General features: G+C 68.8%; 39 protein-coding genes. 17 read left to right on the top strand and 22 right to left on the bottom strand.

Annotation, left to right across the window (positions count from 1 at the left end; all coding sequences use genetic code 11):
- From AX721_RS07420 to AX721_RS07405, 4 genes are all read right to left on the bottom strand, one after another.
- A partial coding sequence (locus AX721_RS07420) for a DUF2147 domain-containing protein (protein ID WP_068875375.1) occupies window positions 1-401 on the bottom strand: 401 nt, incomplete at its 3' end.
- Window positions 401-1,204 (bottom strand): sterol desaturase family protein, encoded by an 804-nt coding sequence (locus AX721_RS07415; protein ID WP_068875374.1) that lies wholly within the window; start codon window positions 1,202-1,204, stop codon window positions 401-403. The genes AX721_RS07415 and AX721_RS07420, both read right to left, overlap by 1 nt.
- Before the next feature lie 84 nt (window positions 1,205-1,288).
- Entirely contained in the window at window positions 1,289-2,389 is a 1,101-nt protein-coding gene (locus AX721_RS07410; protein ID WP_068875373.1) for an AraC family transcriptional regulator, read from the bottom strand.
- 160 nt (window positions 2,390-2,549) lie between these two features.
- Complete coding sequence (locus tag AX721_RS07405) at window positions 2,550-4,850, bottom strand: TonB-dependent siderophore receptor (RefSeq protein ID WP_068875372.1); 2,301 nt, start codon at window positions 4,848-4,850, stop codon at window positions 2,550-2,552.
- 100 nt (window positions 4,851-4,950) lie between these two features.
- On the opposite strand from AX721_RS07405, the gene AX721_RS07400 reads away from it, so the two are divergent.
- The 4 genes from AX721_RS07400 (at window position 4,951) to AX721_RS07385 (ending at window position 8,698) form a co-directional block, all read left to right on the top strand.
- A complete protein-coding gene (locus tag AX721_RS07400; RefSeq protein WP_156467056.1) occupies window positions 4,951-5,253 on the top strand; it encodes a hypothetical protein in 303 nt (100 codons plus the stop codon).
- Complete coding sequence (locus tag AX721_RS07395; protein WP_231733382.1) at window positions 5,250-6,851, top strand: PepSY domain-containing protein; 1,602 nt, start codon at window positions 5,250-5,252, stop codon at window positions 6,849-6,851. The genes AX721_RS07400 and AX721_RS07395 overlap by 4 nt, the downstream gene beginning before the upstream one ends.
- Window positions 6,841-7,155 (top strand): DUF3325 domain-containing protein, encoded by a 315-nt coding sequence (locus AX721_RS07390; protein WP_068875369.1) that lies wholly within the window; start codon window positions 6,841-6,843, stop codon window positions 7,153-7,155. Before AX721_RS07395 ends, AX721_RS07390 begins: the two co-directional genes overlap by 11 nt.
- A gap of 259 nt (window positions 7,156-7,414) precedes the next feature.
- Window positions 7,415-8,698: a lipase family protein gene (locus tag AX721_RS07385; RefSeq protein WP_197422495.1), complete on the top strand. Its 1,284-nt coding sequence runs from the start codon at window positions 7,415-7,417 to the stop codon at window positions 8,696-8,698.
- A gap of 114 nt (window positions 8,699-8,812) precedes the next feature.
- Here the strand turns inward: AX721_RS07385 and AX721_RS07380 are convergent, their stop codons facing one another.
- The 3 genes from AX721_RS07380 to AX721_RS07370 all read right to left on the bottom strand — a co-directional run bounded on the left by AX721_RS07380 (window position 8,813) and on the right by AX721_RS07370 (window position 11,757).
- Window positions 8,813-9,121: a DUF4387 domain-containing protein gene (locus AX721_RS07380; RefSeq protein WP_068875368.1), complete on the bottom strand. Its 309-nt coding sequence runs from the start codon at window positions 9,119-9,121 to the stop codon at window positions 8,813-8,815.
- Window positions 9,121-10,512 carry an acyclic terpene utilization AtuA family protein gene (locus tag AX721_RS07375; protein WP_068875367.1) on the bottom strand — a complete coding sequence of 464 codons (1,392 nt, stop codon included), beginning with the start codon at window positions 10,510-10,512 and terminating at the stop codon, window positions 9,121-9,123. Before AX721_RS07375 ends, AX721_RS07380 begins: the two co-directional genes overlap by 1 nt.
- Before the next feature lie 84 nt (window positions 10,513-10,596).
- A complete protein-coding gene (locus AX721_RS07370; protein ID WP_068875366.1) occupies window positions 10,597-11,757 on the bottom strand; it encodes a citrate synthase in 1,161 nt (386 codons plus the stop codon).
- A 104-nt stretch (window positions 11,758-11,861) separates the two neighbouring features.
- Here AX721_RS07370 and AX721_RS07365 point away from each other — a divergent pair, with 104 nt between their 5' ends.
- The 3 genes from AX721_RS07365 to AX721_RS07355 all read left to right on the top strand — a co-directional run bounded on the left by AX721_RS07365 (window position 11,862) and on the right by AX721_RS07355 (window position 16,642).
- On the top strand, window positions 11,862-13,157 hold the full coding sequence (locus AX721_RS07365) for a CitMHS family transporter (RefSeq protein WP_068875365.1): 1,296 nt from the start codon (window positions 11,862-11,864) through the stop codon (window positions 13,155-13,157).
- 274 nt (window positions 13,158-13,431) lie between these two features.
- The gene (locus AX721_RS07360) at window positions 13,432-15,570 is read left to right on the top strand and encodes a TonB-dependent receptor (RefSeq protein ID WP_068875364.1); all 2,139 of its coding nucleotides are present in this window, start codon (window positions 13,432-13,434) and stop codon (window positions 15,568-15,570) included.
- A 73-nt stretch (window positions 15,571-15,643) separates the two neighbouring features.
- On the top strand, window positions 15,644-16,642 hold the full coding sequence (locus tag AX721_RS07355) for an alpha/beta hydrolase fold domain-containing protein (RefSeq protein WP_068875363.1): 999 nt from the start codon (window positions 15,644-15,646) through the stop codon (window positions 16,640-16,642).
- A gap of 46 nt (window positions 16,643-16,688) precedes the next feature.
- Here AX721_RS07355 and leuD read toward each other — a convergent pair whose 3' ends face one another.
- Genes leuD through AX721_RS07340 form a run of 3 tightly spaced genes read right to left on the bottom strand, consistent with a single transcriptional unit; the run spans window position 16,689 to window position 19,763 of the window.
- Window positions 16,689-17,327, bottom strand: a complete 639-nt coding sequence (gene leuD, locus AX721_RS07350; protein ID WP_068875362.1) for a 3-isopropylmalate dehydratase small subunit — start codon at window positions 17,325-17,327, stop codon at window positions 16,689-16,691.
- 1 nt (window position 17,328) lies between these two features.
- Window positions 17,329-18,747 (bottom strand): 3-isopropylmalate dehydratase large subunit, encoded by a 1,419-nt coding sequence (gene leuC / locus AX721_RS07345; protein WP_068875361.1) that lies wholly within the window; start codon window positions 18,745-18,747, stop codon window positions 17,329-17,331.
- Window positions 18,747-19,763, bottom strand: a complete 1,017-nt coding sequence (locus AX721_RS07340; RefSeq protein WP_068875360.1) for a phosphoglycerate dehydrogenase — start codon at window positions 19,761-19,763, stop codon at window positions 18,747-18,749. Before AX721_RS07340 ends, leuC begins: the two co-directional genes overlap by 1 nt.
- A 369-nt stretch (window positions 19,764-20,132) precedes the next feature.
- Between AX721_RS07340 and AX721_RS07335 the strand changes: the two genes are divergently transcribed.
- From AX721_RS07335 to AX721_RS07325, 3 genes are all read left to right on the top strand, one after another.
- Window positions 20,133-21,542: an acyclic terpene utilization AtuA family protein gene (locus tag AX721_RS07335; protein WP_068875359.1), complete on the top strand. Its 1,410-nt coding sequence runs from the start codon at window positions 20,133-20,135 to the stop codon at window positions 21,540-21,542.
- The gene (locus AX721_RS07330; protein ID WP_068875358.1) at window positions 21,535-21,843 is read left to right on the top strand and encodes a DUF4387 domain-containing protein; all 309 of its coding nucleotides are present in this window, start codon (window positions 21,535-21,537) and stop codon (window positions 21,841-21,843) included. Before AX721_RS07335 ends, AX721_RS07330 begins: the two co-directional genes overlap by 8 nt.
- 489 nt (window positions 21,844-22,332) lie before the next feature.
- Entirely contained in the window at window positions 22,333-23,268 is a 936-nt protein-coding gene (locus AX721_RS07325; RefSeq protein WP_068875357.1) for a LysR family transcriptional regulator, read from the top strand.
- A gap of 26 nt (window positions 23,269-23,294) precedes the next feature.
- On the opposite strand, the gene AX721_RS07320 is transcribed toward AX721_RS07325, so the two are convergent.
- The 4 genes from AX721_RS07320 to AX721_RS07305 all read right to left on the bottom strand — a co-directional run bounded on the left by AX721_RS07320 (window position 23,295) and on the right by AX721_RS07305 (window position 31,737).
- Entirely contained in the window at window positions 23,295-26,234 is a 2,940-nt protein-coding gene (locus AX721_RS07320; RefSeq protein ID WP_068875356.1) for a TonB-dependent receptor domain-containing protein, read from the bottom strand.
- 264 nt (window positions 26,235-26,498) lie between these two features.
- Window positions 26,499-28,625, bottom strand: coding sequence for a hydantoinase/oxoprolinase family protein (locus AX721_RS07315; protein ID WP_068875355.1), 2,127 nt, complete (start codon window positions 28,623-28,625; stop codon window positions 26,499-26,501).
- A gap of 2 nt (window positions 28,626-28,627) precedes the next feature.
- Window positions 28,628-30,292 (bottom strand): hydantoinase B/oxoprolinase family protein, encoded by a 1,665-nt coding sequence (locus tag AX721_RS07310; RefSeq protein WP_068875354.1) that lies wholly within the window; start codon window positions 30,290-30,292, stop codon window positions 28,628-28,630.
- A gap of 77 nt (window positions 30,293-30,369) precedes the next feature.
- Window positions 30,370-31,737, bottom strand: coding sequence for an MFS transporter (locus tag AX721_RS07305; RefSeq protein ID WP_156467055.1), 1,368 nt, complete (start codon window positions 31,735-31,737; stop codon window positions 30,370-30,372).
- A gap of 278 nt (window positions 31,738-32,015) precedes the next feature.
- On the opposite strand from AX721_RS07305, the gene AX721_RS07300 reads away from it, so the two are divergent.
- From AX721_RS07300 to AX721_RS07290, 3 genes are all read left to right on the top strand, one after another.
- Entirely contained in the window at window positions 32,016-32,201 is a 186-nt protein-coding gene (locus tag AX721_RS07300; RefSeq protein ID WP_068875352.1) for a DUF3606 domain-containing protein, read from the top strand.
- A gap of 1 nt (window position 32,202) precedes the next feature.
- The gene (locus AX721_RS07295) at window positions 32,203-32,409 is read left to right on the top strand and encodes a hypothetical protein (protein WP_068875351.1); all 207 of its coding nucleotides are present in this window, start codon (window positions 32,203-32,205) and stop codon (window positions 32,407-32,409) included.
- Between the two features lie 594 nt (window positions 32,410-33,003).
- Window positions 33,004-34,410: a site-specific integrase gene (locus AX721_RS07290; protein ID WP_068875350.1), complete on the top strand. Its 1,407-nt coding sequence runs from the start codon at window positions 33,004-33,006 to the stop codon at window positions 34,408-34,410.
- Window positions 34,411-34,453: 43 nt separating this feature from the next.
- Here AX721_RS07290 and AX721_RS07285 read toward each other — a convergent pair whose 3' ends face one another.
- From AX721_RS07285 to AX721_RS07265, 4 genes are all read right to left on the bottom strand, one after another.
- Window positions 34,454-34,702: a hypothetical protein gene (locus AX721_RS07285; RefSeq protein ID WP_068875349.1), complete on the bottom strand. Its 249-nt coding sequence runs from the start codon at window positions 34,700-34,702 to the stop codon at window positions 34,454-34,456.
- A 621-nt stretch (window positions 34,703-35,323) separates the two neighbouring features.
- Window positions 35,324-36,850: a DHA2 family efflux MFS transporter permease subunit gene (locus AX721_RS07275; protein WP_068875347.1), complete on the bottom strand. Its 1,527-nt coding sequence runs from the start codon at window positions 36,848-36,850 to the stop codon at window positions 35,324-35,326.
- Window positions 36,828-38,339 carry an efflux transporter outer membrane subunit gene (locus AX721_RS07270; RefSeq protein WP_068875346.1) on the bottom strand — a complete coding sequence of 504 codons (1,512 nt, stop codon included), beginning with the start codon at window positions 38,337-38,339 and terminating at the stop codon, window positions 36,828-36,830. Before AX721_RS07270 ends, AX721_RS07275 begins: the two co-directional genes overlap by 23 nt.
- Window positions 38,340-38,345: 6 nt before the next feature.
- Window positions 38,346-39,407, bottom strand: coding sequence for an HlyD family secretion protein (locus AX721_RS07265; protein WP_156467054.1), 1,062 nt, complete (start codon window positions 39,405-39,407; stop codon window positions 38,346-38,348).
- A 164-nt stretch (window positions 39,408-39,571) separates the two neighbouring features.
- On the opposite strand from AX721_RS07265, the gene AX721_RS07260 reads away from it, so the two are divergent.
- Window positions 39,572-40,210 carry a TetR/AcrR family transcriptional regulator gene (locus AX721_RS07260; RefSeq protein ID WP_231733381.1) on the top strand — a complete coding sequence of 213 codons (639 nt, stop codon included), beginning with the start codon at window positions 39,572-39,574 and terminating at the stop codon, window positions 40,208-40,210.
- A gap of 760 nt (window positions 40,211-40,970) precedes the next feature.
- On the opposite strand, the gene AX721_RS07255 is transcribed toward AX721_RS07260, so the two are convergent.
- Together AX721_RS07255 and AX721_RS07250 are read right to left on the bottom strand one after the other, a co-directional pair.
- Complete coding sequence (locus AX721_RS07255; protein WP_082769830.1) at window positions 40,971-44,126, bottom strand: efflux RND transporter permease subunit; 3,156 nt, start codon at window positions 44,124-44,126, stop codon at window positions 40,971-40,973.
- Window positions 44,113-45,267, bottom strand: a complete 1,155-nt coding sequence (locus tag AX721_RS07250; protein ID WP_082765581.1) for an efflux RND transporter periplasmic adaptor subunit — start codon at window positions 45,265-45,267, stop codon at window positions 44,113-44,115. Before AX721_RS07250 ends, AX721_RS07255 begins: the two co-directional genes overlap by 14 nt.
- 539 nt (window positions 45,268-45,806) lie before the next feature.
- Here AX721_RS07250 and AX721_RS07245 point away from each other — a divergent pair.
- The 3 genes from AX721_RS07245 to AX721_RS07235 all read left to right on the top strand — a co-directional run bounded on the left by AX721_RS07245 (window position 45,807) and on the right by AX721_RS07235 (window position 48,078).
- Window positions 45,807-46,391 (top strand): TetR/AcrR family transcriptional regulator, encoded by a 585-nt coding sequence (locus tag AX721_RS07245; protein ID WP_156467053.1) that lies wholly within the window; start codon window positions 45,807-45,809, stop codon window positions 46,389-46,391.
- A 497-nt stretch (window positions 46,392-46,888) separates the two neighbouring features.
- Window positions 46,889-47,362 carry a MarR family winged helix-turn-helix transcriptional regulator gene (locus AX721_RS07240; RefSeq protein WP_068875342.1) on the top strand — a complete coding sequence of 158 codons (474 nt, stop codon included), beginning with the start codon at window positions 46,889-46,891 and terminating at the stop codon, window positions 47,360-47,362.
- 23 nt (window positions 47,363-47,385) lie between these two features.
- Window positions 47,386-48,078 carry a hypothetical protein gene (locus tag AX721_RS07235; RefSeq protein WP_068875376.1) on the top strand — a complete coding sequence of 231 codons (693 nt, stop codon included), beginning with the start codon at window positions 47,386-47,388 and terminating at the stop codon, window positions 48,076-48,078.
- A gap of 6 nt (window positions 48,079-48,084) precedes the next feature.
- Here the strand turns inward: AX721_RS07235 and AX721_RS07230 are convergent, their stop codons facing one another.
- The gene (locus AX721_RS07230) at window positions 48,085-48,936 is read right to left on the bottom strand and encodes a lipopolysaccharide assembly protein LapB (protein ID WP_068875377.1); all 852 of its coding nucleotides are present in this window, start codon (window positions 48,934-48,936) and stop codon (window positions 48,085-48,087) included.
- A 253-nt stretch (window positions 48,937-49,189) separates the two neighbouring features.
- A complete protein-coding gene (locus tag AX721_RS07225) occupies window positions 49,190-49,531 on the bottom strand; it encodes a hypothetical protein (RefSeq protein ID WP_068875341.1) in 342 nt (113 codons plus the stop codon).
- Between the last annotated feature and the right edge of the window lie 212 nt (window positions 49,532-49,743).

The raw sequence follows: 49,743 nt of genomic DNA, 5'->3' as shown, positions 1-49,743 counted from the left end.
ACCACCTTGAGCGCGCAGCCTTCCAGCTCCAGCACCCCGCCCTTCAGGCGCACCGACCCGCCGTAGGTCCGTCCGTCGTCGGGATTGTAGAGCCGGCCCTGGGTCCAGACGCCCGGCGCGGTCTGGCGAAGCCCCTGCACCAGCTCGACGCCCAGCAGGGGCCGGGACCGCAGGCCGGCGTCCGGGTTGCGGGCGTCCGTCCGCGGGCGGCCCCGTTCGTTGGGCGACCAGAGCCAGACGATCCGGCCGCACTGGGTCTGGGGGTCGGCGGCGCAGGGGCGGAACTCGACGATCGACGCGAACCCCTCCGTCGCCCAGCGCCCGCCGATGTCGGCGCGCGGCTGGGCCGCCGCGGGCGCCGCGAGGACCAGGGCGGCGGCCAGCAGGGCGAGGCGCGCCATCACGCCGCCTCCGCCGGCTGGAGCCGCGCCGGCCGGCGGGTGGCCGAGGCCGCGAACCGGGCCAGGTACTGCGGATGCTCGGTGCCCATCCAGCGGTCCCACCAGGTGAACCAGAGGCCGTAGTTGTAGCCGGCCTGGGCGTGGTGCAGGTCGTGATGGGTGACGGTGGTCAGCCATCCCAGGAGCGGACGGCCGTCGCGCCGGGCCGGGAAGAGCTCGTAGCCGCAGTGGCCGATCGTGTTGCGGAAGATCTGGTGGAGCATGAAGAGGCCCACCACCGGCCAGGAGGTCGGCACGAGCAGCATCCAGATCGGGACGAAGATCGACTGCACCACGGCCTCGGCCAGGTCGAAGCTGTAGGCGGTGAAGGGCGAGGGGTTGTTCGAGCGGTGATGGCGGCGGTGGAACAGCCGGAAGAACCGGCGGTGGTGCATGACCCGATGGGTCCAGTAGAACCAGGCGTCCTGGGCGACGATGATCATGACGAGCGACGCCGCGCCCCAGGCCCAGCCCCACTCGGCCGCGCGCGCCGGGCCGGTCATCACGCCCAGGCGCTCGAGGACGAACATCGAGGCGCCCACCGTGGAGAAGATGGCCAGCGAGCGCAGCGAGACCGCGAACTCCACGATCAGCTGGCGCGCCGGCGGCGTCGCTTCGCGGATCTTGCGGTGGGCGAGCGCGCCCCTGAGCACGACCCAGATCAGGAACCAGGTGGCGAGCGCGAACACCGCGTAGCGGGTCAGGTCGATCTGCAGGTCGAGGAGCCAGCGGGTGACGAGGTCTTCCAGGAAGGACGGCGACATGACGGGAACCTCCGTTTGATTTGGAGGCATTGGCCCGACGATGGCCCGGATCGTCTCCTCGCTCCCGAAAGCGCCGGAAGTTGTTCAGTTCTGAGGAGGGGTTTCCGGAATCGAGGCGCCGAGCGCCTGCTGCCGGAACACCGTGGGCGTCATGCCCGCGAGGTCGCGGAACACCCGGTTGAACGAGGCCAGGGAGCTGAAGCCCGCCTCATAGGCGATCGAGGAGATGGACTTGCGCCCGCTCTCGGGGTCAGCGAGCGCGGCCTTCGCCGCCGCCACCCGGCGCTCGCCCAGGAACGCGGCGAAGTTCCGGTAGCCCAGCCCTTCGTTGATGATCTTGCGCAGGCGATGCTCGGGAACGCCGGCCAGCTCGGCGAGCTGGCCGATGGTGAGGTCCTCGCGCCGCCAGACCTCCTCCTCGTCGAGCAGCCGGCGCAGCCGGTCCAGGGTGGCCCGGTCCTGCACGGGCACGGCGGCGGACGCCGTCGCCCGCGCCGCCTTTGCCGAGCGGCCGAAGAGGCGCTCGTCCGCGGCCATGAACACCAGGACGCCCGCCAGCCCCAGCGCGACCAGGACCACCGCCGCCAGGAGCGACAGCTGGCTGGCCGGCCGCGAGAACAGTTCGGCCGACTGGATGGCGCTGATCACCAGGGCGTACATCGCGACCGCCGCGATCATGGGACCGCGCAGGCGCCGCCGCGGCTCGACGAGGTCGCCGCGCAAGCCCGCCCAGGTCACCGCGAGGACGTGGAGCATCAGCCCGGCGTTGATCAGGTTCTGCAGCAGCCAGAGGTAGCGCGCCCAGGCCGGCGGGCTGCCGAGGGCCGCCAGCGCGACGATGAGGAGGACGGCCGCCGGCGCGAACCGTTGCGGGCGGATTTTGGGATTGTCGCCGAAGAGCTCGAGCGCGAAGGCCCAGAAGAGCCCGCCCGCGATCACGGAAAGCACCCAGGCCGGCGCCGCCGCGTAGCCGAGGGTCCGCATGATGACGGGCGACTGGGTCATCGCGTGGCCCGCGCCGCCGAGGCAGAAGGCCGCCCCGGTCAGGCGGGCAGGGACCCGCAGGTCGCGGAACAGGCCGGCGCCCAGGGCCACGAAGATGCCGATCGCGGCGCCGCGCAGCAGCAGTTCCGCGAAGTCGGCGGGGGCGATCACGAGGCGGGCGCCATCCCAATGCTCGCTCATCGGCGTCTCCCTCAGCTTGCGCGGCGACCGTCCAGGACCGCCGCGACGATGGCTCAGGTGACGCCGAACGGGTCGGCGACGAGGCCTGCCTCCAGCGCGCCTAAGGCGTAGCCCATCTCGCGCCGGAAGCGATAGACGCTCGGCGGCGAGCCCTTGCGCCTCACCAGCCGTATCGGAGCGAAGCGGTGACCGTCCGCGCGGCGCCGAAGTAGCAGCTGTTGTTGAACGGGCAGGCCGAGACGTGGCGCTTGTCGAACAGGTTGGCGACGTTCACCGCCGCTTCCCAGCCTTCCATGCGGTTCGAAGCCTGGCCGAGGTCGTAGCCCACGAAGGCGTCGACCAGGACGAAGCCGTCCGTGCGGAAGCGCTGGAAGGTGGTGACGTTGTCGATCACCGCATAGGTGGTCGTGCCGTCGGAGCCGCCCACGTACCGCAGGCCGCCGCCGAACCGCAGGCCCGCCAGGGCGCCGCTCGCCGCCTCGGCCCGGCCCAGGTCATAGGTGACGAAGGTGGAGGCGCCCCACTCGGGCACGCCGAGCTGGCGGGTTCCGGTGGTGGCAGGCGTGCCGGTATTGGTGGCCGTCGCCGGCACGGCGGGCGCCCCCTGGGTGATGATCGCATCGGTGTAGCTGGCCGCCGCGACGACGCTGAGCCCCGGCCGGATCTCGCCGCGCCCCTCCAGCTCCACGCCGCGGACGCGGACCTCGCCGATCTGGACCATGGAGTTGGCCGGGACGCCGTTCGTGCCGGCCAGCGGGTCGGCCACCGGCGTCTTTCGGCGACGCAGGTCGTAGACGCTGAGGGTGAACAGCGCCGACGTGCCGGCGGGCTGCCACTTCACGCCGGCCTCGTACTGGCGGCCGGTGACCGGGACGAAGGCCTCGCCGAGATAGGTCGTGCCGGCCTGGGGCTCGAACGATTCCGAATAGCTCGCATAGGGCGCCAGGCCCTTGGCCAGCTCGTACAGAGCGCCCAGCCGCATCGTGAAAGCGTCCTGCTCCAGGACCGCGGCGGCGCCGGTCTTCTTGTTCAGGGTCGTCTGGTCGTACCAGTCGTAGCGCCCGCTCGCGATCAGCTGCAGCCGGCCGATCGCCACCTGATCCTGCAGATAGAGGCCCTTCTGGATGCGCTTACTGTCGGTGTTGACGTAGGCCGCCGACAGCAGGGTCAGGTCCTTGCTCGGCAGGACGCCGCCGTAGGTGGGCGCGAACAGGCGCAGGTTGGGGATGCTGGTGACCGGATTGTTCGTCACGCCCGTGTTGAACTGCTGGACGTTCTCGCCGGTGATCTTCTGGTAGTCGAAGCCGCCCAGCACCTGGTGCTTGAGGGCGCCCGTCTCGAACCGCGCGCTCAGCTGCTGGTCCAGCGTCAGGGTGTCGAAGTCCTCGTCGGCCCCGCCCCCGCCGCGGAGGATGGTCGAGTAGTCGGTGTTACGGTTCGCCCCGGTCCCGACGGTCGGGAAACCGGCCACGTAGAGCTGGCGGTACGAGAGCTTGTTGTTCTGGAAACGTGCGTTCGAGCGGAAGGTCAGCCGTTCGTTGAAGTCGTGGCGGAAGAAGGCGGCGACCGATCTGGCCTTGTGGTTGTAGCGCTCGTAGCCGGGGTCGCCGGTGTTGATGTCGCGCGGCAGCTCGCCGAACGGGTTCGGCAGCACCGAGCCGAAGGCCGGGACGCCGGAGTAGCCGCCGCCGCTCGGGGCGTGCTGGTAGGCCGCCACGACCGTCAGGCTGGTGTCGGCCGTGGGCGCGAAGGTCAGCATCGGCGAGACGTGATAGCGCTCGCTGAACGTGCCGCTGGTCAGCCCGTCGCCCTTCTGCCAGCCGGCCGCGATGCGGCCCAGCCAGCGGCCCTCATCGTCCAGCGGCGCGTTGACGTCTCCTGTGATGCGCCGCGTGCGGTAGTCGCCCAGCTGGCCCTCGATCCGGCCGAAGGCCTCCGGCTCGGGCAGCTTGCTGACCAGGTTCACCAGTCCGCCGGGCGTGCTGCTGCCGTAGAGCACCGAGGCCGGTCCCTTCACCACATCGATGTGGTCGATGCGGTTGAAGTCGATCTGCGGCCGTGAGTAGGGCCCGGCGATGATCCGCATGCCGTCCAGGAAGGTCTCGGGCGCGAACCCGCGCACCACGAGCTGGTCGTAGCGGGTGACCATGCCGCCGCGCTGGTTGACGGCGACGCCGGCCACATAGCCCAAGGCCTGGTTGATCGACTGCGCGTTGCGGCGGATCAACTCGTCGCCGTCGATCACCGTGATGCTCTGCGGGGTCTCGATCAGCGCTGTCTCGGTCTTGGTTCCCGCCGCCGCCTGGCGGCCCTTAAGGCCCGTGACCACGACCCCTTCCACCGACGTCGCGCCGTCGGCTTCGACCGCGTCCGCCAGCGCCGTCCCCGCCAGGGACTGCAATGCGGCGGTGACCACGGCCACGGCGATTCTGCTGCGGCCGGCCTGCGAACGAGTCTTCATGACGCCCCTCTGACGCTCGAATTGATAATGCGAGTGATTCTTAATTGCGAATAGCGAGCGGTCTGGTTAGACGCAAGTCAGCGATCGACGCGAGGCCTTCGTGACCCGGAAACCACCGCCGCCATCCGCCTGGCCGGACGCCGCCCGCATGACGGCCCGCGCGCTCACCGCCCTGTTCGGGGGCTACCTGGCGGCGGCCGGCGTCGCGACGCTGCTGGCGCGCCTGCTGCCCGGCTCTCGGGTCGAGGCGACGGCGTGGGGCATGACGCTGTCGTTCCTGCTCTTCGCGATGGCGGGGCTCTGGGCGTTCCACGAACGGCGCCTGTGGGTGGTGGCGACCGGTCTCTGGGGCGTCGGGTTCGGGTCCGCCGCCGCCCTCTTCGCCTTGGGCGTCCGGCCGTGAGCGGTGGCCGCGCCCCCGGCCCGCCGTCCGCCAAGGGGCTGCGGCAATCCATGGCGTGGATCCACGCCTGGCTGGGGCTGCTGGCGGGCTGGATCCTCTTCGCCATGTTCCTGACGGGCACGGCCAGCTACTTCCGCCCCGAGATCACCCAATGGATGCAGCCCGAACTGCGCCCCGCCGCCGTGCCGCCGGCCCGGGCCGCCCAGGCCGCGATCGACCACCTGCAGGCGACGTCGCCGGACGACCTGCAATGGTTCGTCTACCTGCCCGACGAACGCACGGCGGTGACCCGCGTCTTCGCCCGCGCCAGACCCAATCCCGACCCGAACGCCCCACCCGCCAGACGCCGGCCGGAGATGAAGCTCGACCCGGCGACCGGGCAGCCGCTGGAAGCCCGCGACACCAAGGGCGGAGAGCACTTCTACCGCTTCCACTTCCAGCTGCAGATCCCGCACCCGTGGGGCCGTTGGCTGGCGGGCGTCTGCGCCATCTTCATGCTGGCTGCGATCATTTCGGGCGTAGTCACCCACAAGCGCATCTTCGTGGACTTCTTCACGCTGCGGTGGGGCAAGGGGCAGCGCAGCTGGCTCGACGCCCACAACGCCTCGGCGGTGCTGGCCCTGCCGTTCCACGCGATGATCACCTACACCGGCCTGATCACGCTGGTGGCGATGTACATGCCCTGGCCGGTGAAGGCGAACTTCGAGACGGCCGACGCCTTCCAGGCCGCGGCCTACGGCGCCCCCGCCGAGGGCGAGGCCTCGGGCCGCCCCGCGCCCCTCCAGCGGGTCGGGCCGATGATCGAGACCGCGACGCGCGCCTGGGGCGACCCGCCGCGCACCGTGGTGATCCGCAACCCCAACGACGAGGCCGCGACCGTCACCGTCCTGCGCGCGACATCGGCGCGCCTGAACGCGCGATCCGACTCGATCACCTTCTCCGGAGCGACGGGCCGGGAACTCAGCCGCTCGCCCGCCTCCGGACCGGCGATCGCCACCATGGGCGTCATGCTGGGCCTGCACCTCGGCCACTTCGCCGGGCCGGTCCTGCGCTGGACGTATTTCCTGCTGGGCCTGACCGGAACGGCGATGGTGGGGACCGGCCTCGTCCTCTGGACCGTCAAGCGGACGCGGCCCGGCGCGGCGCCCTTCTTCGGCCTGCGCCTGGTCGAGCGGCTCAACATCGGGACGATCGCCTGCCTGCCGGCGGGCATGGCGGCCTTCCTGCTGGCGAACCGCCTGATCCCGGTCGATGCGCCGAAGCGCGCAGACCTGGAGGTGTCCGCCATGTTCTGGGCGTGGTTCGGCCTGGCCGCGCTTTCGCTGCTGCGGCCTGCGCGCCGCGCCTGGATCGAGACCTTCGCCATCGCCGCCGCCGCCTTCGCGGCCATCCCGATCGTGAACGCGGCCACCACGGACCGCGGCCTCGTCGCCAGCCTTCTGAGCCGCGACGGGCTCTTCGTCGCCTTCGACGTCGTGACGCTGACCGCCGCCGCCCTGTGCGGCCTCGCCGCCTGGCGCGCCTCGCGTCCAGGCAAGATCGCCTCGGCGCCTTACCCGAAGGCGACCCACGCCCGCGAGACCGCCCATGTCGCTTGAACCCGGCGTGATCGGCTTTGCGGCGTTCGCCTACCTCGCGCTGGCAATGCCCGGGCGCCGCGCGCGCCTCTCGCCGGCGGCCTTCCCCGACGCCCGCACGGCGCGTGTCCTGGGCTGGCTCCTGCTGATCGTCGCCGCGATCGTGGCCATGGCCCATGAAGGGCCTGGGTTCGGCCTCGTCGCCTGGATCGGGCAGCTGTCCGTGGCCGCGGCGCTTCTCGTGCTCCTGATGTCGTGGCGCCCGGCCTATGTGCCGGCGGCGGGCGCCTTCGCCTTGGCGTGCGCACCCCTTGCGGGGTTCTGACCGGCCCGCGGGCGTCTGACGCTCGCCGAACAGGCCGCGCCAGCCGCAGCCCGCTCCGATTTCAACGGCGTCCGGCATCCCGGCCAGCGCAGCACGGCGCATAGCGGCATTCGCAATTCGCATCACCGGCCGGGCTTCGGGCCGCTAACAAGGCGCTCCGACGAGCGCTCACACGCCCCCGCGCGAGCGAGTCGTCTCCGGTAAGCCCACGCCGCGGCCCGCCCGAGGCCGCCGCCAGCTCAAGCCTTAAGGATGTGCAATGCGCCCCAGCCGTATCCTAGCCGCGCTGACGGCCGCGCCGGCCCTGCTGGCCCTGGTCGCCGGCGGCGTGCTGCCGCCGACTTCGGCGCGTGCGGGCGAGCTCCCCACGGGTCCCGCGGCAGGCGACATGGACATCTCTCCATTCTACCGCTGGGACGGGCCGTTGCCCGGCCAGGCCGGCCAGGTGCTGCGCCGCGCGCCGATGCCCGAGCAGCCGGAAATGACGGCGGCCGGCGAAGCGTTGCGACTGCTCTATGCCTCGACCGATGCGCGCTGGGGTTCGGGACCGATCCCGGTCAGCGGCGTCCTCTTCCTTCCGGCCGGCAAGCCTCCCCAGGGCGGCTGGCCGCTGGTCGCCTGGGCGCACGGCACCCTTGGCGTCGCCGATGTGTGCGCCCCCTCGTGGACCGGCTTCAGGGCGAGGGACGCCGCCTATATGAACCGCTGGCTCAAGGCCGGGTTCGCGGTCGTCGCGACCGACTACCAGGGCCTGGGCGGCCCTGGGCCGCATCCCTATCTCCACTGGCCGTCGGAAGGCCGCTCCGTCCTCGACGCGGCCCGCGCGGCCTTCGCCGAGAAGGCGGGCCTCCTGTCCAACCACGTGCTGATCGTCGGCCAGTCGCAGGGCGCGGGCGCCGCATTGGGCGCCGCACGGCTGTCCCGGACCTATGCGCCCGAACTGAACGTGCTCGGCGCCGTCGCCACGGGCGTCAACAGCACCTTCCCCGATGGTCCCGTCCCGCTCCCGCCCCGGAACTCCGCCAACATGTTCCTGAGCGTCGTCGCCGGCGGCCTGCGGGATGACGGGCCGCCGGTCGAGGCGATCCTGAGCCCTCGCGGCGCCCAACTCCTCGCCGCCGCCAGGCAGGGCTGCACGGCGGAGATCGGGGCCCTTTCCCGCGAACTCGGGATCGGGGGCCTGAGCGACGCCTTCTCGATCTCGCTGGACGAACTGGCGGCGCTCCGCCTTCCGGTCACCGACATGCCGTCACAGGCCGTCGGCGTTCCGCTGATGATCGGCACAGGCCTCTCCGACGCGACGATCCCGCCGATGAGGCAGTATGCGGCGGCGGCGGCGCTCTGCGCCGCGGGCGATCAGGTTATCTGGCGGCGGTACGAGGGACTGGGCCACGACGGGGCTCTGCACGGGTCGTTCGAGGACGCCCTCGCCTTCGCGCGGGCGCGGCTGCGGGGCGAGAGCCCCGGGCCCGCATGCCAGGACCTCTCGCCGCCCGGGGCGCCGGGGACGCTCGATCCGAAGGCCCCCTTCAACAAGGACTGAGCCGGCGTCCGGGAATGAACGGCGGCGCGGCGCGGTGTCGGCGCCGCCGAGTGAGCCAAGGCGGGAGGTCCAGTGCGCCCGCACGCGAGGCGATGCGCGCCCTCCCGCGCGGCGCTAGCCGAGCTCCACGTCCAGCAATCGGACATACTGCTGTCCGGCGTGCAGGTCGCGCTCGACCACGCCGCCCTGGGGCGACGTGCGGGGGTACGAGATCTTGATCATCTCGAGGCTCTCCACCGGGAAGCGCTTCACCAGGGCCGGATCGACGCCGAACGCCGCGGCCATCGCCTCCACGCCGAGCGCGGGGTGATCCACATAGCGGCCGAAGCTTTCGGGGCCGTCGAAAAAGATGTCGACCGTCACCCAGAACGGCCCGGCGTTCTTGGACCGGATGTCCCGGCAGACCTCGCTCAGTTTCGGCATCACGCAGCCTCCGGCCGGGCCAGGTCGACGAACACCGTCCGCACCAGCTCGGTGGGGCTTTCGACCGCCACCACGTGGTTGAGCTTGAACTCGTAGACGGGCCCGCGCTCGATGTCGGCGGGCGAGAAGGCGAAGGCGTAGCTCGGCAGCTCCTTCTCGGGATTGATCGGAAAGTGGAAGAAGTAGGGGTTGCAGGCCTTGGCGATGTCGGTGGCCAGCTTCTGGGTCGGGGCCGTGATCACGCACAGGATCCCCACCTCCCGCGGCGGGGGCGTCCCAGGCGGCGGCGGCTGGCCGTCGAGCGCGTTCCAGCCGTAGAGACGCAGGGAGATCGACCAGCTGTCCGGGTCGGCGTCGATGTTGCGCCGCGCCCGTTCGGTCAGGGCGGCGAGCATCCGGTCGTGGAAGACATCGAGCTGCCGCAGGACCTCGGGGTCGCGGATGCCGATCAGCATGATGGTCTGGCAGGGCCCGACGGCGGCGCCCTCGAGCTTCATGGTGTAGGGCTGCGGCTCCCAACGCGACCCGGTCACCCGCACCCAGCGCGGGTCGAGCTGTTCATAGCGCGCCTCGGTGACGTCGAGGACGCCGCCCGGCTCGACCAGCCGGAACGGATCGCTGTTCTCGTAGAGCATGTGCCGCGACACGCTGTGCGGCGTGCAAAGGTTCGCCGGTTCCAGCGGGGCGACGTCGAAATGCTCGGCCCCGACCCGAAACAGGACGCCTGACCCGAGGCGCTTCTCGGCGCATTGCCCGCCGCACTCCGTAACCTTGCCGGCGTGCCACGAAGGCCCCACGCCCATCCCCTTCCAGAGCGGATAGGCGGCCAGGACGGCCGTGTCCGTGGTCCTTCCGCCAAGCACGATGTCCGCGCCGGCCTCGAGGGCGGCGATGAATGGCTCAGGGCCCATGACGGCGACGATATGGTCGCAGGCGTCGATGGCGGCCTCGTCCAGGGGGCCGAGCGGCGCAAGCGGCGTGATCGCGCCCGATGCGTTCCTGGCTTTCACCGTGGCCTTGTCCTGCTCGCTGTAGAGCAGGGCGATCTTCGGCGTGAGGCCATGTTCGCGCGCGATCTCGACCACGATGTCGCGGGTCCAGTCCACGTTCAGGTCGCCACCCGCCTGCCCGCTGGAGCCGATCAGGATCGGGACACCGTACCTGGCCTGCGCGCGCATGAGGATCTCCAGGTCCCGCTTCACCGCGCCGCGATTGTTCTTGGACATCCCGAGGGCGAGGTAGGCGGCGCCGCTGTCGGTGGAGCCGGCGTCCGATGCGATCACCTGGGCCCCGGCCTCCAGGCCGTGGATCACCTCGCTCTCGCGCACGCCAGCGCCCAGGGAGCCTACCGGCACGAGTACGGTGACGCTGTCGGTCTGGGTCGCTGTCATGTCGCCTCCTTGTGTTGGAGGGCGTATCGGCTCCGACGCATCATCAGTCAATATTGACGAGATTTGTACATATAATGCGTCCGACTACGGCAGCGGACCCACGTAGGTCGTCCGCGGTCGAACCGGCTCGCCGGTGAGGTACTGCTCCATGGCGTGGGCGACCCAGCCGGCCATGCGCGGCAATTGCCAGATCACGCCGCCCTGGGACTTCAGCCCCACCTTGTAGGCGACGAAGCTCAGGGGAATGGCGAGGGACGGCTCGAGCTCGGTGGCGTCGCGCGCGGCGCGCACCGCCGCCATGAACCGCCGGAACTGCGGGTCGTCGCCGACCGCGTCCTCGAGCGCCGCGACGAGCGCCTTGGCCCGCGGATCGCCCGCCGGATACTGTGCCGAGCCGAAACCCGGCAGCGGCGCGCCCTCGCGCAGCGGACGCAGGACGGCCGCCTCGGGGTCGGCGGACTCGAGGATGTCGTCCAGAAGACGCTCGAGGCTCTGGGCGCGTCCGAACGTCGCGCGGCGACCGAAGGTCGAGGCCAGGCCCGCGAGCACGGCCTGGTAAGCCGTGACGCCGGTGTTCGCCAGGGCTCGCACGGCATAGGTGCTGGGATCCAGTTCGTGGTCCGCCGCGAGCACGAAGAGCCGCCGCAGGATGTCGCTGTAGGGCGGCGGCGCGCCGAGACCCGCCGCCACGGATTCGTGCAGGGGCCGATCGTCGGACGGGTCGAAGCCTGCGATCAAGTGACCGAACCAGCGCATCAATTCAGCGCCGTTGCGGGCGAAGCCGCTCTGGGTCAGGTCGAAGGCGCGCGGGTTGCTCTGTTCGAGGAGCGGGATCAGGGTCACGGCCCGGTCATGCACCGGCGCCTCTCCGACGGCTGCGGCCACACGCTGGTAGGCCGCGCTGGTCCGGAGGTTGACGGCCTCGAACGTGGCGTCATGCGGCGCGCCCCAGAGCAACGCGCACACCGACTCCAGCGACTCCGTCTCGGCCAGGGCCACGGCGCTGCGCCCACGGTAGAAGGGCCCCTCGTCGGTCATGAGCGTGAGGGTGGACCGCGGAACCAGAATATCCGCGCCCGTCGGTCCGGCTGCGCCCTTCAGCCGCTCGATGTCCTCGCGCCAGTAGAGCCGGGTGCGCGACCCCGGGGCCTTCTGGGTTCGGATCTGCTTGCGGCTCACATAGGCGTAGAGCGTGGTGACGCTCACGCCCAGCTCCCGCGCCGCCTCATTGGCCGTCAGGTACACGTCCTCACTCCTGCGCTTCTATATATTGATGCACGACGTCAATGTTGACGGCAAGCTCGCGATCCCACACTGACTCCGGAGATCCGCCGTCGAGGAGCCCGCTGTTGAACCTGTCCCTGCTGGGCTTCGCCACCTTGGCGACCTTCCTCGCCCTCGTCCTGACGAAGCGGCTGTCCGCGGCCGCGGCCCTGATCCTGGTCCCGATCGGCTTCGGGATGCTCGGCGGGTTCGGACCGGACCTGGGCAAGATGATGATCAGCGGAGTCTCAGAGGTCGCCCCGACCGCACTGATGCTGGTCTTCGCGCTCCTCTACTTCGCGGTGATGATCGAGGCGGGGCTCTTCGAGCCGCTCGTGCGCAAGATCCTCCAGATCGCCGGCGACGACCCGGTGCGGATCGTCGTCGGCACGGCGGTGCTCGCGATGCTCGTGTCCCTGGACGGCGACGGGGCGACCAGCGCCCTGGTGACCATCTCGGCCATGTACCCCGTCTACCGGCGCCTGGGGCTCAATCCGCTGATCCTGGCCACCCTGCTCGGCCTGTCGAACACGCTGATAAACTGGCTTCCCTGGGGCGGGCCCGCCGCCCGGGCCTCCGTCGCGCTCCGCGTCCCGTTGATGGATGTGGTGGGGCCGCTGCTGCCGGCCCTCGGACTGTCGCTGCTGGTCGTCCTGGCGCTCGCCTACGGGCTTGGGCGACGGGAGCGCCGCCGGCTGGCGGGGATGGCGGCGGCCGGCCCCGTCCAGGACCTCGAGCCCACGACGCCGGCCTCGCCGAAGGAAACCCGCAACCTGTGGCTCAACCTCGCCCTGACGGCGGCCCTCATCGCGGGGATGGTGACCCAGGTCGCTCCCCTGCCCGCGCTCGTCATGGGCGCGTTCGCCATCGCCCTGACCCTCAACTTCCCGAAGCTGTCGGAGCAGAAGGAGCGCCTCGCGGTTCACGGCGAGACCGTGCTGATGATGGTCTCCCTGATCTTCGGCGCCGGCGCCTTCACCGGCATCCTGGCCGGCTCCGGCATGATCGACGCCATGGCCGGCAGCCTGGTGTCGACGATCCCGCCGCAGCTTGGGCCCTACATGGGTCCGATCACGGGCCTGCTCAGCCTGCCGCTCCTGATGTTCATGTCGAACGACGCCTTCTACTTCGGCGTCGTGCCGGTCCTGGGCGCCGCGGGAGCCGCCTACGGCGTGCCGCCGGAAGTGATCGCGCGGGCCTCGCTGATGGGCATGCCGCTCCATGGGCTGAGCCCCTTCATCGCCCCCATCTATCTGGTGGCGAGCCTGATCCGGGCCGATGTGGGGGACATGCAGCGTTTCGCCCTGCCCTGGGCGATCCTGGTGAGCCTGTTCGCCCTGGCGGCGGCCATCCTGACGGGGGCGATCACCGTGGCCGGCTGATCGACGCCACGGACCGCATCGACATCCTCATGAACTGGCGGGCCGGAGCCGCCGGGTCAGCCTCGAAGAGCCGCCATCGCCTGGCGGACGCATGGCGCTGGGGTCCTCGCCCACCTCGATTTCACGCGCCGCCGGCTCGCGCATCGTTCTATTCGCACTTTGCATCACACGAATAGATCCGACGCCATACAGTATCGTCATTAGTTCTTTTGCCGAAGATTCTTAAGCGCCCTCAGAACGCGCAAGAAGAACGAAGAATTGGGGATGGACAATCATGAACATCGACAAGCGTCGCGTGCTGCTGTGCGCGGGCGTCGCCCTGGGCGCGCTCCTTGGCCTGCCGGCTCACGCGCAGGACCGACCGGCCTCGCCGCAGGCGACACTCGAGGAGATCGTCGTCACCGCCCAGCGGCGCAGCGAAAGGCTGCAGGACGTGCCGGTGACTGTCACCGCGTTCGGGGCCGAGCAGATCGAGGACTCCCACATCGTCGGCGTGCAGGACGTCATCACGCGGACGCCCGGCCTCAGCTTCGACGCCTTCCCGGCCAGCGAACCCCGCCTGTTCATACGGGGCATCGGTTCCTCGGACCGCGGCTCCGCGGGCGATCCGAGCGCGGCGGTGTTCCTGGACGAAATCTACCTCGGCCGCCCCTCGGCGATCGCATTCGACGTCTTCGACATCGAGCGGATCGAGGTGCTGAAGGGTCCGCAGGGCACGCTGTATGGCCGCAACGTGGTCGGCGGCGCCATCAACGTCATCACACGCGCGCCGGACCTGTCCGGCTTCGCCGGCGCGCTCGAAGGCACGCTCGGCAACTATGACCGGCGCGAGATCGCCGGAATGATCAATGCGCCATTCGCCGGCGGCCTTGCGGCCTTCCGGCTCAGCGGCAGCATCCGCAAGCACGACGGCTACGTCAGGAGCACGGTCACCGGAGGCGATCTCGAGTCGGGCGACACCCGCAGCGCCCGCGCGCAACTGCTGTTCGAGCCGACCGATACGCTCAGAATCCATCTGACGGCGGACACCACGACCGACCGGGGAACCGGCCCCGCGAACCACGTGATCTTCACGACGCGGCCGGACCGCTATCCTCTGTCGCTCGATCCCGACCGGAGCCTGGCCACCATCGATGGGCGTCAGGACCGCGACACCCACGGCCTGCGCGCGGAGGTGTCCTGGTCTCTGCCCTTCGCCACCCTGAGCTACCTGGGCTCCCACCGGGAGGTGGACTATGAGTCCTACTATGATTTCGACGGCTCGAACGGCACGCGCGGCATCGAGGGCGGCGACATCGAGCACAGCGAGCTGACCAGCCACGAAGTGCGCCTGCTGTCACCGCTCGACAGCAAGGCGTCCTGGGTCGTCGGCGTCTACAGCTACCGCGCCCGGACGGACCGGACAGTCGTCAACAACACCCTCAACTTCGCGGGCCGCGAGCGCGTGGCGCAGGATGCGAAGCTGCAGAGCTATGCGGTCTACGGCGACATCACCTATCCGCTCACCGATCGGCTGAACGTCGTCGCGGGCGTGCGCTACACGAAGGACGAGAAGGACTATCACATCGTCCATCTCGGCCCGCAGCAGTTCCAGACCGTCTTCCCGCTGGACGCCACGGCGAGCGCGAGCTTCGACGCGGTGACCTGGCGTTTGGGCGCCAACTATCGCATCGCGCCCGATCACATGGCCTACGCGATGATCTCGCGCGGCTTCAAGAGCGGCGGCTTCCAGGACGCGCCCAGCTCGCGCGAAGCCGCCGTGACGCCATTCGCCCCCGAGTACGCCACCCAGTACGAGCTGGGTCTGAAGCAGCAGTTCTTCGACCGCACGGTCACCTGGAACAACTCGATCTATCTGATCGACTACACCGACCTCCAGACCGGCCAGACGGTGGGGTTGGCCAAGCTGACCAACAACGCCGGCGCCGCCACCATCAAGGGCTATGAGACTTCGCTTCTCTGGCGGATCGGGGCGGGCTTCGACCTCGGGGCGAACTACGCCTACACGGACGCGACGTTCGACGACTTCGAGACGGTCGACGACGCCGGCAACCCGGTGAACCTGGCCGGAAATCGCCTCAGCCGCTCGCCCAAACACAAGCTGACCCTTTCGCCCAGCTACACCCTCATGCTGGCGAACGGCGGCGAGTTCCGCGCGGCCGCGGAGTATCGCTATGAAAGCCTGATCTACGACGACAACAGCAATCTGGCGCCGGAGATCCGCGAGGCCTCCGAGTTCGTGGACGCGAACGCCGGCTACACCAGCCCCGACGGATCGTGGACCTTCTCCATCTGGGGCAAGAACCTGACCGACGAGCGCAGCCGTACGTTCCAGGTGCTCTTCAACTCCACGCACTTCGTGGCCTACAGCGCGCCCCGCACCTACGGCGCCACGCTTCGCTGGAATTTCTAGGCCTTTTACGACGTCCCCCAGGCGCCGGCGGCCGCCCGCCGCCGGCGCCTCGGGATGATCCTGGAGTTGACGCGTGCATTCCGATCCACCGCGCGACGCGCCGGACAGCGACCGCGAGCGGGCGATCCATCCCGATCTGGCCGCGGCGGCCGCACGCCTGCGCGCGATGGGCCTCTCCCCGCCGGTCGGCGGCGACGTCCACGCGGTGCGCGAGTACATCAACCGGCTGAACGCCGTCACGGCCCGCGGCAGCAAGCCCCTCGCCGACGAGACTGAGCTCTGCTTTCCGGTGAATGGGCGGGCGGTTCCGTGCAAGCTCTACTGGCCCGAGCGCGCCGAGCGACCGCCGCTGATGATCTACTGTCACGGCGGCGGGTTCCGGCACGGGATCCTCGCCGGCTGGGACGCGCCGCTCCGCCAGTTCGTGCGCGAGAGCGGCATGGCGGCGCTCTCGATCGGCTATGCCCTCGCGCCCGAGCACAGGTTTCCCACCGCCTTCGACGAGGTCGTGGTGGTCGCGCGCCAGGTGATCACCGATCGCGAGGTGGCGGGCCGGTCCGTCTGCGGCTTCGCACTCGCCGGGGACTCCGCCGGCGCCAACCTGGCCCTCGGCGCGGCCATAGCGCTCCGCGATCTCCGCGTGCATGGGGTGGACCGCCTGCTCCTTCTCTACGGAGTCTATTCGAAGGATCTCTCGAGCCCGTCCTGGCGAAGGCTCAGCGGGCTCGCCGGCCACGGCCTTTCCGTCGAGTCCATGCGCCTGTACTGGAGCAGCTACCTCGCTAACGACGAGGGCGACTGGCGCGTGCAACCGCTGCACGCCGACCTTCGGGGTCTGCCGCCGACGCGGGTGACGGTCGGCGAGCTGGACCCGCTGCTGGACGAAAACAGGACGCTTGCCGAGAGGCTTTCAACGTCCGGCGTCGACTGCAGCCTGAACGTCCTGCCGGCCATCCCGCACGGGTTCGTGCGGTGGAACGAGGTCGCGCCCGTGGTGCGCCGCATCCTCCAGGACGAAGCGGCTGCGCTGCGCCACGCCTTCGAGCTGCCGCCCCCCGCTCAGGCGAGGTGAAAGTCCCCGACGGCGACCGCCTTGACGGTCCCGTCCATGCCGCGCCTCACGTCTGGGTGGAGAGCGGCGAGACGCCCGCCGCCAGCCAAGGCGCGCCGCCGAAATGACGGCTCTCGAAGGCGCGAATCTCATCGGCGCGCGCAAGCGCCAAGCCCACCGGATCGAGACCTTCCAGCAGCGCCTGGCGGCGCGTGGGTTCCACCGAGAAGGCCGTGACGCCCCCGTCCGCGTCCCGAATGGTCTGCGCCTCGAGGTCGATGGTAAGCGTATTGCGCCGCGGATCCGCAATCAGCGCCAGGATAGGGGCGTGAGCCTCCGGCGACAGGGTGATCGCCAGCAGGCCGTTGCGCGCGCAGTTGTCGAAGAAGATGCCGGCGAAGCTCGTGCCGATCAGCGCGCGCACGCCCAACTGGGCGAGCCCCCACACCGCATGCTCCCGGCTCGAGCCGCATCCGAAGTTGGGGCCGACCACCAGGAAGGCCGCGCCCGCCCACGGCGCCTGGTTGAGAATGAACTCCGGGCGGCTGGCGCCATGCTCGTCGAAGCGCAGGTCGAAGAACACGCCGCGGTCCAGACCGCGACGATCGATCCCCTTGAGGAACTGCTTGGGCATGATGACGTCGGTGTCGACGTTCGCCGCCGGGAGCGGCGCGGCGACCCCGGTCACGGTGCGGAAGGGTTCCATACTAGGCTCCGAGCCGCCGGACGTCCGCGAGGTGGCCGCAGACCGCCGCGGCCGCCACCATCGCCGGGCTCATGAGATGGGTTCGCCCGCCCGCGCCCTGCCGGCCTTCGAAGTTGCGATTGGTGCTGGAGGCGCATCGCTCGCCGGGCGCGAGCACATCGTCGTTCATCGCCAGGCACATGGAACAGCCGGACTGCCGCCACTCGAACCCGGCGTCGGCGAACACCCGGTCGAGCCCTTCGGCCTCGGCTTGCCGACGCACGGCGCTCGAGCCAGGCACGACCATCGCGCGTACGCCCTCGGCCACGCGCCGGCCACGCAGGACATGGGCGGCGTCGCGCAAGTCTTCGATCCGTGCGTTGGTGCAAGACCCGATGAAGGCGCGATCGATGCGGATGTCCTGCAGCGGCGTTCCCGGCGTGAGCCCCATGTAGTCGAGCGCGCGGAGCGCATCGCGCCGACGCCCGGGCGTCGCTTCACGCTGCGGATCGGGCACGACGCCGGTGACCGCCGCGGCCTGATCCGGGCTCGTGCCCCAGGTGACCATGGGTTCGATGGCGTCGCCATCCAGCCGGACCTCGCGGTCGAACACAGCCTCGGGATCGGAGCCAAGCGCCTGCCAGGACAGCACGGCGCGGCGCCACAGATCGCCCTTCGGCGCGCGCGCCTTATGGGCGAGATAGTCGAACACCGTTCGATCGGGCGCGATGAGGGCGCCGCGGGCGCCGCATTCCACCGACATGTTGCAGATGGTCATCCGGCCTTCGACGCTGAGGGCGGAGATCGCCTCGCCCGCATACTCGAGGACGAAGCCGCTCGCGCCGTCAGCGCCGATGCGAGCGATCAGCGCCATGACGACGTCCTTGGCGGTGACCCCCACAGGCAGGCTTCCCGCCACCTCCACCCGCATCGGCCGCAGCCGACGATAGACGACGGTCGACGTGGCCAGCATGTGCTCGATGTCGGAGGTTCCGATCCCGAACCCGAGCGCCCCGAAAGCGCCGTAGGTGGTGGTGTGGCTGTCGCCGGCCGCCACGACCATGCCCGGCAGGACCAGGCCGAGCTCCGGCGCCACCACGTGCTCGATGCCCTGCATCGGATGCAGGATGTCGAACAGCTCGATGCCGAACTCGCGGCAGTTGCGGCCGAAATAGGCGACCTGCTCGGCGCCGCCGGCGTCGGGCATGCGCGGCGTGCGGCGGGGCGCGGTCGAGTTCACGTGGTCGACGACCCCGAGCAGGGCCTCGGGCCGCCAAACCCGGCGGCCGGCCTCGCGCAGGCCGGTGAACGCCTGCGGGCTTGTGTACTCGTTGAGGATGCTGCGGTCGACGTAGAGCAGCACCGTCTCGCCTGAGGGATCCAGATCGGCAACGGTGTGGCTGTCGACAAGCTTGTCGTAGAGGGTGCGCGGCGCGCCCATTACGCCGCCTGTCGTCCCGACCGGCCGTCCGCCACCACGCACTGGGCTGGCGGCGTTCGTCCCCCCAGGACATCGACCACGCAGCGCGCGGCGATCATGTTGGTGCGATCGAGCCCCTCGCGCGTGGAGGCGCCCGCGTGCGGCGCGGCTACCACGTTGGGCAGCGCGATCAGCGCGTCGGTGACGGCGCGCAGGCCAGGGTCGCTCTCGCTTTCGAAGACGTCGAGGCCGGCGCCCCCGAGCCGCCCGGCGAGCAGCGCCGCCAGGAGGTCGACATCCGACACCAGGCCGCCACGCGCGGTGTTGATGACAATGGCGCCCGGTCGCATCGTGGCCAGGCTCTCGGCGTTGATCAGGTGATGCGTGGCCGGCGTGAGCGGCGCGTGCAGGGTGACGTAGTCGCTGGCGCTCAGGAGGGTTGGGACATCCACGAAGGTCACCCCGGTCTCCGCGGCGTAGGCCGGATCGGGTCGGGGCGTGGCGACGAGCACCTTCGCCTCAAACCCGCTCAGTCGCTTCACGACGCTGCGCCCGATCCGGCCTAGCCCCACCACCCCGACCGTCTTCTGGTAGAGGTCCGATCCCATCAGGATCGACCAGTCGCCGCCGATCATCTGGGCCTGCGCCTCCCGGAAGCGCCGCCCGACGCTGACCATCATGCCGATCGCCTGGTCCGCAACGGAGGCGTCGTTGCCGCCCGCGGCGATGGTGACGACACGACCCAGGTCCTGCGCGGCTTGCAGATCCACCCGCTCGAAGCCCACGCCGCGGCGCGAAACGATCGCCAGCCGGGGCAAGGCGCTGAGCAGCTCGCGCGTGACGCGCGCGTGGCCGACGATCCATCCGTCGGCGTCCTCCAGGAGCGCCAGCAAGGCTTCGTGGGATAGTCCGCCGTCCGCCTGCCCCGGCGGGAGATCGGCTATGATGACTTCACACCCGGCGGCTTGCAGCAGCGCCCTGGACGCCTCGTCGAAGAAGCGTTGTGTGACGACGACCCGCCACGAACCTGCACTCATACCCGCCTCCAAACTCCACCCCCTGCGGTAGCTCAGGGCGGCGCCGGCGACTAAGACCGGTTCTGCATAAGATCATGCGCGGGGCCGCCCTCTCACGCCCCGCGCCCCGGCTTCGGGGGGACCTGCGTCGGCTCTCGACGGCGGGGAGCCAGCCTAGCTGTCGACGCATGGTTTGATGCGCAAACGGTCCTGGCAGCGCCCGAGCCGGGCTGTTAGCGCCACAAGGACCGCGTCTTGGCCGAGGCTCTGAGAACAACACAGGCGGGCTGAGGCAGCGTCACGCGCAAATCAAAGACGCCTGTCGTCAATCTCGATTCCAGCGTCCGCGAATGCGCCCAGCAACGGCGAACGACCATAGGGGAGTGAAAAATGGACCGGACGCAGCCTCGTAGGGGTGCGCGCGTCATCGTGCCCACAGGCGCGATGGGCGCAGGCATCAAGCCGGAACACTTGGCGGCGGGCCTGGCGATGGGCGCCGATGCGATCGCTTGCGATGCCGGCTCTACCGACAGCGGCCCGTCGTATCTGGCGCGCGCCGTCTCCAAGTGGGCGCGCGAAGCGATCAAGCGCGATCTCGAGGTCCTCATGCTCGCCCGCGAGAAGGCCGGAATCCCGCTGCTGATCGGCTCCTGCGGCACGTCGGGCGCCGACGACGCCCTTTATTGGACCCGCGACATCGCCCTGGAGGTGGCGCGGGAGAACGGCCTGACGCCGAGGATCGCGGTCATCTGCTCCGAGCAGCCGCGCGCGCTCATCAAGGCGAAGAACGGTGCCGGAAAGATCCGGCCGCTGCCCCCCTCCGGGCCGCTGGACGACGCCGCCTTGGACGCCTGCGACCATATCGTCGCTCTCCTGGGCGCCGAACCCTACATCGAAGCCTTGAAGGCGGGCGCCGACATCGTGCTCGGCGGGCGCACGACGGACACCGCGGTCTTGGCCGCTGTGCCGATCATGATGGGCGCGGGCCTGGGCCCCGCGTGGCATGCGGCCAAGACGGCCGAATGTGGCGGGGTGTGCACCGACGTGCGCGGCGAGGGCGGGGTCCTCATCGAGGTGTTCGAGGACGCCTTCGAGGTCGTGCCGCTCAGCCCGGCGAACCGCTGTTCCGTCAACAGCGTCTCGGCGCACATGCTCTATGAGAACAGCGATCCTTACCGGCTCATCGAGCCGGGCGGCGTGCTTGACGTGACCCGCGCCGTCTACACCGCGCTGGATGAGCGGCGCGTCCGGGTCACCGGCTCGGTCTGGGAGCCGCACCCTTACACCATGAAGCTGGAAGGCGCGGGAAGCGGTCCCTACCAGACCATCAGCCTCGTCGGCATCGAAGATCCGCAGGTGTTGTCGAACCTGGACCTGTTCCATGATCGCCTGGTCGCCGAGCTTCGCCAGCGGATCGACCGCACCTTCGGCGCGGAGGCCGGCGAGTACGACGTTTCGGTGCGGCTCTACGGCTGGAACGCGGTCTCCGGCCGCAAGATGCCCGCCGATGCGGCCGTCCCTCACGAGGTCGGCGCGCTCCTGGTGATCACGGCGGCCACGCAGGAGCTGGCCACGCGGATGTCGAAGACCGTCAACCCGATCTTCTTCCACTTCCCGCTGTCGCCCGAACTGAAGCAGCCGAGCTATGGCTTCGCCTTCACGCCGGCCGAGACCGAGCGGGGTCAGGTCTACAAGTTCCACCTCAACCATGTGGTGGAGACGGATGACGGGCTCGAACTCACCCGCACCGAATGGGTGGATCTCGCCACCAGCAGCGCCCGGGAGCCTGAACATGCCTAAGGTCAGCGATGTGTGCCGCTACGTGCGCTCCAAGGCCGCCGGCCCGTTCTGGGTGACCGTCGACCTCTTCTTCGATGGGCCGGAGTCCTTCGCGAAGTACCACGACAGCCCGAGCCTCGGAGCCGACAGCTTTGCGGCGCTCTATGGCGTCGAGGCCAGGTGGGTGAAGCGCACGCCCGTGCCGGATCTTTCCATGGTCAAGGTCTCGTACCCCCGACCGACGCCACAGGGCTGGATCACCGAGCGCGACATGCACTCCGGTCAGCAATACGTCCGCCTGCTCAACGTCGAGCTGAGCTGATTGCGGGTGTCGGGTCCGGCCGGTGGGCGCACGCCGCCGGCTGCGAGGCCGCTCTCCTGTCTCGTCAGGACCGCATTCGCCTTCGGCGTCCCGTCGGAGACGCGCGCCGGCCTAGGCGTCGCATCGAACGCCTTCTGAGCCGGGCGCGGAAGGGCGGACGGCGGAGGGACCAGGCCAGGCTCCGCCGTCCAAGTGCGCCGGTGGGGAGGAAGATCACCGGGTCTGCCCGAGGCTGGCGCCTCGTCGCGCTGCTTATCGCGGCGGCCCGGGATACGGTCCAATGTCGGTTCGGCATGTCTTTATGCGGGGCTACGGTTGCGCGACGGGCCAAGCGGCGAGGTTGAGGCTTTGCGGCGCGCATGCCGAGCCCCCGAGAGCGGGCGGCAAGTTCATCGGGCGACGCCGGCGCCGGGACGCTGATTGTGGCCAATGTTAGCTTGGGCGAGCCTCGAAGGGACGCTGAAGGGTCAAGCAGGAGACGAATGGCGGATGGAATTTGCGTGGCTCGAAGACTTCCTGATGCTCGCCGACTGCGGTCATTTTTCTCGCGCCGCCGAACGGCGCAACGTGTCCCAGCCTGCGTTCAGCCGCCGCGTCCGGATGCTGGAGGATTGGGTGGGCGTGCCGCTCTTCAACCGCGACACCCATCGCGTGGAACTGACGCCGGCGGGCCTCGAATTCCGCCCGATCGCCGAGGACATCATGCGCCGGGTGGTCTCGGGTCGAGAGCTCGCGCGCGAGGTCGCACAGGTGTCGGCGAGCTCGTTGCGGTTCGTCTGCACCAATGTCCTGTCGCTGACCTTTTTTCCAGGTTGGCTTGAGCGCGTCGAGGCTGCGGCGGCCTCGCCACAATCGAGCATCAGCCTCGTCACCGACAACATGGCCGACTGCGAGCGCCTCATGACGCAAGGCCAGGCGCAATTCATGTTGTGCCATCATCATCCGGCCGCCCAGACGTCCCTCGACTCGACCTATTTCCGCTGCGTCGACGTGGGCGAGGACCTCCTGATCCCGGTCAGCGCGCCGACCGCGCCGGGGGCTGTCGAGCCGATGCACGCCCTTCCCGGTTCGGCGACCTCGCCCGTCGCGCACCTCGCCTTCAGCTCGGTGTCGGGCATGGGCCGGATCATCGCCTCGACGCGGACCCGCGATGCGCCGCCGGCGTGGCTGTCGTCGGTGTTCACGGCGCACCTGGCCATGGTCCTGCTGACCATGGCCCGCCGTGGCCGAGGCGTGGCGTGGCTGCCCGCGAGCCTCATTCAACGCGAGCTCGGCGCCGGCGAGCTCGTGCGGAGCGCCGACACCGACGCCTGGGATATCCCCATGCAGATCCGACTCTACCGCCCGCGCGCCCGACAGAGCGTCGCCGCCGAAGCATTCTGGACGCAGGTCACCCGGACATCGGCCGCCGCGTCCCCGACCTAGGACGCGGCGCGAACCGAGCGTGGGCCTCAGAACCGCGCTTTCAACCCGACGAAGACGCGGCGGCCCACCAGATCGTAGGTGAACGGATCCGTGGCCAGGAGGCCGATATAGGACAGGTTGAGCGTGGGCGGCTTCTTGTCGGCGAGGTTGACCACGCCCACGCGCAGATCGAGGTCCGCGTTGACCTTCCAGAGGGCGTCGAAGTCGAAGTAGCTGATCTCGCCCACCCCCTTCGCCGTCCCGGTGGTGCCCACGTTGTTGGCGTTCTCCATGCCGTCGAGGTAGCGCCAGCGCAGGTTCGCCTTCACGTCCCAGACCTCCCAGCCCAGGGTCGTGGTGGCTTTCCAGGTGGGATGCGCGGCGGCGAACGGGTCGATCTGAACGTTGCCGATCGTGCCGGCGTAGTCGTTGACCGGGGCGCCTGCGAGGTTCTGGATCTTGTAGGTCGCCAGGTAGCTGGCCACCACGCCGAGCGAGAGGGTTCCCCACTTGGGATCGGCGCCGAGATCCTCCAGCCGCACCGACCAGTCCACCTGGAAATCCACCCCGCTCGTCTCATAGCTGGCGAGGTTGAGCTGGGGGTTGAGGATCTGGATGAGCTGGCCGTTCGTGGGATCGCGCTGCAGGAGCTGACAGTAGTAGTCGCTGTTCGAGAAGCCGGTGTTCACCGCGGGGTTGAAGCACTGGGCGGCGGCGACGGGATTGGTGATGAGGCCGATCGCGTCGTCCAGCTTGATGCTGTAGTAGTCCACCGAGACGGACACCCGCGAGAACAGCGGATTGTCGAACCCCGGCCGGACCACCACGCCCAGCGAATAGGTGTCGGCGGTTTCGGGCTCCAGGTCCGGATTGCCTTGGGACGAGAACGGCGTCCGGGGATTGGTGTTGTTGAAGCTGTCGATCAGGTTGGCGGGGATTCCCTGGGCCAGGCAGAGCGCCCGCACCTGGGCGGCGTTGGGGCCGGATCGATAGGCCCCACGGACATCGCAGGGATCGCCTGAGCCGATGACGCCCGGCGCCCCGAGGGCGGTCTGTCCCTGGGCCGCCGCCGCGAACAGCTCGCCCACGCTCGGGGCGCGGATCGCGCGCGAGTAGCCGCCGCGCACCCGCAGGCCCTGGATGGGCTGCCAATCGCCCTCGATCCGATAGGTGCTCACACCCCCGACGGTGTTGTAGTCCGAATAGCGATAGCCGAGGTTGAGGTTCAGCTCCCTGGCCAGGGGCGCGTCCTTGAGCAGGGGGACCAGTAGCTCGCCGTAGACCTCATAAACTTCGGCGAACCCTTTCGATCCGTTGACCGGCAGGTAATTCGCCAGGTCGCCCGCGACGATCAGGGCGTCGGGGGAGAAGCTGTAGCGGTTGCTCCGATAGTCAGCCCCGATGGCGTACTGGAGGTCGCCTGCGGGGAGCTCGAAGAGGCTGCCCGTCAGGTTCACCTCCACATTGCGCTGGGTGAGGGTCGTACGGTTCTTCGCCACCCGGGCGATGAAGTCGATGCACTTCTGGTCGATGGGCGCGAACCCGAACGGGTTGAAGCCGCCCGGACACACGCTGCGGCCGCCGTCCGGCGCGGCCAGCAGGGTGTTGATCGCCGACGAGCTGGGATAGCCGTACTGGGTCGCGAGGTAGTCGGTCTTGCCGGCGTTGGCGTAGGCGTTCCAGGAGGCCTTGATGGCCGGCAGCTTGCCCGAGGCGCCGACGGTAAGCTGGTAGACGTTGTAGTCGTCGACCTCACGCCGGGGGACATTGTCATCGATGAAGGCGCTGATGGTGAAGGGCGCCGTCGGGTTGGGTCGCGAGGCCAGGATCTGCGCCAGGTCGGGCGAAATGAAGGGGTTGGTCACCGGCACGAACAGCGGCTTGCCCGACGTCGAGCCGCTGTTGGCCCAAAGGCCCCCGGTGTTGGTCTTGTAGTCGGTGAAGAGGCCTTCGACGAAGACCTCGACGTCCGGGGTCAGCTCGTAGGAGACGCGGCCCACGAGGTTGTAGCGGGTGAGCGGCGTCTGCACCGACGACACTTCGGAGACCGAGGTGAACAGGGTCCCGTTGCTGACGGTCAGCGGCGGATCGAGGGGACCCCGATAGTTCGTGGGCCCGGCGCTCACGAACAGGCTGCCATCGGTGTTGACCAGGAACTGGCTGTTGCGGCCGACGCGGCCCGCCGGCACGCCGTAGCGGCCGAAGACGGCATTCACCGCCGCCTGGGAGGGGAGGTTGTTCGCCACCACGCCGATGGTGGAGGTGGTGAGCGCCGGCACCAGGCTCTGGAATCGCAGGAAGGAACGGTCGTTGAAGAGCGCGCGGTCGCGGTCCGCGTAGCTGAGGGCGAGAAAGGCCGATCCCTTTTCATCGGCGAAGTCGCCACCCAGCAGCACGCCGATGTCCCTGGTCTCCCCATCGCCGCGGCCGGTCACGCCGTATTGGGCGTTGAGCTCCAGGCCGTTCACGTGCTTGCGCAGCTTCAGGTTCACGACGCCCGCCACGGCGTCCGAGCCGTAGACGGCCGAGGCGCCCCCCGTGATGATCTCGACGTTCTCCACCAGGAACGAGGGGATGGTGTTGAGATCGATCGAACCGTCGGGGCTGGACGGCTGCACGCGACGTCCGTCGATGAGCACCAGGCCGCGTTGGGGCCCCAGGCCACGCAGATTGAGGTTCGCCTGCCCGCCGCGCGCCACGGTGTTGGTGTTCGAGCTCGCGGAGAAGGCGAGCTGCGGCAGCTGATTGAGCGATGTCTCGAGCGTGGGCGAGCCTTGGGCCGCGATGGCCGACTGATCGATCGTGACGATCGGGCTGTTGGACACGAAGTCGCGCCGCGCGATGCGCGAACCGGTGACCACCACCTCAGCGAGGCTCTCCGCCTCGCCCTCGGCCCCCGAGGGCGCTTGCTGGGCGGCGGCGGGCGCGGCGGAGAGCGCTGCGCCCGAAAAGAGCGCGGCCACGGCGGTCGACGTGAGGAGACGCATGAATCCTACCCCTTATTGCTTCAGCGCCTTCTGTATTGAGGCGTATGGCTCGGGATTGGCCGCGAATTCTCACAGCTGTTCAATGCGACTTCACGCAACGATCAATTCGTTTTCAGAATAACCATTCTGTATACGTGCAGATTCGCCCCCACCAATCCCAAAATGACGAGACTGGATTCCACCACAAACACACAGTTCATTTGCATGAATACACGCAAAACGTGCATTCAAAAGCCGAAGTCTTCTTAAGCGCCCGCCATCGCCTCAGGTGGCCTCGGCGAGCGCGCGTCGTGGGGCCGCCGCCGTAGCAGCATCTGCGCCGATCTCGGCGACCAGGTTGAAGTCCCGGTCGACCGTCACCACGCAGTCCGGTCCCGCCGCAAAGCTCGACTCGCGTTCCTCGAACACCGCCGGCCCCGCCACGCGATCGCCAGGCTTGAGCGCATAGCGATCGATGACCGCCGTCGAGACGTCGCCGAACCCGGGGAAGTGGATGGTGCGATGACCGCGTTCCGGGGTCCCGCCCGTCGGGTGATGCGCGAGGCTCACAGGCGTCACCGGCAGCGAAGCCGTGAGCCGCCAATTGATGGCCTCGATGGGCATGTCCTCGAACACCCGATCGAACCGCTCGGCGTAGGTTTGCAGGAACGCGGCGCGGACGGCTTCGCGGTGGTTTGCGCTGAGCGGTCCCGGGGGCAGATCGACGGGCACTTCGAAGCCTTGTCCGAGGTAGCGAAGGTCGGCGCTCCACCGCATGACAATGTCTTCCGGCCGGCCGCCTGCGCGGAGCAGGACGTCTCGCGCGCGGGCTTCCATGCCGGCGTAGAGCTGGTTCACATGATCCCAGTCGAGGGTGTGCAGTTGGCCCACATAGCCGCGTGCGTCATCGACCTCCGGAGCGGCCACGAGGAACCCGAAGGCGGAGATCACGCCCGCCCCGGGCGGCACCATGATGCGGCGGACCTTCAGGAGCTTGGCGAGGCCGTAGGCGTGCACGGGCCCGGCCCCCCCGAAGGCCAGGAGGGTGTAGCTGCGCGGATCCTTTCCCTTCTCGGCCATGTGCATGCGGGTAGCCGCCGCCATGCTTTCGTTGACGATCTCCTGGATGCCGCGCGCCGCGTCGTTGGTCTCGATCCCCAGGCCGCCGGCCAGCCGCGTCGCGATGGCCGCGCGCACGTCGTCCAGCGCCAGGGCCATTTCGCCGCCCAGGAAATAGTCGGGATTGAGGTAGCCGAGGTACAGATCGGCGTCGGTGACCGTGGGCTCGGTCCCGCCGCGCGCATAGGCTACGGGGCCGGGCACGGAGCCCGCGCTGCGGGGCCCCACCTTCATCAGCCCCAGGGCGTCCACCGCCGCGATCGAGCCGCCGCCGGCGCCGATCTCGATCATGTCGACGACCGTGACCTTCAGCGGCAGACCTGACCCCTGCTTGAAGCGGTGCACCCGGCCGGCCTCGAAGTCGTGCTTCACGTGAGGCGCGCCGTTCTCCACGAGGCACATCTTCGCCGTCGTGCCCCCCATGTCGAAGGAGATCACCTTCGCCTCGCCGGCCGCCTGGGCGATGTGGGCGGCCGCCATGGCCCCGGCCGCCGGGCCGGACTCGATGAGACGGATCGGGAAGGCCTTGGCTTCCTCGATGGTGGTCACGCCGCCGCCCGAGAGCATGATCCGCAGGTCGCCCGCAAAGCCCAGCCGCGCCAGGTCGGCGCCCAGCCGGTCCAGGTAGCCGTGCATCAGCGGCTGGACGTAGGCGTTGAGGCAGGCGGTGCTGGTGCGATCGTACTCGCGGATCTCGGGCGCCACCTCGCTGGACAGCGTTACGAGGAGGTCGGGATAGAGCTCGGAGATGATCTGCCGCGCGCGAAGCTCGTGGGCGGGGTTGCGGTATGAGTTCATGAAGGCCACCGCCAAGGCCTCGACCCCGTGTTCGTCCACCAGCATCCGAACCGTGGCGGCCAGGGCGGACTCGTCCAGCGGCTCGTGCTCGGCGCCGTCCGCGCGGATCCGGCCTCGCACGCCCCAGCGACGCGCCCGCGGGACGATGACCGGCGCCGGTTGCTGGGCCAGGTCGTCGGGATCGTAGCGGATCTCGCGTCCCATCTCGAGGACGTCGCGGAAGCCTTCGGTGCAGACGAGGCCGACCTTGGCGCCGGTGCGCTCCAGCACCGTGTTGGTCACCAGGGTCGTGCCGTGCACGATGCTGTGGATTTGCTCGGCCCGGGAGTTCGTTTCGGCGAGAAGGCGTTCGACGCCCTCCACGATGGCCCGGCTGGGCGCCTCGGGCGTCGTCAATCGCTTGCCCGTTCGGGTGAGCCCCCGGACCTCGTCGTGCAGGACGAAGTCGGTGAAGGTGCCGCCGATGTCGACGCCGATGCGGATTGTCTTTTCCATGCTCACGCCGACCTCTTCCAGGCGCCGTCCACCGGCGCGTACTCTTGGCTGGCTGCGCGCGGTGTCACGAAGCCGTTCTCGATGTCGCTGGCCAGCGCGGCCGGATCGCGCTCCGGCGGTGGGCCGTAGCCGCCGCCGCCGGCGAACTGCAGGGTCACCGATCGTCCGACCTCCAGGAGGCTGCGCGACTTGAGCCGAAGCGGCTTGCCGTCGTCGAGCACGGCGGCCGCGGGCGCGCCCGGCCCGCCCCCGTGGATGCCGAGCGCGGGGTGCCGCTCCCGATCGCCGATGATCTGCACTTCGACCGGGCCATTGCTCAGGTTCTCAACCTCGACCTCCTGGCCGAGCCCCCCGCGATGGCGGCCCGGACCGCCGGAGTCAGGGCGGAATTCCTTGCGCCGGAACAGCAGCGGCGAGGTCGCCTCGAGAGCCTCGATGCTGCCCGCGCCGGAGTTCGTCGGGAAGGCCGTGGTGGACAGCCCGTCGCGGTCCCGCCCCGCCCCCATGCCGGCGCTCGCAAAGAGCATCAGGCCGAACCGGCGCCCTTCGTCGTCCTGGCCGTAGAACCGGATGCGCATGGCCGGCGCGCCCCCGCTGTCGGCGATCACCCGCTCGGGCACGACATCGGCCAGGGCCTGGTAGATGGCGCAGGAGAGCAGGTGCCCGGTGAGGTGGCGCGCCTGCACGGCCGCCCCGCGCCGGCAGTTGACCAGGGTGCCCTCCGGGGCGGTGACCTCGATCGGCCGGTAGGACCCCTCGTTGCGGCGCGTCAGTGGGTCCAGCACGCACTTGATCGGGTAGATCGAATAGGCTTGCGTGTAGTTCAGCGTGCAGTTCGTGGCCCGACTGTTCTGAAGCGCGGTGCCGGCGTAGTCGATCTTCATCGTGTCGCCGCTCACGGTGATTGTGCAGGCGATGTGGGTCGGGTGATCGTCGAACCCGTCCGCGTCGATCTCCGAGCGATAGACCCCATCGGGGATGGCGGCGATGGCCTGGCGCATCGCCTGCTCGGACTTCTGATGCACGGCGCGGGAAAGCCCTTCGAAGTCCGTCAGGCCCGTATCCTCGAGGAACTCCACCGCTCGCCTGCGGCACACCTCGTTGGCGGAGACCTGGGCCTCCAGATCGCCGCCCGTGAGCTTCGGCATCCGGATGTTGGCGAGCAACAGCTTGAGGAGTTCCTCGTTGCGCTCGCCGGCGCGGTAGAGCCGCACCGGCGGAATGACCACGCCCTCGTCGATCAGGTCGCGGTTCTGGCCGCTGAGGCTGCCGCCGATATCTGGCGAGTGGGCGACCGTGCCGCTGAACCCTACGAGCCGGCCGTGGTGGAAGATGGGCATGACCACGGCGATGTCGGGCAGGTGGCCCGTCGCGATCCAGGGGTCGTTGGTGATCACGCAATCCCCTTCCCGCCAGCTGTCCGCCGGATAGGTCTCCAGGAAGTGGCGGGTCGTGCGACCGAGAAGGCCCGCGAACGTCGGGATACCGCCGCTGCACTCGGCCAGGGTTTCACCCCTGGCGTTGAGCAGGCAGGTGGCGAAGTCGTTGGATTCGCGGATGATGGTGGAGAAGGCCGAGCGCAGCAGCGTCTTGGCGGACTCATCGGCGATGGCGACGAGGCGGCTCCACCAAATCTCCAGGGTGATCGGGTCGATCTCAGTACTCACGTCAGCGGACTCCAGGCGAAGGGCGGTCGCGGCCGAGGTCGCCCGAAGCGGGCGATGGAAGAACGGCCGGGATAAGGTCAGGCATCTGCGCGCTCGGCGGCTTCGCGGGCCTCACAGAGGATCACGGCCTCGCGCAGGGGACGAAGGGTGATGCGCAACAGCACCAGGGCGGCGGGCACGGCCACGCAGAACAGCGTGGCCATCGAATAGTTGAGGCGCGCCTCGTCGCGGAAGACGAAGTCGGTGAGGGCGCCCACGCTGAGCGGGCCGAGACCGCCGACCAGGCTCACGGGGATCCCCACCATGGCGGTTAGCCGACCCCTGAGGGTCCGCGGCGCCACCATCTGCACGGTGACATTGAGATAGGCCAGCAAGGGCACCGTGATGATGGCGACGGCGGCGTAGAGCGGCACGAAGATCCGCAGGTCCCGCGTCAGGAACACCACCGCCACCAACGGCACGGAGGCGAAGAGCAGCCAGGTGTAGAAGCGGATGTGGATGTCCTTCACGCCGCGCGCATAGAACCAGTCCATCACGCCGCCCTTGAGCACCAGGGTGAGGGAGGACGCCAGAGCGACGGCCCCCAGCAAGGGGCCATACTGCGCCGGCGGCATGCCGAACTGCCGGTCCATCAGCGTCGGCGCCCACCCGATCAGGGTCTGGCCGCACATGGCGAGCAGGGAAAATCCGAGCAGCATCGGGAGAAACAGCCGCCAATGCTGGCGCAGGAACTGCACGGCCGTGCCGGCCTCACCGCTCGTTGCGGAGACGGCCGACCGCTTGGGAGCCTCCCGGAACGTGAAGACCATCAGGCCCAGAACGACCGCGGGCAGGCCGGTGATGGCGAAGACGAGCCGCCAGGGTTCGGCGCCCCGCAGCGCCGGGATCGCCGCCTCCGCCTGGCCGGCATAGACGATGGCGATCGCGCCGAGCCCGAGCGCGGCGGCGCCGCCGATCTTCAGGCCCATCGAATAGATCGAGACCGCCGTCGTCATCAGATGGCGGGGGAACTTCTCGGAGATGAGCGACAGCGCCGCAGGGCCCAGCGAGGCTTCTCCGATCGCGACCACCGCGCGGGCGACGAGCAGCCAGAGGAAGGACGTCGCAAAGCCTGAAACGACGGTGGCCGCGCCGAACACGACCGCGCCAAGCGCGATCACCATCCGGCGGGAGAAGCGGTCCGCGGCCCATCCGAGCGGGATGGCGAACAGCGAGAAGCAGACGGCGAAGGTCGGCCCCAGAAGCAGGCCCACCTGGAAGTCGGAGACGGTGAGCGTCTCCTTGATGTTCGGCACCAGCATCGCGACGATGGTGCGATCCAGATAGGAGACGAGGTTCAGAAGGAAGGTCAGGACGAGGGTCCACCAGGCGTCGAAGCCGGCCCTCGGCGCGCGACCCGCGAGTTTCCGGCCCTCCGGCGGCAATGGCTCCGACAGTACGGCCACGCAGACTCCCTAATCCGATGGGCTCTCCGACCCTCGTCGGGAGAAAGGACCCGCGGGATGGGCGAAGTCCAATGCGTGGGTTCTATCGTTTCATACGCAGGCGACGACGCCCTTGGGCGACGGACGATCCATGGGGCGGCGGAACAGGTCGGGAGGCGCTACGCGAAATCACCTGGACTCCTGAAACGTAACCTTCGTTGTCATCCGGCCGCCGCTTCCGAGTTCGGAACCACGGCGCCGCGTCCTCATTTCCTCCGCGCATCGAAACGGAGCCAACCATGGCAGACAACAAGCAGGACGTACGTGAGCCGGACCGTAGCCGGGTCTCGGGGTCGGAGGGTTACGAAGTTCAATATTTCGCCGAGAAGCACGGCATCTCCATGGATCAGGCACGCAAACTCATCGAGCGGCACGGCAACGACCGCGCCGCGCTCGACGCTGCGGCGGAGCGCCTGCGAGGCTGACATGCCCAAGGACCAGCAGAAGTTCGACGAAGCCATGGATGTCGCCTCGTCCCCCGACGAGGTGGAGATCCGCGGTCCGGACGGTATTCGCGGCTCATTGACACCGCGGGCGGCGCTTCAATCCGCGCACCGGCTGGAGGATGCCGCCCAGCGCGCCGCGCGGAACACCCCGAGGGCTTGGCGGCTACGGAAGGCGGGCGAGAAGTAGCGCTGCGCTAGATCGCCTCCGGACCGGCCGCCTCTTGCACCACTTCCCGGGGAGGTTTGTCCTCCGGTGCTTACCGCACCCCCGGCGCCCCGAAGCTGAAATCGGGATCGATCCAGGTCTTGCAGACAAACTTGGCCAACAGGTCTTCCGAGCTGCCCGGTTCAATTGGCCACCAGTCGCCGTTCGTCTCGCGAGAAAGCCGGTTCCCTCTAGATGCACGTTCGCAAATGCATAGTCGCGGCTGCTGCGGGCGAACGCCCCGGGAACAGAACCGTAAAATCCGCTGTAAACGGGCTGTAAAATCGAGCCGAGGTCACAAGGCTGGCGAGCGGCCAGCGGGATCAAGTCGTTGATTTTCCTTAGGAAGAAATGGCGCGCCCGGAACGATTCGAACGTCCGACCCTCAGATTCGTAGAACTGCCTGGGCGGAACAAAGTGCAACTGCCTGAAACACAAAACACCTTTATTTACAAAGTGTTGTGAGTTGCTCGCCTTTCCACCTTGGTCCAGACTTGTGCCCTGGATTGCGAGGTTTTGTGACCTAGGTGTGACCTCAAAATCCGACTGGCACGACCCGATTGCGGGAGATGAAACATGCCGAAACTCACCAGCCAGGCGCTGACGGTCGCCTTCTGCCGAAGCGCGAAGCCAAGCCTAGCACACGGCGCCGGAGGCCGCGCGTCGATCCAGACCGACTACCCTGATTCCGATGTCCGGGGCTTGGCCCTCAGGGTGTCGCCCGGCGGGCAGAAGTCCTGGACCTATCGCTACCGCGACAAGCTGACGGGCAAGCAGAGTCGCGTGACGCTCGGCACTTTCGACCCGAATGCCGACAGCGAACCCGACGAGAACGGCGTGCGCGCGCTGACGCTCTCCGGCGCTCGTGTCGCCGCCCGCCAGCTCCGCGGCCAAGTCGACGCGGGCGTCGACCCCGCGGCCGAGATCCGGCGCAAGCGCGAAGCGGTGCGGTCGCAGGAGATTAGGACGTGGGCGGAGCTTGCGGCCACCTACTTCACGGCCTGCGAGACCGGCGCCTATCGGCCGCGGCGCCGCAAGAAGGCCGCCAGCACCCTAGCCGGGGAACGCTGGATCTGGGGCAAGTACCTGAAGGACCGAATCGGCGACGACGTGATCGGGTCCCTCACCAAGGCCCGGGTCCGCGGCATCCTGCAGGAGGTGCTGGCCTTGGCGCCCAGCCAGTCGAACAAGGTCCGCAGCCTCCTCTCGCAGATGTTCAACTACGCAATCTCCGAGGAACTCGTGGAGGCCAATCCGGTCGCCCTGGTCCAACGCTTGACGGAAGACAAGGCCCGGACACGAACCGCCACAAACGCGGAGCTCCGAACCCTGTGGTCGGGCCTGGAGCAGCGGACCGGGCTCACCATCACGCGTGAGAACGGCGAGGAAGAGAAGGTCTTCATCAGCCTCGGCGTCTGCATCGCCATCAAGCTCGCGCTATTCACGCTGCAGCGGCGCGGCGAGGTCGCGCAGATGCACCTCTCCGAACTCAATTTCGAGCACAAGACCTGGGTGGTGCCAGAGGACAAGATGAAGGGGCGGGCCGAACACCTCGTACCGCTGTCCGACCAAGCGATCGCGCTCATCAAGGCGGCGCTCAAGCTTCACAAGGACCGCCGCAAGGGCCCGAGCCAGTTCGTGTTCCCGTCGCCCCGCTCCAACGACAATTCGATCGGGCCCGGCGCTCTCAGCCACGCGATGAGCGACCTCACCGCGGCGCTTGGGCTCGAGAACCTCACCTTGCACGACACCCGCCGCACGGGCTCCACCGAGATGGCGGCGCTCGGGGTGGCGCCCTACATCGTGTCCAAGGTGATCGCGCACACCGACGAAGACGGCGGTGCGGCCGTCACGTCACGCCACTACAACCTCTATCAGTACGCCAAGGAGAAGCGCGAGGCGTTGGATCTCTGGGCCAAGCGGCTGGAGACCATCCTCTCGCAAAAGCCGATAGACGAAGGGGGATCACTTGAAGCGGCTTAGAGTTCATTCGCGCGTCTAGGCTATTATTATCGCCAGGTGGCAATCAGCCTCGACGCGCGAAGCGGACTAGTTCGGCGGGCGTGAGCGGGAGGGCTCGAAAGCCGGCCCAAAGCCAGGCCTTGGACTGGACGTGGCGCGTCGTGGGGTCCTGTTCGTTGGCCCACCATTCCGGGTGGTGCGCGCTGCGCGGCAGGAGCTCGCCCAGCACCCGCTCGATGTCGCGGAAGGTCATCTCATAGATCGCGGCCTTCTGACGGCGCAGGTGTCCTTCCAGCGGGTCGTATTTCCCCATGCACCCCCCGTCCGCCGTGATCGCCAACTGTTTTAGCCCAAGCCCCGGTCTGCAACGGCTTGTGTGGGCTCGGCCCGAGACGCTAATCCACGCAAGCGGCGCGTTCACCGCCGCCCCCGCCGCACGCAAAGGTCAATATGTCCGGCAGCCGACAGCAGGCCCTCGTCGACGCCCGCAAGCTCGTGCGCACCTTCGGGTCGGCGCCGGAACCGCGACGCCGGGCGCAGGAGGTCCTGTCGATACTGAAACGCGAGGATGGATGGCCCCCTGCCGCGCGAGCGGAGATCGATGTGACGGAGGCTTGGCTTCGGACGTCTCCCCCCGTCTCGGTCCTTGAAGCCCGGTTCCGCGTGCTCCTGGGAAAGCTGTAGGGGGCTCCCCGCTCGAAGGGTCGGTCAGATCTCGGGCTCCACCGCAGGGGGAGGTCTTGCACTCTTCATCAAGCTGGTCGAGCCAGATCGTCAGTTGTGTGCAAGGGCCGGCATCCGAAACCTTCGCCGGGTGCAGAACTTGGGCTGGGCCCGAGAAGGGGGACATCTATCGGGCCGCTTGGCGCGTGTCAGGCGCTGAGGCGCAGGGAGAGAGCGGGCCGCCGCGGCACCGGCGTCCGCTCCCGGTGAGCTATTCCGCGTGGATCTCGACCTTGTCAGATGGCGCCGTGCGCGCCGGCCTAAGGAGTATGACTGCCGGCAAGATCACGCAGGTCACCAGGGCCATCCACATGAAGATGTTGGCGTAACCGATCATGGCGGACTGCCGGGTGATCTCACCGTTCAGGATCTGCGCGCCGACCTCGCTGCGGGGATCCATCAGCGGAGGCAGTAGGTAGCGCAGCAGCGGGCTGGACGGGTCGATGCGGCCGGCCAGCTCGCTGTGGGCGCCCGCCGAGTTCCTGAGCACCGCGGCCAGGACGATCGAGATCCCGACGCTGGAGCCCAGGCTGCGGACCATGGTTGAGACGACAGTGCCCTCGACGCGGTGGCTCGGGTCCAGGGTCACGTAGGCCAGCGTGCTGAGCGGCGAGAACAGCAGGCCGATCCCGAGGCCCTGGACGAACCCGCTGATCAGGATCGGTCCCGAGGTCATCTCGAGGCTGAAGCCGCCCATCATCCATAGGCCGACGACCGAGAGCAGGAGGCCCGTGAACAGGCACGTGCGCGGGCCGAGGCGCGCCATGGCCATGGGCACCAGCAGGAACGACACCAGCGACCCCAGGCCGCGCGTGACGCTGGCGACGCCGGCCTGGGTGGCCGAGTAGCCCAACAGGTTCTGCATGAACGATGGCAGGAGCGCCGTCGTCGAGAACAGCAGCACGCCCACGAAGAACCCGAGCAGGGCGGTGCCGATGAAGTTGCGGTCCTTGGCGAGGTCGCGATGGAAGAACGGATGCTTGGCCGTCGCCGTCTGGACGATGAAGACCCAAAGGCCGGCCAGTGCGATCGCGGCCTCGACCCAGATCTCCTTCGAGTCGAACCAGTCCCGTCCGGGGCCGCGGTCGAGCATCGCCTGCAGGCCGACGATGAAGGCGATCAGCCCGCCGAAGCCGACGAAGTCGAAGGGCCGGGCCCGCCCTCCCGGGTCATGGGCCATGAACCTGAGCACCCCCAGCGTCGCCAGGATCCCGATCGGCAGGTTGATGTAGAAGACCCAGCGCCAGTCGAGCTCCTCGGTGATCCAGCCGCCGAGCGTAGGGCCGGCGATCGGGCCCACGATCACCGCGGCGCTCCAAATGCTCATCACCCGCGGGATCATGGTCATCGGGAAGATGTCGAGCATCACCGATTGCGAGAGCGGCATCAGCCCGGCGCCCGCCAGCCCCTGCAGGACCCGGAAGGCCACCATCTCGGGGAGGTTCTGGGCGAGGCCGCAGAGCATCGAGGCGATGGTGAAACCGATGATCGACCACAACAGCATGGTCTTGCGGCCGATTTTCTGCGCCAGCCAGCCGGCCAGCGGCGTCGCCACCGCGGTCGCCAGGATGTAGGAGGTGAGCACCCAGGTGATCTCGTCCTGAGAGGCCGAGAGGCTGCCCTGCATGTGTGGCAGCGCGACGTTGGCGATGGTGGAGTCGAGCGTATACATCAGCGTCGCCAGCATCAGCGACCCGGTGATCGGGATCCGGTTCCTAACGTCCTGGGCCGACGCCATTGCGCCCCCCCGAGGCTTCACGTCTGCGCCAGTCGGCGGCCGAGGCGGCGTAGAGGCTCACGAGATCCGACAGTCGCTGGGCCTGGGCCTGGGCCAGGTCGCGGCGATCGCGGTCGAGCTGCCGGCGCGCCTGCAAGACTTCGGCCGCAGTGCGCGCGCCCAATTGCGCCGCCTGCAGCGTGACGTCGGCCGACTCGCGGCTCAGCGACACCGCCCGGGTCAGGGCCTCGGTCCGCTGGCGGTCGGTCTCCAGCGCGGCCATCGCATCCGACACCTCGACGAACGCGCGCAGCACCGTCAGCCGGTAGCGGGCCAGCGCCTCGCGCGCCTGCGCCTCGGCCTGCTGGGTGCGGGCCTTGCGCGCGCCGCCATCGAAGATCGGCGCTGTCAGTCCGCCCAGCAGCGTCCAGCCGGCGGCGTCGGTCGAGATCACGTCCTCGGGCTTGATCGACGAGAGCGCCCCGTTCGCCGAGAGCCGGATGTTGGGGAACTGGTCCGCCCGGGCCGCACCGATTGCGGCCGTCGCCGCGTGCAGTTCCGCCTCAGCCGCCAGGATGTCGGGCCGGCGGCGGACCAGGGCGGACGGCAGGCTGACGGGTATGGCAGCCGGCACGGTCAGGCCCGCGAGTTCGAACTCCGGCGGCGTCCAGGCGGCCGGAGACTTCCCCACCAGCAAGGCCAATTGGTGGCGGGCGGCGTCGTACTGCCGGCGCAGCGGCGGGATCAGGGCCTCGTCCTCGGCCAACTGCGTCTCAACGTGGGTGACGGTGATGCGCGGAATGCCGCCGAGTGCGAACGACTTGTGGGCGAGGTCCAGCAGCGTGCGGTCGTCGGCGATGATCGACTGCAGGGCCGCGATCTCGCCCTTGAGGCCTGCGATGCGCACCACCTGCAGTGTCACGTTGGCGGTCAGGGTCAGGTAGGCGGCGTCGGCCTCATGCGCGGCCTGGGCGGTGCGCGCGGCGGCGGCCTCCTCGCGCCGGCGCCCGCCGCCGAAGAGGTCGAGGTCGTAGCTGACGCGCCCGCCCAGCGAGAAGACGTCGAAGGTGCGAGGCCGCCCGAACTCGGTGAACTGCGAGCCGCTGGGCGCGCCGGAGAAGCCGAACGAGGCGGGGTTGAACTTCTGCCGCTGCGCCGAGGCGGTTCCCTCGACCTGCGGCTTGCGTTCGCCGGTCGCCTCGCGCTCGGCGGCCTTATAGCGCTCGAGCTTGGTGAGCGCCGCGGCGAGGGTGGGGCTGTCTGCCAGGGCCAGGCCGATGACCTCGTCGAGGGCCGGAGACCTGAAGGCCTGCCACCAGGGCCCCGCCGCGCGGACGTCGGGGCTCAGAACCACGCCGGGCGCCGGGGGTTCCCCAGTCATGGCGTAGCCCGCGAGTCTGCTGTCGGGCGCGGGCGGCTGGAAGTCGGGGCCGACCGTGGTGCAGGCCGAAATGGCGACACCCAGGCTCGCCAGGGCGGCGCAGAGGCGGGCGGCGGGGGCGCGGGCCATACGTCCCTACTCCCGCTTCAGCGCGGTGCGCACATCGACCTTCACCTTGGCCGACAGGCCCGCGCGGGCCGCCCGCGGCGGCGGCGGGCGGTCGAACGCGATGCGGACCGGCAGCCGTTGGGTGACTTTCACCCAGTTGCCCGTGGCGTTCTGGGCGGGTAGCACCGAGAATGCCGAACCCGTGCCGGGCGCGAAGCTGGCGACGTGGCCGCGCAGCGCGCCGCCGGGATAGGCGTCGACGTCGATCTCCACCGCCTGGCCCACCTCCATGTTGCGGACCTGGTCCTCCTTGAAGTTGGCTTCGATCCACGGGTGACCGGACAACAGCCAGAACGCGGTCTGGGACGCGTTCAGATAGGCGCCGACCGGGAGCTGGTCGACGCGGGCCACGACACCGTCGGCGGGGGCGACGACCGTGGCGAAGTCCTGGTTCAGCCGGGCGCGCTCGAGCTGGGCGCGGGCCTGAAGGACCGCCGGCGCGCGATCGGCGACGTTCGGGTCTCCGCCCAGCGCCGCCAGGGCCTGGGCCGCCTGCTGCTGGGCCACCGCCAGCTGGTCGCGCGCCTGATTGGCGGTGTGCACGGCCTGGTCGACCGCCTGGCCCGACACGGCCCCGGCCGTGTTGAGCTGGCGATGGCGGGTGACCTCGCGCGTCGCGAACGCCAGATTCTCGCGTGCTGCGGCGACGTTCGCGACCTCCCGCTGATACGCCGCCCGCGCCTGGCTGACCACAAGCTGGGCGTTGCTCAGCTGGGCCTGGGCAAGGTCGACGCTCGCCTTCAGATCACGCTGATCCAGGCGGAACAGCACCTGGCCGCGCCGAACCGGCTGGTTCTCCTTCACATAGATTTCGACGACACGGCCGCCGATCGAGGGCGCCACCGGCGTTTTGGCCACCTGGACGTAGGCGTTGTCGGTGGTCTCGAAGCGCCCGCTGGTGAGGATCAGGTAGGCGAGGACGGCCAGGATCAGGATCGGCCCCACTGCCATAACCACCCAGCGCCGCGGGAACTGGCGGCGTGCGGTTCCTCCGGGCGCAGCCGGCTTGTGGTCCTCCGATGTACTCAAGTCCCCTCACGCCCGGCTGCACGGCCCACCGCGTCCAAGCGGGCGCGGGCTACTCGTGGATACATCTATCCAGCCGTACCCTACGTTCGGCAAGCGTCGTCGCCCACGCAGCCCCGCGAAGGCGACACCGCCGAGCTTGTTGACGTGCACGTGGTCGGTCATTGATGCTTTTGGGGGGCGACGCGTCGAACATGTCCAGAAGCACAGGCCAGATCGACCTGGCGAAGCACGAAGCCATACTGGACGCGGCTATCGAACTGTTGGTGGAGCGTGGCGTGGAGGCGTCCCTGGAAGACATTGCGCGCCGCGCGGGTGTCGCCAAACAGACGATCTACAACCACTATGGTTCGAAGAACGAGGTGGTGCGCGCCCTCGCCGCTCGGCGGGCCGCCTCGATCGCGGCCCCGTTGGCTGGACTGGATGCCGCCCAGCATCCCGAGAGGACCCTCGTTGCCTACGGCGTCGCATTGCTGCAAGCGCTCCTCGCCACCCGCAGCATCGGCTTCATGCGCTTCGCCATCGGCAGCGCCGCCACGTCGCCCGAACTGGCGCGGGCGATCTATCATTCGGGGATCCGCGCGAGTCGAACCAGTCTCGCCGACTTCCTCGTCGTCGAGGCCTCGGCAGGACGGCTCAGCATCCCCAATCCCAGTCAGGCGGCAGAGATGTACGCGGGGATGGTGATCGGGAGCCTCCAGTCCGCCTTTCTACTGAACGCTCGCGCGGACATCTCCCACGAGGAAATCGAAGCCACCGCCTGCGAGGCTGCGCATCGCTTCCTGCGCGCGTTCGCTCCGGACTAGCGCGAACCCCTTGATCTGCTCTGCGCCAGCTCGGGGCTTTCGCTTGGGCCCGTGAACGGAGCCAACATCGGCGTGGACGAGCTTCACGGGGTTTCGACGGTTCGCCCCCTTCCCGGCCCAGCACATCCTATAGGCAACGAGACCGCCGGCGTTACGCAGCCGGGAGTTCGACGTCACTTCACCGGGGTCTCGTCGAGGACTTCTGCGCGCTTCAGCGTGGGCATGCGACGCCTCCCTTAGAGTCGATAGGTTCGAGGATGAGGTCGTCGATCTCATGCCGGAGATGTCTGACAAGGTTGGTCATGCCGGTCCGCTTCCGTGTCCGACACCAGTTCCGTGTCCGACACCAGGATTCGCAGCCGGCGCTGGGCGGCTGGACCCCTTGAGCCGTGGGCCGAGGTCCGCGCCCAGCTCCAGCGGCATGTTGAAGCTCGGCAGGCCCGTGGCACTGTCCAGCTCGAAGCGCGAGACGTCATGCCCCGAGAACTTGCTCGAGGTGATCAGGTTCAGGATTTTGTCGAACCGCACGACGGTGCTGTCGGACCCGTCGAGCGCGCAGCGCGGAACGAAGGCCTCAATATGTGCCGCGGAGGGTTCGGTTCAATTATGTCAGACCGCAAGTCGTGGGTTTTCGCAGGTTCGGCGGCCGTGAGCGGTGCTAGCTCCGTACGGTCGGATCGTGGAGGCTCGCGCACCCGTCGCGAAGCGACCGCTCGCCCGCAGCGTCACCAGCCTCCCAGGCCGCTGCTCGCAGCGGCATTCATGCCGCGTTCCTCGGCGAACCCGGCTCATCCGCCTTTGGCGCAGCCGCCGCGACGATCGGGATGGCGGGGGCAGCGCCGCGGCGGCGCCAGACGCGCGCTCTCAACGCGCTGATGCTGTCCGGAAGCATATAGGCGGCCGGCACCACCAGAAGCGTCAACAGGGTCGAGGTGGTCAGCCCGCCGATGATGATGAAGCCCATGCCGTTGCGCCACTCCGCGCCGTCCGAGGTGGCGAACGCAACCGGCACCATGCCGAACACGGCCGCGAGGGCCGTCATCAGCACAGGACGCAGGCGCTCGGGCGCCGCCTGCGCCATTGCCTCGGCCCGGCCGGCCCCCTCGGCCCGCAGCTGGTTGGCGCGGTCGACGAGCAAAATCCCGTTCTTCATCACGATGCCCATAAGGGCCAGAAGCCCGATCTGCGCGAAAAGACTCATTTCCTGTCCCGAAGCCCAGAGCGCGGCGAAGGCCCCGGAGAAGGATAGTGGCGCCGTCAGCATGATGAGCACGGGCTGGCCGAAGCTGTCGAACTGGCTCGCCAGCACAATGTAGAGGGCGATGATCGCGAGCAGAAACGCGAACCCGATCGCCTTACCGGTCTCGGCCATGCGGCGGGCCTGCCCCTCGATCCCGATCGTGATGCCGTCCGGCGGCGCGTTGTTGGCGAGTAGCGCATCCACGCGCTCGACCGCTTCGCCCAGTGCGACGCCGGTCGCGGCATTCGCAGAAATCGATACCTTTCGCGCGCGATCCTGCCGGTCGATCTGAGCCGGACCGCTTGCGACGCCGACTTCGGCGACCTGGCCCATATCGACCAGACGTCCTCCGGCCCCGCGCGTCTGGAGGCGCGCGATCTGCTCAGGGGACTGGCGCTGACCTTCCTCAAGCCGCAGGCGCACGTCGTAGCGCCGGCCCCGGTCCTCGAAGGTGCCGGCCTTGACGCCGCCAATCAGCGTCTGGACGGTCGTCGCCAGCCCGCGCGCCGAAACCCCGAGATCAGCCGCTCGCTCGCGATCGACGCGCACCTGGAGCTCGGGTCTCCCGCCTTCGAAGCTCGAACGGACATCCGCAAAGTGCGCGTCGCTGCGCATCAAGCCCATCAGCCGCGTCGCATACGCTTCGACCGCAGGCAAATCGCTTCCCTTTACGACGAGTTCGATCGCCGACTGGCCTATGCCCCCTCCGGAAACCCACGGCACTTCGGCGGCGGCAATCTCGGTCGCGTCCGGGACCGCACGGGCGAGCGCGGCCCGCGCATCGTCCATCACCGCCTCCTGAGGGCGACTGCGGTCACCCTTGGGCGTCAGACCAACATACACATCGAGCAGGTTTGAGCGCTGTTGGCTGCCGGCGCCCACGGTCACGAAGGCCAGCGTGACGTCCGGCACGGCGCGCAGCGCGGCGTCCAACCGCCGCGCTGCCGCTTGCGCGTCCGCGATACCGGTGCCCAGCGGCAGCTTGACGCTGACAAGGAATTCACTGCGATCGGTATTGGACATGAACGTCGTGGGCACCTGCAGGGCCACCCACCCGCCCAGCAGGATGCTGACCACAGCCCCGCCCAGCACGCGGAAGCGGCGACGCATGGCCCACCCGACGAGCCTTGCGTAGCCTGCCTCGGTCCGACGGTGGACCTGCTCGATGCCCTGCAGCCACGAGGCGCCGTGGTCGCCAGCCCGCAGCAGGCGCGATGCGAGCATGGGCGTGAGCGTGAGGGCCACCAGCAGCGATACGCTTACCGAAAAGACGATGGCCAGGCCGTACTGGAAGAAGAAGCGGCCGACGATGCCTTCCATGAACGCGATCGGCACGAAGACCGCCAGCGTCGCGAACGTGCCGGCGAGCACAGCGAGCGCCACCCGGCGCGTGGCGGCGGCTGCAGCGATCCGGGCGTCGGCGCCGCGATCAATGTCGCGCTGGATGGCTTCCGCGACCACGATCGCGTCGTCTACCAGCAGGCCGATCGCGACGGTCAACGCCAGCAGCGTCATGGTATTGAGCGTGAAGCCGAATACGCTGAAGGCAAGGAACGTCGCGATCAGCGAGGTGGGAATGGCGAGGGCCACGATGAGGGTCGCGCGCCAGCTCAGGAGGAAGAGAAAGGTGATCGCCACGACCAGGAGGATCGCGATCGCCAGGTCGACCATAACGTCGTTGATCGAGGCTTCGATGAATCGCGACGTGTCGCGGGCAACCACCATCTTGATGCCGGCCGGTGAATCGGCCGCCAGCCGCTCGACCTCGGCCCGGACCGCACGCGCCACCTCGACGGTATTGCGTCCCGACTGTCGGCGCACCTCGAGCGCGACGCCCGGATGACCGTTGAGCTGGGCGTAGCTCCGCTCGTCCTCGACCCCATCCTCCACGCGCGCGACGTCGCCGACTCTCGTCGCGGCCCCGTTGGGCTGGTGGGTGACCACAAGGGCAGCGAACTCCTGTGGCGTACGCGCCTCAGCGAGGGTGCGTGCGCCAAGTTCTCTTGCGCGGCCGGCGATTTCGAGCCGCCCGCCCGGCAACTCGGCGTTCTCCGCGCGCAGAGCGCGCGCGACGTCGTCGGCGGTGACGCCGTGGGCGCGCATGCGCTCGGCATCGAGCCAGGCGCGCATCTGCCGCTCGCGCCCGCCGACCAGACTGACCGACCCGACGCCCGGCAACCGCTGCAACGCCTCTTTGATGACCTCGTCGGCGTAGGTGGTGATCTCGCGCACCGGTCGGTCACCCGAGAGCATCACCGACACGATGGGCGCGGCGTCCGGGTCCACTTTTTCGACCACCGGGGGGTCGGCGTCGGCGGGCAGGTCCCGTAGCGCGATATTGACCTTGTCGCGCACCTCCTGAGCCTTGACGTCGGCGTCTTCCTCCAGTTCGAACTCGATGAACACTTGGCTCAGCCCTTCCGCGCTCACCGAGCGCAGTTGGCGGATGCCTGAGATGGTGTTGAGTTGTTCCTCCAGGACGTCGGAAACCTCGGTCTCGATGGTGCCAGGAGCCGCGCCCTCCAACGTCGTCGTCACGGCGACGTAAGGGAACTCGACCCTGGGGAAGAGGTCGACCCCCAGTCGTCCGAACGAGACCAGCCCGAGCACCACGAGCGCGCCGATGACCATCGTCGCGAAGACCGGGCGCCGGATGGAGACGTCAACGAGCCACATGGCCGCTTACCCTGTTGTCGGCCGCGGCGAGTACGACACGGGCGCCGTGCGTCAGAGTCGAGGGCGGGCTCACGACAACCTGCTCGCCAGCAGCAATGCCATCGATCACCCGCACGCGGTTCAGGTCGATGTCGGCCGTGCGCACCGAGCGGCGCTCGACCACCCCGCCCTTGGCGACGAACGCGTATCGTTGCGCATCGTCGCCCGCGAGGGCGGTCCTCGGAAGCACCACCGCCTGCAGAGCCTTAGGCGTGATCTCGGCGCGGACCGAGACGCCGGTCTTGATCCCATAGTTCTCGTTGCGCACCGGAAGCCGGGCTTCAACCGTGCGCGTCTGCGGGTCGACCCGATCGTTGATGATCGCAACGTAGCTCGGCTTGGGCTCCGCGACCCCCTCGATGAACAGCCTGGCCGGCAGGTTGAGCCTGAGGTCTGCGGCCCGCGATTCGGGGACGGCGACGATGGCGGCGACGATGCGCAGTTCCTGAAGCTGGAGCGCCGCAGACTGGCCGCCCATCGGCAAGCGACTGGTGAGAAAAACGCCTTCGTCAACGAGGCGGCCGGTCACCACCCCGTCAAACGGCGCGCGAACCACCGTGTCGTTGAGCGCTTGGCGCGCGGTGCCGAGCACGGCGGCGGCTTGGCCCCGTTGCGCACGCGCCACGTCCCTCGCCGCCAGCGCATCCTCGAGCCGCGCCGCCGGGGCGTAGCCGCGCTGGTTCAGCTCGGCAATTCGTGCATGCGCGCGCTCGGCCTGGTCGACCTGCGCACGCGCAAGCTCGACCGCGGCCTCGGCCTCGACCACGCGCCGCGCGAAATCCGCCTGCCGGATGCGGAACAGCGGCTGGCCCTTTCGCACGCGGTCCCCCACCCGCACGAAGATGCGGTCCACCGGTCCCTCGACAAGCGCCCCAATGTTGCTCGTCTGGAGCGCCGCCATGGTGCCTGAGACGATGATGGGCACCGCGATCGGCTCCGCCCGCGCCTCGACAAGTTCTACCTGCGTCGGGGGGAGTGCGGTCCTCACCTGCGTCGTCCTTCTCGACGCGCCCCGGTCGCCCTCTTCGCAGCCGGTGACGAGTATCGCGCCAGACGCCGCAAGCGCCGTAAAGAAAGCTGCCAGGGCTGGGGTCGTGTTCATACGGTCGGGCACCGGGGTAGGCGGCCGCGTGCGCTGCCGAAGAGCGGACTGGCATCGTCGAGCATATTCGTGTCGTCAACACTGGGACGCAGGCCCAAAATACGGAGCCGGCTGCGCACAGTGAGGCGACCCGGCGCGGCGGGGCGGTGATGGTTCACCGGGAGACCGGGTGTGGTGGCCGCTCCCGCGGCGGGGGCCGCAAAGGGGCTCGAACGGTTGATGAGCGAACTCCAGATGCCGCGGTGGTTGGCCTCAGCCCCGGGGTTCGACATCAGCTCGGCGCGCCTGGGCAGGCATATCTCGCTTGCCTCGGCGGCCACCGAGGCGACCTTGAGGTCCGGACAGCGGTGCAAGGGGGCGATCATCAGCGGACAGCGGGGGGTGAGCGTTAGGCGTTGGTCGGGCAGCCTCACGTCGGGACCTCGCCTACATGCCATGCGAGGCCTCCGAGCCACAGAGCCTCGCGCGCCTCGCGCGAATGTAATATACATTATCGGCTCTACGGCACAGTGCTCTAGCCTGAACGAGGATTTCCCCAAGTGCAAAGTGCGGCGGCGCGACGGAATGCCATTGCCGCCGCCGCCCTGCGCGTGATGCAGCGTCACGGCCTTGACGGGCTAAAAGTACGCGCCATCGCAGCAGAAGCCGGCGCGAGCACCGGCGCAATCACGCACCACTTCCCGTTCAAGAGCGACCTCCTGGCGGCGGCTTCAGAACTGTTGGCGAGCCAAGTCCGCGCACGCGTCAAACGCGCCGAGGCGGCGCGGCCGGCGCTGGTCGCGATTCGAAGAACGATGCGCTATGCGCTGCCGCTAACCCCCGAGATGAGGGCGCACTGGCGCGTGTGGATCAGCTTCTGGGCCAGGTCAAGCGACGCGAATGTCGCCCGCATTCTCCGCTCTGGCTACGCCGACTGGCACGAGCAGCTCACCGAACTCGTAGGCCGCGCGCAGTCTGAAGGCGACGTGGCAGCCTGCGCTGACCCGGCATTCGTGGCTCGGGGACTTGCGGCGATGGTGGATGGGGTCGCCATTGGCATGCTTCGGGATGGCAGTCGCCTAGCCACGCAGCGCCGACTGGCGACGCTTCATGATTGGCTGAATGTTCTGCGGCAGACGGGCTAGGGCAGAACATTTTGGACTAGCCGGCCCATGGAGGAACCGTCAGCCGGAAATGACAATCAGCTGGAAAAGAAAAAACGGACGCGCCAAGGGCGCGCCCGAAATGACAGAAAAACTGCCGAGGAGACTTGTAGTAATAATTGTATCATACATTATTGTCAAGCATCCGTGGTCTGGGGCGTGGCCGAGCGCTGGCGGACGTGGAGCCCGGCGTTGAGGGTGAAGATCAGCCCACGCATGCAGGAGACGCGGGCGAGCGCGGCTTGCCGGCCTGGCGCATGCGGTCGTGGGTGGCCTTGACGGGGTTTGTGCCGGACGCCGCTCAGGGTGGCCATGAGCACCTGGCGCAGGAACGCCGTCCGCCCCACGTGGTGCGTGCGCCGCGCATCGGTCGTGGCGATCTCGCTTCGAGCCAGGCCAGATGCAGCTCCACGCCGCGCTTTTTTTCGAGGGGAAATCGGCTCGTTGGCGGTCCGAGAGCGCTGTCGTAAGATGTCAGTATGGCACATTACCTTCGGGCGGCCGAGATTGGAGTCGAGGCGACGCTGCTTGGGCGGCGCTGGCGCGGGCTGATCGACGAACGCCTGCGGGCCAGCGGGCTCACGAACGCGCGCTGGCAGGTGTTGCTGACCCTGTCGAGGGTCGAAGACGGGGTCCGCCAACGGGAACTCGCCGACCGGCTGGCCGTCGGCGGGCCCACAATCGGGCGTCATCTGGAGGAGCTGGAACGGCTGGGCCTCATCGAGCGCTATCCCCGGGCAGGCGACGGGCGCGCCCAGTGCGTGCGGCTGACCGCGAGGTCGAAGCCGCTGATGAAACGGATCGACGCGATGGTCGCAGCCCTCCAGCGCGATTTGCTCGGCGATGTCTCTGGCGAGGCCTTGGAGACTTGCCTGACCATTCTGAGAATCCTCAACCTCCGCCTGGACCGCGAGCAGCCGCGGCCGGGGGAGCTCAGGGAAGACTGCGTTTAGACGTGAAGTCCCACGCCGATCCCATGACGCTGAAGTTCCGATGCCCGCAGGAGCTGGACGGACGGCTGCCCCTACCCGTCCCGGCGACGCGCGGCCTGCCTGACTGGTTCAAGACGATGCCGCAGCATGCGTTCAACCCGCTTGCTTCCATCGAGGACGACACCGTCAAGCGGTGCCCCCCGTTCATAGACGCCATGACCGCCGGATTCCTGATCCCGCTGATCTGTGACGTGAAGGTCGAGAATGGCGAATTCACCTGGGACAACGACCTCCCGCCGTCCAGAGGTGTCGCTTTCGAGCGCTCGCCAATTGGCTTCCATCCTTCCAGCCAGGTCATCGGCTCGCCGCTGTTCGACCCGGATCGGTTCCTCATCAAATTCCACAACCTATGGACGATAGAGGCGCCGGCTGGCTATTCGCTGCTTTTCACGCACCCGGCCAACCGATTCGATCTGCCGTTCACCACCCTGAGCGGCGTGGTGGACTGCGACCGATACCACGACGCCAGGATCCACTTCCCGGCGCACTGGCACAACATGGCCTTCACCGGCGTCCTGGCGAAGGGCACGCCTGTCGCGCAATGCATTCCGATCAAGCGGGAGGCCTGGACCGCGGAGACAGCGGTCCTCACCGCAGAGGAGGCGACGGCGGACCGCGATTTGAGCGAGCGGATCCGCCGCGAGAAGGGCGTCTACCGGCGCCACTACCGGGCCTGAACGGGCTCAACTTGCAGCGCCCCCCAGGAATGCCGCGGCCTCGCTAGGCCGCAGGAAGAAGCGGCCATGCGAGGTGGTCGCAAGCGCCACGATAGCCAGCGGCGCCAGCCGGTGCGCACGACGCACCGCGGCGCGCAGGGTGGCTTCGCCGGCGCCGCGCGCGCCCAGTTCCAACTGACATTTTCCGAGCTCGACCAGGGTCGCCACGTCTTCAGGCCGCAGGGCGAGCGCGCGCCGAAGGAGATCGGCGGCGTCGGCGTATTCGCCATCCGCGGCCATCACCCGGGCCAGCCCAACCGTCGCGTCGTGTCGGTCAGGGGACGTCGCGAGCACTTGCAGAAACAGACGCCGCGCCACATCCCGCTGATTGCGTCCAAGGTGGATGAATCCAAGTCCGACACGCAACCCCACCCCATCAGGCACGAGCGCAAGCCCGCCTTCGAGCACAGCGATGGCCTCGTCGAAGCGACCAATCTCGGCGAGCTGCTCTCCCAACTTGAGGAACGCCAACGGGAACACGGGGCGCCGCATCGTCGCCCGGCGCAACTGCTCCAGCGCCTCGTCGCCTCGACCGGCGGCGTTCAACGCCATGGCCAGCAGGGTTTCAGTCCCCGGCTCTTGGCTGCGCCGCACCGTTCGCTGCAACAGATCGATAGCCTCCTGGACCCGGTCCTGCAGCAGAAAGGCTTCGGCCAGAATCTGCGCGGCCATCACATTGCCCCGGTCGGCCTTGAGCACCACAGAAGCGAGTCGCTGGGCGTCATCGGGGCGTTGCGCTTGCAGCGAGATCACGGCGTGTTCCAACGCCGGATTGACGACGTTCGGCCGCTGGGGGCTTGGCGGTGGGCGCTTCGGCATGATCTCCACACTATATAACAAGAATGGGCTGGCCGAAGGCTTCAGGAGATGAAGTCCAGAGCGCCGCAAGAATCGGAGATGTGGCCGAACGCGCCGACAGCGGTGCGGTGGGCGCGCCGGCGCGGTCCGCGCACCGACGTTCAAGGCTCCGCCCCGGCGCCTTCAGGATCCTGCCGCGGAAGCGCGCCGACGTTGCGCCAGCGTTCGTTCCGGAACGTCATAGCGCGCGAGCTTGAGGCCCCGAATCCCGTTTTCAGACCGGAGCGAGCCCCAGGCGCATGAGTTGCGCGACCTCGCGCGAATGGTCGCCTGCACGGTCGCCGCCATCCAGGAGCCCTGAGGCGAGCCAGCCGCAGAGGGCCGTCCAGATGAGCGGCGCCAGGTCATAGTAGCGTTCCCTGAGCTGGTGATTTGCCACCGCGTCCACCTGACGGCCGCGCAGGTTCGTCCATAAGACGCGCCACCGGATCCGCAGGGCCTCGAGGTCGTGGGATGAAAGCGCCTCAAGCCCCACGAAGGGACGCAGCGGCTGGACATCTTGGCGAAGATAGGCCTCCGCCAAAGCTTGAGCGAAGGCGAGGGCGGCGGCGTCCATGGCGCGACCATTTGCGAAGGCCTCTTCCAGTATTCGATAGAGAACGTCTATCGTCCTGGCTTGGCAGGCTCGCACCAGACCCGCCTTGTCGACGGCGAGGTCGAGGAGGGGGCGTGAATCGCAGGTTAGGCGCTTCGAGACCTCTTCCGGCGGAGTGAGCTGTCAAACGGCGTTCAAAAGGGACCCCCGATCGGCGTCGAAGAGGGACCCCC

Source organism: Phenylobacterium sp. CCH9-H3, from assembly GCF_001557235.1.
Classification (GTDB): Bacteria; Pseudomonadota; Alphaproteobacteria; order Caulobacterales; family Caulobacteraceae; genus Phenylobacterium.
The sequence above is the reverse complement of the archived record's forward strand: the minus strand, read 5'-3'. Positions and strand labels throughout refer to the sequence as shown.

What these genes read in the sequence shown, in the direction of transcription:
- AX721_RS07230 (WP_068875377.1), bottom strand. Translation starts at nt 48,936, where the DNA reads ATGCCGAAGCGCCCACCGCCAAGCCCCCAGCGGCCGAACGTCGTCAAT.
- leuD (WP_068875362.1), bottom strand. Translation starts at nt 17,327, where the DNA reads ATGGAACCCTTCCGCACCGTGACCGGGGTCGCCGCGCCGCTCCCGGCG.
- AX721_RS07330 (WP_068875358.1), top strand. Translation starts at nt 21,535, where the DNA reads ATGCCTAAGGTCAGCGATGTGTGCCGCTACGTGCGCTCCAAGGCCGCC.
- AX721_RS07285 (WP_068875349.1), bottom strand. Translation starts at nt 34,702, where the DNA reads ATGGGGAAATACGACCCGCTGGAAGGACACCTGCGCCGTCAGAAGGCC.
- AX721_RS07325 (WP_068875357.1), top strand. Translation starts at nt 22,333, where the DNA reads ATGGAATTTGCGTGGCTCGAAGACTTCCTGATGCTCGCCGACTGCGGT.
- AX721_RS07225 (WP_068875341.1), bottom strand. Translation starts at nt 49,531, where the DNA reads ATGGACGCCGCCGCCCTCGCCTTCGCTCAAGCTTTGGCGGAGGCCTAT.
- AX721_RS07255 (WP_082769830.1), bottom strand. Translation starts at nt 44,126, where the DNA reads ATGTGGCTCGTTGACGTCTCCATCCGGCGCCCGGTCTTCGCGACGATG.
- AX721_RS07405 (WP_068875372.1), bottom strand. Translation starts at nt 4,850, where the DNA reads ATGAAGACTCGTTCGCAGGCCGGCCGCAGCAGAATCGCCGTGGCCGTG.
- AX721_RS07290 (WP_068875350.1), top strand. Translation starts at nt 33,004, where the DNA reads ATGCCGAAACTCACCAGCCAGGCGCTGACGGTCGCCTTCTGCCGAAGC.
- AX721_RS07380 (WP_068875368.1), bottom strand. Translation starts at nt 9,121, where the DNA reads ATGCCGAAACTGAGCGAGGTCTGCCGGGACATCCGGTCCAAGAACGCC.
- leuC (WP_068875361.1), bottom strand. Translation starts at nt 18,747, where the DNA reads ATGGGCGCGCCGCGCACCCTCTACGACAAGCTTGTCGACAGCCACACC.
- AX721_RS07300 (WP_068875352.1), top strand. Translation starts at nt 32,016, where the DNA reads ATGGCAGACAACAAGCAGGACGTACGTGAGCCGGACCGTAGCCGGGTC.
- AX721_RS07415 (WP_068875374.1), bottom strand. Translation starts at nt 1,204, where the DNA reads ATGTCGCCGTCCTTCCTGGAAGACCTCGTCACCCGCTGGCTCCTCGAC.
- AX721_RS07270 (WP_068875346.1), bottom strand. Translation starts at nt 38,339, where the DNA reads ATGGCCCGCGCCCCCGCCGCCCGCCTCTGCGCCGCCCTGGCGAGCCTG.
- AX721_RS07340 (WP_068875360.1), bottom strand. Translation starts at nt 19,763, where the DNA reads ATGAGTGCAGGTTCGTGGCGGGTCGTCGTCACACAACGCTTCTTCGAC.
- AX721_RS07335 (WP_068875359.1), top strand. Translation starts at nt 20,133, where the DNA reads ATGGACCGGACGCAGCCTCGTAGGGGTGCGCGCGTCATCGTGCCCACA.
- AX721_RS07320 (WP_068875356.1), bottom strand. Translation starts at nt 26,234, where the DNA reads ATGCGTCTCCTCACGTCGACCGCCGTGGCCGCGCTCTTTTCGGGCGCA.
- AX721_RS07250 (WP_082765581.1), bottom strand. Translation starts at nt 45,267, where the DNA reads ATGAACACGACCCCAGCCCTGGCAGCTTTCTTTACGGCGCTTGCGGCG.
- AX721_RS07315 (WP_068875355.1), bottom strand. Translation starts at nt 28,625, where the DNA reads ATGGAAAAGACAATCCGCATCGGCGTCGACATCGGCGGCACCTTCACC.
- AX721_RS07260 (WP_231733381.1), top strand. Translation starts at nt 39,572, where the DNA reads ATGCTTTTGGGGGGCGACGCGTCGAACATGTCCAGAAGCACAGGCCAG.
- AX721_RS07375 (WP_068875367.1), bottom strand. Translation starts at nt 10,512, where the DNA reads ATGACAGCGACCCAGACCGACAGCGTCACCGTACTCGTGCCGGTAGGC.
- AX721_RS07360 (WP_068875364.1), top strand. Translation starts at nt 13,432, where the DNA reads ATGAACATCGACAAGCGTCGCGTGCTGCTGTGCGCGGGCGTCGCCCTG.
- AX721_RS07385 (WP_197422495.1), top strand. Translation starts at nt 7,415, where the DNA reads ATGCGCCCCAGCCGTATCCTAGCCGCGCTGACGGCCGCGCCGGCCCTG.
- AX721_RS07275 (WP_068875347.1), bottom strand. Translation starts at nt 36,850, where the DNA reads ATGGCGTCGGCCCAGGACGTTAGGAACCGGATCCCGATCACCGGGTCG.
- AX721_RS07295 (WP_068875351.1), top strand. Translation starts at nt 32,203, where the DNA reads ATGCCCAAGGACCAGCAGAAGTTCGACGAAGCCATGGATGTCGCCTCG.
- AX721_RS07240 (WP_068875342.1), top strand. Translation starts at nt 46,889, where the DNA reads ATGGCACATTACCTTCGGGCGGCCGAGATTGGAGTCGAGGCGACGCTG.
- AX721_RS07390 (WP_068875369.1), top strand. Translation starts at nt 6,841, where the DNA reads ATGTCGCTTGAACCCGGCGTGATCGGCTTTGCGGCGTTCGCCTACCTC.
- AX721_RS07410 (WP_068875373.1), bottom strand. Translation starts at nt 2,389, where the DNA reads ATGAGCGAGCATTGGGATGGCGCCCGCCTCGTGATCGCCCCCGCCGAC.
- AX721_RS07235 (WP_068875376.1), top strand. Translation starts at nt 47,386, where the DNA reads ATGACGCTGAAGTTCCGATGCCCGCAGGAGCTGGACGGACGGCTGCCC.